Annotated in this window: 53 protein-coding genes and 2 rRNA genes; 1 reads left to right on the forward strand and 54 read right to left on the reverse strand. The window is 40.9% G+C overall.

Going from position 1 to position 52,075, the window contains the following annotated elements; translation table 11 throughout:
* The 43 genes from LC455_RS29230 to metG all read right to left on the reverse strand — a co-directional run.
* Positions 1-93 (reverse strand): 16S ribosomal RNA (locus LC455_RS29230); the annotation flags it as partial.
* A gap of 342 nt (positions 94-435) precedes the next feature.
* The gene (gene lysS / locus LC455_RS29235) at positions 436-1,920 is read right to left on the reverse strand and encodes a lysine--tRNA ligase (RefSeq protein WP_223596340.1); all 1,485 of its coding nucleotides are present in this window, start codon (positions 1,918-1,920) and stop codon (positions 436-438) included.
* 206 nt (positions 1,921-2,126) lie between these two features.
* Complete coding sequence (dusB, locus tag LC455_RS29240; protein ID WP_223596342.1) at positions 2,127-3,128, reverse strand: tRNA dihydrouridine synthase DusB; 1,002 nt, start codon at positions 3,126-3,128, stop codon at positions 2,127-2,129.
* An 11-nt stretch (positions 3,129-3,139) separates the two neighbouring features.
* Entirely contained in the window at positions 3,140-3,346 is a 207-nt protein-coding gene (locus LC455_RS29245) for a helix-turn-helix domain-containing protein (protein ID WP_223596344.1), read from the reverse strand.
* Positions 3,298-3,825, reverse strand: coding sequence for a 2-amino-4-hydroxy-6-hydroxymethyldihydropteridine diphosphokinase (gene folK, locus LC455_RS29250; protein ID WP_223596346.1), 528 nt, complete (start codon positions 3,823-3,825; stop codon positions 3,298-3,300). The genes LC455_RS29245 and folK overlap by 49 nt, the downstream gene beginning before the upstream one ends.
* A gap of 2 nt (positions 3,826-3,827) precedes the next feature.
* The gene (gene folB, locus LC455_RS29255) at positions 3,828-4,187 is read right to left on the reverse strand and encodes a dihydroneopterin aldolase (protein WP_223596347.1); all 360 of its coding nucleotides are present in this window, start codon (positions 4,185-4,187) and stop codon (positions 3,828-3,830) included.
* Positions 4,180-5,022, reverse strand: coding sequence for a dihydropteroate synthase (gene folP / locus LC455_RS29260; protein WP_223596349.1), 843 nt, complete (start codon positions 5,020-5,022; stop codon positions 4,180-4,182). The genes folB and folP overlap by 8 nt, the downstream gene beginning before the upstream one ends.
* Positions 5,023-5,123: 101 nt before the next feature.
* Positions 5,124-6,053: a cysteine synthase A gene (cysK, locus tag LC455_RS29265; protein ID WP_223596351.1), complete on the reverse strand. Its 930-nt coding sequence runs from the start codon at positions 6,051-6,053 to the stop codon at positions 5,124-5,126.
* Positions 6,054-6,197: 144 nt separating this feature from the next.
* Positions 6,198-7,091, reverse strand: a complete 894-nt coding sequence (locus LC455_RS29270; RefSeq protein WP_223596353.1) for a peptidyl-prolyl cis-trans isomerase — start codon at positions 7,089-7,091, stop codon at positions 6,198-6,200.
* 24 nt (positions 7,092-7,115) lie between these two features.
* Entirely contained in the window at positions 7,116-7,994 is an 879-nt protein-coding gene (gene hslO / locus LC455_RS29275) for an Hsp33 family molecular chaperone HslO (protein ID WP_223596355.1), read from the reverse strand.
* 33 nt (positions 7,995-8,027) lie between these two features.
* Entirely contained in the window at positions 8,028-8,795 is a 768-nt protein-coding gene (locus tag LC455_RS29280; RefSeq protein ID WP_223596356.1) for a type III pantothenate kinase, read from the reverse strand.
* 109 nt (positions 8,796-8,904) lie between these two features.
* A complete protein-coding gene (gene ftsH, locus LC455_RS29285) occupies positions 8,905-10,863 on the reverse strand; it encodes an ATP-dependent zinc metalloprotease FtsH (protein ID WP_223596357.1) in 1,959 nt (652 codons plus the stop codon).
* A 120-nt stretch (positions 10,864-10,983) separates the two neighbouring features.
* The gene (gene hpt / locus LC455_RS29290) at positions 10,984-11,529 is read right to left on the reverse strand and encodes a hypoxanthine phosphoribosyltransferase (RefSeq protein ID WP_223596417.1); all 546 of its coding nucleotides are present in this window, start codon (positions 11,527-11,529) and stop codon (positions 10,984-10,986) included.
* 25 nt (positions 11,530-11,554) lie between these two features.
* Positions 11,555-12,940 carry a tRNA lysidine(34) synthetase TilS gene (gene tilS, locus LC455_RS29295; RefSeq protein WP_223596359.1) on the reverse strand — a complete coding sequence of 462 codons (1,386 nt, stop codon included), beginning with the start codon at positions 12,938-12,940 and terminating at the stop codon, positions 11,555-11,557.
* Positions 12,941-13,085: 145 nt separating this feature from the next.
* A complete protein-coding gene (locus LC455_RS29300) occupies positions 13,086-14,087 on the reverse strand; it encodes a serine/threonine protein kinase (protein WP_223596418.1) in 1,002 nt (333 codons plus the stop codon).
* A complete protein-coding gene (locus LC455_RS29305) occupies positions 14,056-14,793 on the reverse strand; it encodes a VWA domain-containing protein (protein WP_223596361.1) in 738 nt (245 codons plus the stop codon). The genes LC455_RS29300 and LC455_RS29305 overlap by 32 nt, the downstream gene beginning before the upstream one ends.
* A 94-nt stretch (positions 14,794-14,887) precedes the next feature.
* A complete protein-coding gene (gene spoIIE, locus LC455_RS29310; RefSeq protein ID WP_223596363.1) occupies positions 14,888-17,362 on the reverse strand; it encodes a stage II sporulation protein E in 2,475 nt (824 codons plus the stop codon).
* Between the two features lie 407 nt (positions 17,363-17,769).
* Positions 17,770-18,210 carry a S1 domain-containing RNA-binding protein gene (locus LC455_RS29315; protein ID WP_223596365.1) on the reverse strand — a complete coding sequence of 147 codons (441 nt, stop codon included), beginning with the start codon at positions 18,208-18,210 and terminating at the stop codon, positions 17,770-17,772.
* Positions 18,211-18,305: 95 nt separating this feature from the next.
* The gene (locus tag LC455_RS29320) at positions 18,306-18,689 is read right to left on the reverse strand and encodes an FtsB family cell division protein (RefSeq protein ID WP_223596367.1); all 384 of its coding nucleotides are present in this window, start codon (positions 18,687-18,689) and stop codon (positions 18,306-18,308) included.
* Positions 18,690-18,701: 12 nt separating this feature from the next.
* A complete protein-coding gene (yabQ, locus tag LC455_RS29325; protein ID WP_223596369.1) occupies positions 18,702-19,334 on the reverse strand; it encodes a spore cortex biosynthesis protein YabQ in 633 nt (210 codons plus the stop codon).
* Positions 19,331-19,636, reverse strand: a complete 306-nt coding sequence (gene yabP / locus LC455_RS29330) for a sporulation protein YabP (RefSeq protein WP_223596371.1) — start codon at positions 19,634-19,636, stop codon at positions 19,331-19,333. Before yabP ends, yabQ begins: the two co-directional genes overlap by 4 nt.
* A 75-nt stretch (positions 19,637-19,711) precedes the next feature.
* Complete coding sequence (locus tag LC455_RS29335; protein ID WP_223596373.1) at positions 19,712-19,990, reverse strand: RNA-binding S4 domain-containing protein; 279 nt, start codon at positions 19,988-19,990, stop codon at positions 19,712-19,714.
* 15 nt (positions 19,991-20,005) lie between these two features.
* Positions 20,006-21,472, reverse strand: coding sequence for a nucleoside triphosphate pyrophosphohydrolase (gene mazG, locus LC455_RS29340; protein ID WP_223596375.1), 1,467 nt, complete (start codon positions 21,470-21,472; stop codon positions 20,006-20,008).
* Position 21,473: 1 nt separating this feature from the next.
* Positions 21,474-23,099, reverse strand: a complete 1,626-nt coding sequence (locus LC455_RS29345) for a putative polysaccharide biosynthesis protein (RefSeq protein WP_223596377.1) — start codon at positions 23,097-23,099, stop codon at positions 21,474-21,476.
* Positions 23,100-23,359: 260 nt separating this feature from the next.
* Positions 23,360-23,896, reverse strand: coding sequence for a stage V sporulation protein T (gene spoVT / locus LC455_RS29350; RefSeq protein ID WP_317851496.1), 537 nt, complete (start codon positions 23,894-23,896; stop codon positions 23,360-23,362).
* 632 nt (positions 23,897-24,528) lie between these two features.
* Positions 24,529-28,068, reverse strand: a complete 3,540-nt coding sequence (gene mfd, locus LC455_RS29355; protein WP_223596379.1) for a transcription-repair coupling factor — start codon at positions 28,066-28,068, stop codon at positions 24,529-24,531.
* A 90-nt stretch (positions 28,069-28,158) separates the two neighbouring features.
* Positions 28,159-28,389, reverse strand: a complete 231-nt coding sequence (locus LC455_RS29360; RefSeq protein WP_223596381.1) for an anti-sigma-F factor Fin family protein — start codon at positions 28,387-28,389, stop codon at positions 28,159-28,161.
* A gap of 115 nt (positions 28,390-28,504) precedes the next feature.
* A complete protein-coding gene (gene pth / locus LC455_RS29365) occupies positions 28,505-29,065 on the reverse strand; it encodes an aminoacyl-tRNA hydrolase (RefSeq protein ID WP_223596383.1) in 561 nt (186 codons plus the stop codon).
* 131 nt (positions 29,066-29,196) lie between these two features.
* Entirely contained in the window at positions 29,197-29,835 is a 639-nt protein-coding gene (locus LC455_RS29370; protein WP_223596385.1) for a 50S ribosomal protein L25/general stress protein Ctc, read from the reverse strand.
* A gap of 334 nt (positions 29,836-30,169) precedes the next feature.
* Positions 30,170-31,126 carry a ribose-phosphate diphosphokinase gene (locus tag LC455_RS29375; RefSeq protein ID WP_223596387.1) on the reverse strand — a complete coding sequence of 319 codons (957 nt, stop codon included), beginning with the start codon at positions 31,124-31,126 and terminating at the stop codon, positions 30,170-30,172.
* A gap of 23 nt (positions 31,127-31,149) precedes the next feature.
* Positions 31,150-32,523, reverse strand: coding sequence for a bifunctional UDP-N-acetylglucosamine diphosphorylase/glucosamine-1-phosphate N-acetyltransferase GlmU (gene glmU / locus LC455_RS29380; protein ID WP_223596389.1), 1,374 nt, complete (start codon positions 32,521-32,523; stop codon positions 31,150-31,152).
* Positions 32,524-32,722: 199 nt separating this feature from the next.
* Positions 32,723-33,013 (reverse strand): septation regulator SpoVG, encoded by a 291-nt coding sequence (gene spoVG, locus LC455_RS29385; RefSeq protein WP_003347151.1) that lies wholly within the window; start codon positions 33,011-33,013, stop codon positions 32,723-32,725.
* Positions 33,014-33,161: 148 nt separating this feature from the next.
* Positions 33,162-33,536 carry a 2-iminobutanoate/2-iminopropanoate deaminase gene (gene ridA, locus LC455_RS29390; protein ID WP_223596391.1) on the reverse strand — a complete coding sequence of 125 codons (375 nt, stop codon included), beginning with the start codon at positions 33,534-33,536 and terminating at the stop codon, positions 33,162-33,164.
* Complete coding sequence (purR, locus tag LC455_RS29395; RefSeq protein WP_223596393.1) at positions 33,533-34,366, reverse strand: pur operon repressor; 834 nt, start codon at positions 34,364-34,366, stop codon at positions 33,533-33,535. The genes ridA and purR overlap by 4 nt, the downstream gene beginning before the upstream one ends.
* A gap of 97 nt (positions 34,367-34,463) precedes the next feature.
* On the reverse strand, positions 34,464-35,333 hold the full coding sequence (gene ispE / locus LC455_RS29400) for a 4-(cytidine 5'-diphospho)-2-C-methyl-D-erythritol kinase (protein ID WP_263297946.1): 870 nt from the start codon (positions 35,331-35,333) through the stop codon (positions 34,464-34,466).
* 195 nt (positions 35,334-35,528) lie between these two features.
* Complete coding sequence (locus LC455_RS29405) at positions 35,529-35,717, reverse strand: small, acid-soluble spore protein, alpha/beta type (RefSeq protein ID WP_223596397.1); 189 nt, start codon at positions 35,715-35,717, stop codon at positions 35,529-35,531.
* 109 nt (positions 35,718-35,826) lie between these two features.
* Positions 35,827-36,090, reverse strand: a complete 264-nt coding sequence (gene veg, locus LC455_RS29410) for a biofilm formation stimulator Veg (RefSeq protein WP_205181638.1) — start codon at positions 36,088-36,090, stop codon at positions 35,827-35,829.
* A gap of 201 nt (positions 36,091-36,291) precedes the next feature.
* The gene (gene yabG, locus LC455_RS29415) at positions 36,292-37,209 is read right to left on the reverse strand and encodes a sporulation peptidase YabG (protein WP_223596399.1); all 918 of its coding nucleotides are present in this window, start codon (positions 37,207-37,209) and stop codon (positions 36,292-36,294) included.
* Between the two features lie 381 nt (positions 37,210-37,590).
* Positions 37,591-38,469: a 16S rRNA (adenine(1518)-N(6)/adenine(1519)-N(6))-dimethyltransferase RsmA gene (rsmA, locus tag LC455_RS29420; protein ID WP_223596401.1), complete on the reverse strand. Its 879-nt coding sequence runs from the start codon at positions 38,467-38,469 to the stop codon at positions 37,591-37,593.
* Positions 38,462-39,022, reverse strand: coding sequence for a ribonuclease M5 (rnmV, locus tag LC455_RS29425; RefSeq protein WP_223596402.1), 561 nt, complete (start codon positions 39,020-39,022; stop codon positions 38,462-38,464). Before rnmV ends, rsmA begins: the two co-directional genes overlap by 8 nt.
* A 203-nt stretch (positions 39,023-39,225) precedes the next feature.
* Positions 39,226-40,407: a G5 and 3D domain-containing protein gene (locus LC455_RS29430; RefSeq protein WP_223596403.1), complete on the reverse strand. Its 1,182-nt coding sequence runs from the start codon at positions 40,405-40,407 to the stop codon at positions 39,226-39,228.
* 237 nt (positions 40,408-40,644) lie between these two features.
* The gene (locus LC455_RS29435) at positions 40,645-41,412 is read right to left on the reverse strand and encodes a TatD family hydrolase (protein ID WP_223596404.1); all 768 of its coding nucleotides are present in this window, start codon (positions 41,410-41,412) and stop codon (positions 40,645-40,647) included.
* 342 nt (positions 41,413-41,754) lie between these two features.
* Positions 41,755-43,713, reverse strand: coding sequence for a methionine--tRNA ligase (metG, locus tag LC455_RS29440; protein WP_223596405.1), 1,959 nt, complete (start codon positions 43,711-43,713; stop codon positions 41,755-41,757).
* A 481-nt stretch (positions 43,714-44,194) separates the two neighbouring features.
* Here metG and LC455_RS29445 point away from each other — a divergent pair, with 481 nt between their 5' ends.
* Positions 44,195-44,479: an AbrB/MazE/SpoVT family DNA-binding domain-containing protein gene (locus tag LC455_RS29445; protein ID WP_223596406.1), complete on the forward strand. Its 285-nt coding sequence runs from the start codon at positions 44,195-44,197 to the stop codon at positions 44,477-44,479.
* A gap of 78 nt (positions 44,480-44,557) precedes the next feature.
* Here LC455_RS29445 and rsmI read toward each other — a convergent pair whose 3' ends face one another.
* The 11 genes from rsmI to rrf form a co-directional block, all read right to left on the reverse strand.
* Positions 44,558-45,430, reverse strand: coding sequence for a 16S rRNA (cytidine(1402)-2'-O)-methyltransferase (rsmI, locus tag LC455_RS29450; RefSeq protein ID WP_223596407.1), 873 nt, complete (start codon positions 45,428-45,430; stop codon positions 44,558-44,560).
* Positions 45,408-45,695, reverse strand: a complete 288-nt coding sequence (locus LC455_RS29455) for a GIY-YIG nuclease family protein (protein WP_223596408.1) — start codon at positions 45,693-45,695, stop codon at positions 45,408-45,410. Before LC455_RS29455 ends, rsmI begins: the two co-directional genes overlap by 23 nt.
* Positions 45,685-46,425, reverse strand: coding sequence for a tRNA1(Val) (adenine(37)-N6)-methyltransferase (locus LC455_RS29460; protein ID WP_223596409.1), 741 nt, complete (start codon positions 46,423-46,425; stop codon positions 45,685-45,687). Before LC455_RS29460 ends, LC455_RS29455 begins: the two co-directional genes overlap by 11 nt.
* A gap of 46 nt (positions 46,426-46,471) precedes the next feature.
* Positions 46,472-46,843 carry a DNA replication initiation control protein YabA gene (yabA, locus tag LC455_RS29465; protein WP_223596410.1) on the reverse strand — a complete coding sequence of 124 codons (372 nt, stop codon included), beginning with the start codon at positions 46,841-46,843 and terminating at the stop codon, positions 46,472-46,474.
* Between the two features lie 12 nt (positions 46,844-46,855).
* Positions 46,856-47,683, reverse strand: coding sequence for a PSP1 domain-containing protein (locus tag LC455_RS29470; RefSeq protein WP_223596411.1), 828 nt, complete (start codon positions 47,681-47,683; stop codon positions 46,856-46,858).
* On the reverse strand, positions 47,676-48,683 hold the full coding sequence (gene holB / locus LC455_RS29475) for a DNA polymerase III subunit delta' (protein WP_223596412.1): 1,008 nt from the start codon (positions 48,681-48,683) through the stop codon (positions 47,676-47,678). The genes LC455_RS29470 and holB overlap by 8 nt, the downstream gene beginning before the upstream one ends.
* 87 nt (positions 48,684-48,770) lie before the next feature.
* The gene (locus tag LC455_RS29480) at positions 48,771-49,100 is read right to left on the reverse strand and encodes a cyclic-di-AMP receptor (protein ID WP_223596413.1); all 330 of its coding nucleotides are present in this window, start codon (positions 49,098-49,100) and stop codon (positions 48,771-48,773) included.
* A 105-nt stretch (positions 49,101-49,205) separates the two neighbouring features.
* Positions 49,206-49,829 carry a dTMP kinase gene (tmk, locus tag LC455_RS29485; protein ID WP_223596414.1) on the reverse strand — a complete coding sequence of 208 codons (624 nt, stop codon included), beginning with the start codon at positions 49,827-49,829 and terminating at the stop codon, positions 49,206-49,208.
* A 29-nt stretch (positions 49,830-49,858) separates the two neighbouring features.
* On the reverse strand, positions 49,859-51,286 hold the full coding sequence (locus LC455_RS29490; protein ID WP_223596415.1) for an aminotransferase class I/II-fold pyridoxal phosphate-dependent enzyme: 1,428 nt from the start codon (positions 51,284-51,286) through the stop codon (positions 49,859-49,861).
* Between the two features lie 67 nt (positions 51,287-51,353).
* Entirely contained in the window at positions 51,354-51,572 is a 219-nt protein-coding gene (locus LC455_RS29495) for a sigma factor G inhibitor Gin (RefSeq protein ID WP_223596416.1), read from the reverse strand.
* Positions 51,573-51,948: 376 nt separating this feature from the next.
* Positions 51,949-52,065: ribosomal RNA gene (gene rrf / locus LC455_RS29500) — 5S ribosomal RNA — on the reverse strand.
* Positions 52,066-52,075: the final 10 nt, after the last annotated feature.

Raw genomic sequence — 52,075 nt, forward strand, 5'->3', positions numbered from 1 at the left:
CACCGGGAGCAAGCTCCCAGTGATTCGCTCGACTTGCATGTATTAGGCACGCCGCCAGCGTTCGTCCTGAGCCAGGATCAAACTCTCCAAGAAAGTTGATTAGCTCATAAAATAAAACGTTGGCTTCGTTTCAAAAAGAAACGAATATTATTGTTTGTTGACGTTTTTGTTTGTTTAGTTTTCAAAGAACAATTTCAGTGTCGCCTAAAAGCGACTTTTTTATCATACCAAGTTATCAACTAGAAGTCAATAACTTTTTTGTTTTTTCTTTTTTAAAACATGTTGTTTCGCAACAACGTTTATTAATATACCATCATTTATCCTTCCATGCAATAGCTTTTTTATACTTTTTATGAAGAAATGGTAAAGTAAAAATATTCGAACTCCTCTTAACAAAAAAAAGCACCGGATCCACCGGCACTTTTTTCAAATATATTATCGGTGACGCATTAATGGGAATAATAGTACGTCACGAATTGAAGGAGAATTCGTTAACAGCATTACCAGACGGTCAATTCCGATTCCCAATCCACCTGTAGGAGGCATGCCATACTCTAATGCTTCGACGAAGTCTTCGTCCATCATATGGGCTTCGTCATTACCCTGCTCGCGCTCTTTTAGCTGTGCTTCAAAACGCTCTCTTTGATCAATTGGATCGTTAAGCTCAGTGAAGGCATTTGCATGCTCACGTGCTACGATAAATAACTCAAATCGATCAGTGAAGCGTGGATCTTCATCATTCTTCTTGGCAAGCGGAGAGATTTCCACTGGGTGGCCAAAAATAAAGGTTGGCTGAATGAGCTTTTCCTCTACCTTTTGCTCAAAGAACTCATTTACAATATGACCATAAAGCATGTTATCATTAATTTCTACTCCGTGCTCTTTAGCATGCGCACGAGCCTCTTCCACGCTCATTTCCTTCCAGAAGTCTACTCCCGTATATTCCTTGATAGCGTCTACCATGTGGAGTCTCTTCCATTCCGGCTTAAGGTCTACTTCGTGGTCGCCATATTGAATCGTGGTTGTTCCTACTACTTCTTGTGCAATATGGGCAATTAAATTTTCTGTTAAGCTCATGATATCACGGTAATCGGCATATGCTTCATACAATTCAATCATTGTGAATTCTGGGTTGTGACGAGTAGAAACACCCTCGTTCCGGAATACACGGCCAATTTCATACACTTTTTCAAGGCCGCCGACAATCAGGCGTTTTAAGTGAAGCTCGATGGCAATCCGCATATATAATTGCATATCCAGCGCGTTATGGTGTGTAATAAACGGACGTGCAGACGCACCACCGGCAATGGAATGCATCATTGGTGTTTCTACCTCTAAATAGCCTTGATCATCTAAATAACGGCGCATCGCGCGAATAATTTTACTGCGGGCAATAAAAGTTGCTTTGCTTTCCTGGCTCATAATTAAATCCAAGTAACGCTGACGGTAGCGCTGCTCAACATCTTTTAGACCGTGGAATTTATCAGGAAGCGGACGAAGTGCTTTTGTTAAGAATACGAATTCTTGAACCTTTACAGATAACTCTCCAACTTGAGTTTTAAATAGGGTTCCTGTTACTGCAATGATGTCTCCTAAATCAGCAGAATCAAAGATTTCATACTGTTCTTCGCCGACTGCATCTTTCCTTACGTATACTTGCAATTGGCCGGTTAAGTCTTGAATATGGGCAAAACCTGCTTTTCCTTTTCCACGCTTTGTCATAATACGACCTGCGAGTGAAACAGAAACATTTTTTGCTTCAAGTTCTTCTTTTTCCAGCTCCCCATATTGTTCAATCAATTCAAGGGTATTATGAGAACGATCAAAACGCTTTCCAAATGGGTCAAGTCCATTTTCACGCATGCTTTGCATTTTTTCCCGTCTGACCCTTAATTGGTCATTTAATTCTTCCTGACTCATGACTAATTCAACTCCATTACTTCTTTTTTATGTAAAACTAAAAAGAATACTCACCAATTTTTTTACATACTATATTATTTTACACAAACTTGAGTATTCAGACATTAAAAATGTTTTTAGATAGAAGAAAAACTGCCAGTTGTTCTACTGGCAGCTTGCATTCTTAAACAAAAGTATTATAGAAAATGAGACAAAGAAAGTCAAACTCAGCCGACAATCGCCTGGTTTTGTTCCTGCTCCTCTACCTCATGAACTAAACCATTTAACAAGAGGACTAAATCTTCACGGGTATTGCACTCATTGATAGCGTTACGGACTCGTGCGTTTCCGCGCACTCCTTTTAAATACCAGGCAGCATGCTTGCGCATTTCACGAACGGCAATATTTTCATTTTTCAAGGCAATTAATCGGTCTAAATGAAGGATACAAACATCAATCTTTTCCCGGACAGATGGTTCATCCATTAGCTTGCCTGTTTCTAGATATTGCACCGTGCGGTAGATCATCCATGGGTCTCCAAGCGCTGCGCGGCCGATCATGACGCCATCAACACCGGTTTCATCGAGCATTCTCTTGGCATCCTGCGGGGTTTGCACATCACCGTTCCCAATGATTGGGATTTTAACAGATTGCTTTACCTCACGAATAATGTCCCAGTTTGCCTTTCCTTCATACATTTGCACACGGGTACGGCCGTGCAGGGCAACTGCCTTGCCGCCCGCTTTTTCAACCATTTGCGCATTTTTAACAGCATAAATATGGTCTTCATCCCAGCCCATCCGCATTTTCACAGTAACAGGCTTTTCAACAGCATCCACAACTGCAGATACCATTTCATAGATTTTATTTGGATCTAAGAGCCACTTTGCACCGGCGTCACATTTTGTAATTTTCGGTACCGGGCAGCCCATATTAATATCGATAATATCGGCATTAGTGTTTTTATCTACGAATCTCGCTGCTTCGACTAGCGTTTCTTTTTCACCGCCAAAAATTTGCAAGCTAAGCGGTTTTTCCCGCTCATCAATATACAGCATATTCATCGTTTTTTCGTTTTTAAAAACGATACCTTTATCACTGACCATTTCGGCACAAACTAAACCAGCACCAAACTCTTTTACCGTTAAACGGAATGCAGAGTTACATACGCCGGCCATTGGTGCTAAAACGACTTGGTTCTTCATTTCAATATCGCCGATTTTCAACATATAACAACCTCCTATTCTTTTGGAGTTAAATCATCTATGGTAATTTTTAAGGAATGTGCAATCCTTTCAAGTAACTCCCCTGCTGGCAGGCGGTTACCTCTTTCAATCTCTCCTAAAATAGACACTGATACACCTAGCTGCCTTGAAAAGCTTTCCTGTGTAAATCCCTTTAGCTTTCGATAGGCACGAATTCGTCTTCCCCATTTTTCCGCTTCCATATTCTGACTCCTTCTTTATCTGGTAATTCATTTAACCATGCTTCAAGAGGTTTATCTTTGATAGGTAATCTACTATCATGATTAATTTCTAAAAATGGAATCATAACAAAAGCCCGCTCTAGCATCCTAGGGTGCGGAACAATTAGCTTCTCTGTTTCAATATTTTCTTGGTTAAAGGTTAGAATGTCAAGGTCGATTGTCCTTGGCCCCCATTTTATTTCCCTTTTTCTCCCAAGTTCAAATTCTGTTGTTAAACATCTATCTAATAATTGGTCTGCATTTAAGTCAGTGATAATCTCAATCACCATATTTAAAAATAAATCCTGGTCCTCATAGCCGACAGGATCTGTTTCATATATAGAAGAATAATTTACCAGCTTAATATCTGAATGACTTGTTAGTTTTTTAATTGCACTTACCATATTATCATAACGGTTTCCCATGTTAGAGCCAAGGGCAATAAATGCTGTATTTTCCACTTTTATCTACTCCTCGTTATTTCTACAGCAACGGATTTGTAATGTCCCGGAATCGGCGGGTCCGGTTTAATCACCTTCACAATCACCTCATCAATAAGCGGGAATGCAGCAAGCACACTTCCGGCCAATTTTTCGGCAACCGCTTCAAGTAGTTTAAAAGGCGTTCCTTCGACGATTTCTTTACATAATTGGTACAGCTCGCCATAATTGACGGAATGCTGCAGTTCATCGGTTTCGCCTGCTCTTTTTAACTCTAAGGAAACAGTTAAGTCCACGATAAAACGCTGGCCAAGTCTGGTCTCTTCCGGGAAAACCCCGTGATAGCCATAGAACTCCATTTGGTTCACAAATATTTTATCCAATCACTTCACCCTTCCCCATTAGCGCATCCATCATTTTGGCCATCCGGCTCATTTCCTTAACATCATGAACTCGAATGATTTGACAACCCTTTTGAATACCGTAACAAATGGTTGCGCCTGTTCCCTCCATTCTTTGATCAACAGGGAGATTTAACGCTTGTCCAATCATTGTTTTTCTGGATGTACCTAAAAGAACAGGATAACCCAGCATGACAAATTTATCTAAATTCTGCATGGTTAGGAGATTTTCTTGATAGTTTCTGGCAAAGCCGATACCTGGGTCGAGGATAATTTTTTCATCCTTTACTCCTGCTTTTTTTACGATTGCAATACTTTCATAAAGGTCATTTAATACATCTCTCATAAAAGAGCTGTAGTTTCGGTCATGGCGATTATGCATTAATATGATTGGAACATCATACTGGGCCGCTACATCCGCCATTTGATCATCTGCTTTAGCTCCCCAAATATCATTAATGATATGGGCTCCTGCTTCAATTGCCTGCTTGGCTACCTCTGCTTTATATGTATCGATGGAAATCGGTATTTGGACGTTCTCGGAGATAGCCTTAATAACTGGAATAACCCGTTCAAGTTCTTCCTCTGCTGAAACGGCCGCAAACCCCGGTCGTGTTGATTCGCCGCCGATATCAATAATATCCGCACCATTCGCCGCCATTTCCTTTGCATGGCGGACGGCATGTTCAATTTGATTGAATTTACCGCCATCGGAAAAGGAATCTGGAGTTGCATTTAAAATTCCCATTACGATTGTTTTTTTACGAAAGTCTAAGGTATATGGACCACAATGAATTTGTTCCTGAGCTGTATACATCCCTATGCCCCCCATTAAAATACTCCTTTTATCATACATGATATAGCCGTTCATTTACAAAAAAAGAAGTGCCGGCAAATGCCAACACCTCTTCAGTAATTTTACTCAGCTTCATATTGATAAAGCGGTGTACTTAAGTAACGTTCTCCATTATCCGGAATAATCGCAAGCACTTTTTTACCTTTGCCTAATTGTTTCGCAACTTTTAATGCTGCAGAAATAGCGGCTCCAGAAGAAATACCGCCTAGAATTCCTTCTTCTCTAGCTGCACGGCGGGAAGCTTCAAATGCTTCTTCTGTATTGATTTGAATAACCTCATCATAGATTTCTGTATTTAATGTATCAGGGATAAAGCCTGCTCCAAGTCCTTGGAGCTTATGCGGGCCAGGTTTTCCACCAGATAGGACTGGAGAATCCTGCGGCTCGACTGCGACAATTTTTACATTTGGGAATTTTTCGCGAAGAACACTTCCAGCTCCTGAAATGGTTCCTCCTGTTCCAATCCCTGAAACAAACGCATCTAATTGATCCATTTGCTCGACAATTTCTTTACCTGTTGTTCTTCTGTGAACCTCAGGGTTAGCTTGGTTTTTGAACTGCTGTGGCATGAAATAGCCATTTTCTGCAGCAAGAGCCTCTGCACGGGCAATGGCACCTTTCATTCCTTCTGGTCCTGGTGTTAATACAAGCTCACCGCCATAGGCACGAAGAAGATTTCTTCTTTCTAAGCTCATTGTTTCCGGCATTACAAAAATCGCTTTGTATCCTTTGGCTGCTGCAATCATTGCAAGTCCAATACCTGTATTACCGCTTGTCGGCTCAATGATTGTATCAACACCAGGCTTAATTAAGTCTTGTTCTTCAGCCGCTTCAATCATTGCTAAACCAATACGGTCTTTTACACTGCTGCCTGGGTTAAAATATTCTAACTTTAAGTAAACCTCAGCGCTATTTTCATCTACTAATCTGTTTAATTTTACGATTGGCGTTTGACCAACTAATTCTGCTACAGAATTTGCAACACGTACCATAAAGGACACCCCTATTCCGAGTATTTTTATTGGATTTATATCATTAAATTTACCAGTTACATAGTCCTATTGTCAATTGTTTTGTTTGTAGAATTGTGAAAATATTATAAAAAAAGAAAACACAGAATAGTACCGTGTTTTCTATTATTCCTTATTCTTGCCATAAAACCAGTCTACTTTTGCTTCGTCCCAGAAAGTGGCTGCTGACGCTGGTTTTTTCATTTGATCAAGGGCAATTTGTCTGCGGAGTTGATTCTTTACCTCGGAAAAGGAATAGGTTTCTCCGCTAATTTTCCCTTCAAGCTTAATTAAAGCATACCCTTGCTCCACTTTGAGCGGTTTACTGTATTTCCCCTTTTTTAGCTTTTTAGCTGTCTGGAGATAAAGTTTAGGGTAGCGCTCATCCTCTTCTGTGATAAAACCGATATCCCCGCCTTCGTTTGCGGAAAACTCATCAATGGACTTTTCCATTGCCAGTGCAGAAAAGCTGGAGCCATGGGCCAACTCCTTTGATGCCTTAACTGCTTCTGCCTTTGTTTTCACAATGATATGCGATAAATGATAGGCATCCGGTACATCGAAAAGATTTTTATTCTTTTCATAATAGCTTTTTAATTCTTTATTTGAGATCTCTACATCTCTCGTTAAAAGCTCTTCTAATAAAAGAGTGCTGCGAATTTGTTCCTTCCACTTTTTCTCATTAGCCTGCTTTTTTGGACTAAAAGTATTATAAGTGGTCTGCAGCATGCGATATTCACGTTCAACATCTTCGTCCGCAATTTCAATATCGTATTTGGCCGCCATTTCTTCAATGACCTTTTGATCAACCATTTCCTTTAAGACGTCTTTGCCATATCTTGCTTCAAGTTCATTCAGCCAATCTTGTCTCGAGATGGTCTTTTTCCCGATTGTCGCTACCGCCTCTTCATTGACCAATGCTCCATTTGCCTCGTTCACCTTAGATAAGAAAAAGGCAGCCGTCAGGCAATTGAGCATAATGAGGGCAGCAATCACCATCCAAAGCTGCTTCCTGCCCAACCGGTTCTCCCCCTAATGAATCTCTTATTTCGCCTCTTTTTTAAGTTCTTCTAATTCTTCTTTTGTGAATAGGTATTTTTCATTACAGAAATGACAGTGCGCCTCAGCCTGACCGTCTTCTTCAATCATATCATTAATTTCCTTTGCACCTAAACCGACAATCGCACCAGCAAAGCGCTCCTTGGAACAGGAACATTGAAATCCAACCGGCATGGTTTCAAGTATCTTTACATTTTCCTTACCAAAAAGCTCCTCCAATATATCCTCTGGAGTTAAGCCGCGTTCAATTAATTTGGATACCGGTTCAATCGTTTTTAACCGTTCTTCCATCTTGGAGATAATTTCATCTTTAATCCCCGGCATTAACTGAAAAATAAAGCCTCCCGCAGCCAAAATCGAATCATCCGGATTCACTAAAACCCCGACACCTACGGACGATGGAACCTGCTCAGAAGTGGCGAAGTAGTAAGTAAAATCTTCCCCTAATTCCCCTGATACAATCGGCACCTGTCCAGAAAAGAAATCACGGAGCCCGACATCCTTCACGACAGATAACAAGCCATCGGTTCCGACCGCGCGGCGGACATCAAGCTTGCCATTTTCATTCGATTCAAAATCAACCTCCGGATGGGTTACATAGCCGCGCACCTCGCCTTTGGCATTACTGTCAACTAAAATAGGACCAAGCGGACCACCGCCGTCAATTTTGATTGTAAGCTTATCGTCCCCTTTTAGCATGGCCCCCATCATCACACCTGCGGTCATCGTGCGGCCAAGTGCAGCCGATGCTGTTCTCCAGGTTTGGTGGCGGCGCTGCGCCTCACGGACCGTCTCAGTAGTACGGACCGCATAAGCGCGAATATTTCCATCATAGGCTAGCGCCTTAACTAGATAATCCTTCATTGTAAAACTCCTTTCGTGCTGTCCCTTCTTAGGTTATCCTATGTTGCGCTTATAGATAAGCTGCAAGCCTTTTAATGTTAAAAATGGGTCTACAATATCAATAACCGTTGATTCTTGGGCAATTAGATTAGCCAAGCCGCCTGTGGCTATAACAGTTGGCTTTTTCTCACCTTGTTCCATCATCCGCCTTACAATGCCTTCAACTTGTCCAACATACCCATAGACAATCCCTGCCTGCATCGCCGCAACGGTATTTTTTCCAATAACACCTTCAGGGCGGGCAATTTCAATCCGCGGTAATTTCGCCGCTCTAGAATATAGGGCTTCAGTAGAAATGCCCACTCCCGGAGCAATCGCACCACCCATATATTGACGCTCCTCATTGATATAACAATAAGTAGTTGCGGTTCCAAAATCAACAATAACCAATGGGCTTCCATATTCATGAATGGCCGCAACGGCATTAACAATTCGGTCCGCTCCAACCTCGCGAGGGTTTTCATATTTTATATTTAATCCAGTCTTAATTCCTGGACCGACGACAAGCGGTTTTATATGAAAATACTTTTGGCACATGCGCTCTAACGCAAACATAATCGGCGGAACAACAGAAGAAATGATAATGCCATCTATATCCGAAAAAGAAAGGCCGGAATGGTCAAATAACGCTTTTACATTCATCCCAAACTCATCTTCCGTCCGATTACGATTTGTTTCAATCCGCCAGTGGTATTTCAGTTCATCACCTTGATAAACGCCAAGTACAATATTCGTATTTCCCACATCAAAAACAAAAATCAAATCTATCACTCACTTTATTGGATTTTTCTTTTCTCATATTGCACATATCATACCATAATTATCTGCCTCATGAAAAAAAAGAGTGCTTCATCGAAGCACTCTTTCCAAATTACTTATAGTCAATTTCATCAGGAGGAGTATCTAAGAAGGATTTTTCATCCTTTTCAGCCTCATCCTTTTTAGTGTTGATATTTACCTTTACATCTTCGGCTTTTTTAGGTTCAACCTTAACCGCTTCTAAAGTAACTGAAGGGTCTGGCATGTGGCCATTGTCAACTAAATAGCGAATTTGTTCAGCATTAAGTGTTTCCACCTCAAGAAGAGTCTTGGCAATAAGATCAAGCTTATCTCGATTCTCTGTCAGAATCTTTCTAGCTCTTTCATATTGTTCTTTAATGATACGCTGAATTTCAAGATCGATTTCATAAGCAATCGCATCTGAATAATTCTGTTCATTATGAAGGTCACGGCCTAGGAACACTTGACCGCCTGAAGCTTGACCGAACTGCAATGGTCCGAGCTTATCACTCATTCCAAATTCTGTCACCATGCGGCGGGCAATTCCCGTAGCACGCTGGAAGTCATTATGTGCCCCTGTACTTACCTCACCAAAGACAATTTCTTCTGCCACACGGCCGCCTAATAAACCAACAATTTTATCAAGTAATTCCGGTTTTGTCATAAAGTAACGGTCTTCTCTAGGAAGCATTACCGCATATCCACCTGCCTGGCCACGAGGAACAATCGTTACCTTGTGGACCATATCGGCCTCGTCAAGTATTAATCCAATAACGGTATGTCCGCCTTCATGGAAGGCAACTATCTTTCTTTCTTTTTCGGAAATAACACGAGTCTTTTTAGCTGGACCAGCAATGACACGGTCCGTTGCTTCATCGATATCGGACATTTCGATTTTCTTTTTATTCTGACGAGCTGCTACCAATGCAGCTTCATTTAATAAGTTTTCTAAATCTGCCCCTGAAAAACCTGGTGTACGCATCGCAATATTTTTTAAGTTTACGGATTCATCTAAAGGCTTGTTGCGTGCATGAACCTTAAGAACCGCTTCGCGTCCAATAACATCTGGGCGGTCAACCGTAATTTGTCGGTCAAAGCGGCCCGGACGTAAAAGGGCTGGATCGAGAATATCCGGACGGTTTGTTGCAGCTACAATAATAATTCCTTCATTGGCACCGAAACCATCCATTTCAACGAGCAACTGGTTCAAGGTTTGTTCACGTTCATCATGACCGCCGCCAAGACCTGCACCACGCTGACGGCCAACAGCATCAATTTCATCTATGAAGATAATACAAGGAGCATTCTTTTTTGCGTTTTCAAATAAGTCACGAACACGGGATGCACCGACCCCAACGAACATCTCAACGAAATCAGAACCACTTATCGAGAAGAATGGAACGCCTGCTTCACCAGCACACGCTCTCGCTAATAACGTTTTACCTGTTCCTGGAGGTCCCACCAAAAGAATCCCTTTAGGAATACGGGCGCCAAGTTCAGCAAATTTGCGAGGGTCTTTTAAAAACTCAACCACTTCGACTAATTCAGCCTTTTCTTCATCTGCTCCAGCTACATCTCTAAAACGAACCTTTTTCTTATCATCGTTATAAAGCTTAGCTTTAGATTTACCAAAATTCATAACCCGGCTGCCGCCGCCTTGAGCTTGGTTTAATAAAAAGAAAAACAAAATAAAGATGATGACAAATGGAATAATGGATGTAAAGAACGTAACCCATCCACTTGTTTCTTTAGCAGGCATTACGTCAACTTTAGCTTCTGAATCCTGGATGCTTCCAATAATCTTTTCACTGTTTGGAATATAGGTTAGAAATTTATTTCCATTTGCTTTTAATTCACCCCGAACCTCATATACACCTCGTTCAGGCTGCATGGAAAATGATTTTACTTCGCCATTTTCTAACTGCGAAACGAACTTATCATACGTAATATGTTTGGTCGATTCGCTGTTTCCATTAAAAAAGCTCACTACGCCAATAATGACTAAAAATATCAATAAATAAAAGATGGTATTACGGAAAATCCGATTCATCTCTTACCTCCTCCCGCGGGTAAAAACTATAATAAATAGTATCATAGAAAATCTTACAAATTCAAGGAATTGCCCTTTCTGTCAAGGGTTTTCCTAGTAATTGTTCAAGAAAAATCCTTATTATTGATTATTGCTGTATACCTCTGGTTTTAGTACCCCAATATATGGAAGGTTTCGATATTTTTCAATGTAATCTAACCCATAACCGACAACAAACTCATCAGGAACAATAAACCCTACATAGTCTGCTTGAATTTTGCTCTTTCTTCCGGTCGGCTTATCAAGTAAAGTGACAATCTTGATGGATTTCGCTTTACGGTAACGGAATAAATCGACTAAATAGCTAAGAGTAAGCCCACTGTCGATGATATCCTCGATAATTAAAATATCTCTGCCTTCAACAGATGTGTCTAGGTCCTTAATGATTTTGACTTCACCTGAGGATACTAATCCCGTACCATAGCTGGAAACATCCATGAAGTCCATTTCTAAATAGCAGTCCATTCGTTTTAACAAATCAGCCATGAAAGGCATGGCTCCCTTTAGAACCCCAATTGCAAGCGGGAAACGGTCTTGATACTCTTCGGTTAAGTGCGCCGCAAGATCCCTAATTTTTTCTTGTATTTCCTCTTCTGAAACTAATACCTTTTCAATATCCTGGTTCATCATAATTGTGCCCCCTAGAAGATCATTACTTATTATATGTGAGTAGTATATATTGCTTTGCTGCAGAATCTATGCCTTCAAATGATGATTTTTTCAGACCTGGAAGCCAAATAATATTTCCGTCACTGTCCGTTATCACCGGCCAGTTATCCCGGTCATGAACAGGAATTTTTTGATCAATAAAAATATCCTTTAGCTTTTTCGAACCCTGCATTCCTTTTAATGTCATCCGGTCGCCAATGTGCCGCGTCCGAATGATAATCGGCCATTTCAACTTTTCCTCATTAAACAAGGCCATGTACGGCTTGTTAGTGGGAATGTCGTCTTTAGCGCGTTCTATCCTAATATTCCCTTTACTTGGCAGCAAAATCGTGCCTGGCTCGTTCACTTCAAAAAAATAAGGTTTAACCTGATCCGCTTGAAATTGAAAAGATAATTGATGATAGGAGCGAATCACTTTTAAACCACTGGGAAAGTCAAGTTTACCTGAAGGTTCACTATGACGTATTAAGTGATATACTTGCTCGATATGTACAGCAGAAAGATCAGCCGATTTTCCCATGTAAAGATAGTTTAATATTAGTTGAATCCCTCTTCTTTGTAAAGGTAAAGGCACTTCTAGAAACTGGTTAATGTCAATGGCTATTTTGCTCTTTTCCCTTATTTTCACTACTGTATTCATGTGTCTTTCTGTTAATTCCAGAAGAAAGGTTTCATCTGATTGTAAATCTTCACTAAATCGTTGGAAATTCTCATTCACATGGGGATTTTCCGTTTTCAAAAACGGGAGAACTTGCTTACGGAATCGATTCCTGCTATAAACTCCTTTTTCATTACTCGGGTCCAGCCTTGGAGTAAGCTCATTGAATTTACAATAGCTCCAAATCTCATCCTTGGATAAGCATAAAAATGGACGAAAGATTCGGCCTTTATGAAAAGGGCGAGAAAAAGGTATTCCTGCTCGTGCCATCCCCGTGCTTCCCCTCGTTGCCCTCATCAGCATCGTTTCGATTTGGTCATCCCCATGATGACCAAGGGCTAAAAAAGGGAAATCATATTTTTCCATAGTACTTAAGTAAAAATCATATCGCGCTTCTCTTGCTGCAAGCTGTGAGCTTTTCCCGGTATCTTCCATGATTTTTGGAACATTAATCCGGGCCATTTCAAAGGGGACTTGATTTTGTTCACAAAAGTTTTTAACAAACATCGCATCCTCATAGGATTCTTGACCGCGGAACATATGGTCAACATGGGCTGCTACAATGGAAAGATTCATTTTATCTCTTTCCCCCAGCAAGAAGTGAAGTAACGCTAAAGAATCCGGCCCGCCTGATACACCAACGACAATTTTTTTATTGTTCAGTTTGAAAGAATGGCGTTCAAGAAAAGCCGTGACCTTTTTTTCCAACATATAAAAAACTTCCTTATTAAAATAAGATGAGAATATTAATAGCATACCACTACAACGAAGGAACTATCAAAATTTAGGCTTTGCTATGCCTATAGAAATATTTTCTTCATTTTAATACGAATAACCTTCAAAATGGTTTCAATATTTATAGTAGTTTTAAAAAAATATATCCGCTATATAAAACGGCTAATACCGCCGTGATCACAAAAAATTCAATCCATCCGCTCTTTTTCTTCTTTTTCCGATAATGGCGCCTTGAAATGGGCGGACTTCCCTGTGATGGCTTCGCCTGGGCCGTAGAGTATGCCTTAGTAGGGCTTTGTTTCGGATTAGAACTTGGATGTTCGTTCAGTAAATCTAATAAGTCTGTCCGCATTTGTTTGGCGGTTGTATAATGCCCTTGAAGTGCTTTTAACATTACTTTTTCAAAGGGAATTAACTCCGATTTTTGGCGAATCGCCTCTCTTAGCTGAGCGATTCCTCCCGTTGTTTTAGTAAAACGTTTCGGATAGGCAGTGTTGATCATGATCATGGCAACCGAGAATAAATCATAGGAGCGTTCCGCCTTTCTTCCGCCCAGCCCCCAATAGCCACGATCATAAAACTCGGTGAATTCCTTAATGGCTCTGCCTTGGATAGTCGTCCCCCCCACATCAATACATCTAATTTTGGGAGGCGGTCCAGTAACAATTAAATTTTCAGGTTTTAAATCACCGAAAACCCAACCGTTTTCATGCAAGTTATCTAAATCTTTGAGAAGCTGCAAAAATAAAACAGTCGTCCACGATTTCCCCTTTTGTTGTAAAAAAGAAAGAAAATCAGGGCCGTGAATATATTCCATTACATAAAAGGAAATGCGCCCGCGATTCGTTTGCCAATCATCTACATCAAGCAAAGAAGGCCCGAGGGATGATGGCCCCTGGACCTTTGCAAAGGATTTTAAAACATTTACCTCAGAGGTGATCGACATGCCATTATCACTCATTTTTAACGCTACTTGAGTGTCATTGTATTTTGCAAGGTAGACAACCCCGTTTGCTCCAAATCCTAGTTCCTTTATAATCGAATATTTATTTCCATGCCATTTTCCTGAAATGACGGTTCCGGGACTGACTTTACATTGACTCTTCAAAGAATGATTCATCATCACGTGCAAGCAGACTCCTTAATGATCGTTTTTGACTGAAAGCAGAAAGGGCGGTACGTAGGGCCGGGCCAGTTGGGGTAATCCCTCCGGTTGATAACTGCGAAAAGATACTTGTCAAAGATTGTAGCTTTGGCGTCCAATCCAGCAATTTTTCGACATCATTCTTTTTCCCGGGAAATACATAAACAGAAAATTGATTTTCTCCCGTCCGGGCATTTAAGCTAAGCGAAAGGTCTAACAGTGCCTCTTTTACCGTTTCTAGCTTATGCTTCATACTTGCACTTGTGTCGACAAGAATCAACACTTCTAATTCGACAGTTTCCCCTAATTCGTCGACAACCTCCATGACCTCACCGCGTTTTTCAGGAGGCAGGTCTTCCATTGTTTGCGAACGGCCCAAAATCTGTTGGAGCTCGCGGTTGACCACACCTTGTATCGTTTGATTCATCGCTTTTCGGGTGACCATCTGCACGGTTTGTGAAAGCTGCTGGGCATAGACAATTTGGCTGACACCTCCACCTGACATCGCGATCCCGTCAATTTCGGTCATTCCTTTTTCATCAATAACATCATGCTCCATCACACCAATGACGTTAACGGTAATTCCCTGCTCTTTGGCGAGTGCAGACATCGCGATCGGATCGTCTCCTTGATTGGAGCATCCATCCGTGATCAACAAAATTTGCCGGATTTTCCCTGTATACATAACCTTCTCCCTCCACTACATGTATTGATACCATTTTCGACCGTGTGGGGGTGATTTATACATAATTTTGGAAGGTGCTGTATAAAATAAACATTTATGCATGCTTTCTTTTTTTATAAACCGGGATGGACGCCCATTTTGGGGTATTATGTTTTATTTTTGCTACGGTTACTGTCATATCGTCAGCAATAACTCCCGCTCTTGAGCGAATCACTTCCTCCATAATTAAATCGGCTATTTCTTGCGGATCTTCTGTTTCTAATTCATGTAATTTTCGTTTCATCCACAAATCATAATTTTCAACATGCTTCGGCCCCTCGAACACCCCATCGCTCATCATAATTAACAAATCGCCAGCTTTTAATTGCTCGCTGACAACATCGACTTCAAATTCCTGCAGAATCCCGATTGGCAGATTGCTCGCTTGAATCTTAATAATCTTATTACCCCTTTTAATAAAGCTTGGGGTCGAACCAATTTTAAGGAATTTAGCGGCAGCATTCTTTAAATCAATCATCGCTAAATCCAAGGTAGAAAAAATTTCATCTGTTGTTCTTAGTGAGAGGATCGAATTAATCGATTTGATTGCCACTTTTTCATCAATACCTGACTGGAGGATCTTTTGTAATAGCTGCAGCGTTTCTTTACTTTCATAATGGGCTCTCTCCCCATTTCCCATGCCATCGCTGATTGCAATTGCATATTTGCCGAAGCCGAGCTCAATGGTTGAATAACTATCACCAGAAACTAAGCCGCCATCCTTGGCCGCATGGGCTACCCCCGTTTCAACTGTATAAGCCTTTGACGACCTAAAGGTAACGTAACAGAACTCATTTGGATAGGTGGCACATTCCTCCTTATTGACGATAATCGTTTCTGCCAGAATATCGGATAGCATCGGTGCAATCAGCTTTTCACATTCCCCGTGGCCATTACAGAATGGGACACTCATTTCGATATCAACATTACCAGGCTCCAGGCTATAAATCTCCACTTGCTCAATATGGATTCCGAAACCTTGAAGTGCCTCCATGATTTGTTCTTCCTGTTTATAATGATTTTCCCTTTCGCGCTGAATTTCCTTAGCGAAATTATCCATCACCTCGGATACACCCAGCAATTGGTCGGCGACAAGCTTTCTGGATTCATGCACCTGCTTTTTTAATTTTTGATTAGCTTGGAAAAACGTTAACTCTTGTCCAATGGTTTCGTATACCCTTTTCGGACGGGAACATATTTTTTCCCATTCCTTTGAAAGTCTTAAAGAAACATTGCCGTCATTTTGGTCCATTTCATGGATAATTTCTTCCATATATGAATAAGTTCCTGCAAAATTCTTTGCCCAGCATTGTTCCTTCTTAAAGCAGGTTTGGCATGTCTTTTCCGTTACATTACTCATAAAATAATCCATTTCCCGCTGGTCATAATCTTCATTCGGTATAACTTCCGTTTGTGAAAAACTTTTCGACAGCGTATGAAATAGACTTGAAAACTGCGAGACCCGCTGTGCGGTAACATCACGCATTTTACGCATATATTTTTGCTGCTCCGCTGTATATTCAGGTGTTCCCGGAATATATTTTGCTAATCTTGATGTCAGACTTTGTGGTGTTAGCAAAAATAAAAGTACGGCCGCAGACGTCTCTAAAACTGTCTGTGTGATCGAACCGCCGCCTTCTCCATACATACCGATTAATAGAGTAGAAATAAATAAGCCGATCGAAACACCGATTTTTTTCCCTTCCTTCAATAATCCGCCCAGAACACCAGAAAAGGCCAGTAAACTCATATGATAAAAGCTTGATACGCTTGCAAGGCTGAAAATTAATCCCGTCACGACCCCAACGGTTGAGCCAACGGTTGCCCCTGCTATAAAGGAAAAGACTAATACCAAATAACGGGACATGATATGCTCTATCGACAAATCATATAGCTTCCAACCAATGGTTCCCGTCATAATCGAAGCAAGCATGATGATGAGGCAGACGATTTCTTCCGTTTTTAATAATTGTCTGCGTTTATTTAAGGTCAAGAGCGGGATACTTTGTAAGAAGATCAGGGTTAAAATAAAGGCAAGGCTTGCCTGGACACCGACCATCATCGCATCATATAGGGTCAATTGCTTTGAGAGGATGAAGCTTTCTGCTAATTTTCCAATTCCTAAAATAATGCCGACAAAAAGCGGCAAAGCCCTCATTTCATTTGTCAGCCATTTCCTGCTGACCCGATAAATGACTAGGAAAAGGATTGAGATTGCAAAGGTTGAGGCTGCATTAGCTAATGAAAGGGTGGCTGCTCCTGCAATCAGCCCAATTAAGGCAAGCGGTGCCCGATCCCTTCTAATTAAATAGACAGAGGCAAAAAAAGGCAGGCAAAATGGGGTCAACTTCGCTAGGATCAGCGCCCTTCCTAGCAAAAACCCTACTATTAATAATAGAAAACCTTTCTTTATAAAAAAGGACTCTAGTAATAATTGAACTTTTTTGACTCCAAGCCCAGGGTCCCATTTTGATGAATGAAGGTTGACTTCTCCGATTGGTTCTATTAAACTCCGCTCTAGCTTTTCCATAAATCACACTCCCTACTAATTCATCGTTGGAGTCTATTATAAATTTGCTAGATTCAGAAAATTGTCAAAATAGTGAACGGAATAGTGAAAATCGTTCGACGGTTTTCACTATTTTAATCAATTAATGTCGGAATAAGAAAAGCGGAAGCGCCTTGACCAGGGAAAAAAGCAGTTCATTTTTTCCTAGGGGCGACAAGCATAAGACAAGCCGGCGGAAAGGTTGCTTTTTAACCTTCTCGACGGATTGGCTGTAGACCAAAGAGCCCCTAGGCGCTGTAGCTGGACAATTCTCAAAGTCAAAATTGATACTTTAAAATAAATACAAAAAAGACAAGTCGTTTGAGACCTGTCTTGATCTATTGGATATTCAGTGGAACCTGCTTTTTCCGAAAAAAGCGAGCAGCAAGTTAACCCCGTCTAGCTCCTCTTCCTCCACGCTTGGATTCCGTGTGGCGCTTTAAGGAAGATAAACGATCCTCACTATCTTTTAAAAATTTTGCCATTTTTGTTTCAAAGTTTTCTGGTCTAGCATTGTTACGATCGTTTGATCTACCTTGACGAGGACGTTGCGAATGTGAGTGTTGTCTTCTTTCTCTTTCCGGCTGTTCAGGTCTATCCTTTGCCTTTTTAATGGATAGGCCAATCTTTCCATCCTTCTCAACATTGATGACTTTTACCTCAACTTGGTCGCCAACTTTAAGATGGTCGTTAATATCTTTTACATAGTTGTCAGCAACCTCACTGATGTGGACGAGTCCTGTTGAGCCATCCGGCAGCTCCACAAACGCTCCGAAATTTGTAATCCCTGTTACCTTTCCCTGTAACTTGCTGCCTACTTCAATTGACATAAAAAGAATGTTCCTCCTTAATAATTTAAAAAATCAATCTTACTCTATATTATACAGAAAGAAAAAATTGAGTGTCAATAAGACTACACATTGGTTCATTTTTCCTTCTTTTCATCTGGGATCGTAAAGATGACTTCGTTTTCCTTAGAGAAAAAGAACTCTTTCCTGGCAAATTTAGCAATGTAGTCATCATCATTTAAATTAATTATTTCCTGTTTTAAGTTATCCCGTTCCTTTTTTAAACCAGCAAGCTGGTTGTCCACCTGTTTTTTTTGCGCTATTTTGGCTTCGAGCTTAGTAGTTTGGGAAAGAAAACTGGAAATCATCAGGTATGATAGTAAGCTGGCAAAAATGAAAAACACCGAAAGGCGTCTAATAACCTGCTTCTTTTTCCTAGCCGAGGCAATTTCCGCGTACTCCTGCTGGGCAACATAGGTTGTCTGAATCTTGGATACATTTTTTTGGGCTGGCGTTCCCATTCCCTTCCCCCCTTACTCTTTTTTCTTTTTCCACTTATCTTTCCACTTTACAATATAATTCCCGATTTTCTTGAATTTTCCTGCCGTTCTATTATATAACTTCTCGACGGATTTTTTAAGACTTTTCGGCAAAAGCTTCCAAAAAACTAATAATATTTTTTGTAAAATAGTGAGAAGGATTTTTACAATGGACATCAAAATCTTAAAAATAAATTTGACAAGGGATATAAGCCCCCTGCCAATGGAAAGAAGTATGATGATGACCAGTTGGATTAAACCGACGACTGGTTTATACACAAGGAGATGAAAGGTCTGTTTAATAAATTTGGCAATGGAAATAATCGTTCGAATTAAGAACTCAAGTAAACGGAGGTAGATCCCTTTAAACAAGCTTTGATAGGCTGCGAAGCCACAAATTAACGCAATAAAGATATAAAATCGTAATTCTCCATTATTAACGAGGAATAGGGTATAAAAGATAATTATCGCTTGAATCATCCAAAATAATAGATCATTAATAAAAACAATCCAGCGCTTTTGTTTGGGGCGGTTTAAAAAACGCTGATACGTATCAAACATGGCTCCAAACACCGACCCCATTCCAATCATCGAAAGCATCGTTAAAAATTGCGTCGAAAGGGTCATCGGAATAACTTGCTAAAGAAGCCTTTAGCTTTCTCCCCGTGCTGCTCATCTAAGTATACTAAATCAAAAATCTTCCCCTTGATGGAGACAATGCCCTTTTCAACATCAAGATTCTTCATTTGCAGGTTCTGCCCTTTAATGGCCAAAAATCCCATCGACGTTTCCAATAAAAATTCCTCATTATCAAAGCTTTCTACTTGTTTAACACCGGTAATATCAAGTAGCTTTCTCCCCCGCATAATCACATCATGATCAGGAACATTGCTGCTCTTTTGTGGATTGCTATCATAATATTGGCTCACTCTTCATCCCTCACAATCATTTGTACAACCTTTTTGATACATATTTATGTGAGGGAAAAGAGATTTAGAACATTACTACTCCAGTGGGTTTTCTATGGAACTGATTCTTTCTTCATTTATGATTGTATACATCTCAGCCGCTTCATCCTTACGAGTGGTTTCCTGAATCCTTTCGATTCTTGCTGTGACCTTTCTTTGCCCAAGGCGAATCGTTAATTCATCGCCCACCTTGACCGTGGTACTGGCCTTAGCTTCTTTTCCATTTACTTCGATTCTGCCTTGGTCAGATACCTCTTTAGCTAATGTTCTTCTTTTTATTAATCTTGAAACTTTTAAAAACTTATCTAGACGCATGCTTCGTCCCCCATTCTATAATCCTTTTAACTTTGCTTCATCCCAGTACTGATCCAGCTCTTCCAGCGTGTGATCTTCAAACGTCCGGCCGCTCTTTTCCACCATTTCCTCGACATATTGAAACCGGCGCTTGAACTTTTCGTTCGTTTCAAATAGGGCTTCTTCGGGATGAATCTTTAAAAATCTTGCTACATTCACAAACGCGAACAACAAGTCGCCAAATTCCTTTTTCGCTCGCATAAGACCTTCTTCCGTTCCATCCAGTTCATTTACAAATTCCTCGAGTTCTTCCTTCACTTTCTCCAAGGCTGGAGAAATCTCCTGCCAGTCGAAGCCAACTTTGGCAGCTTTCTTTTGTAATTCGTAGGCCTGAAGCAAATTCGGAAGGGATTTTGAAACACCTTCTAGTAATGAAGATTGTACATCGCCTTTTTCCTTCTTTTTTATATCTTCCCAGTTTTGTAGCACCTGTTCGGCATTTTCTGCTATTACATTACCAAACACATGGGGATGCCTGCGGACCATTTTGGCAGAAAGTCCTTCAATTACATCATCGATGGAAAAATAACCGTCATCCTCACCAATTTGGGCATGGAGCATTACTTGAAGGAGAACATCTCCAAGTTCCTCAACGAGATGGTCGATATCTTCGTTGTTGATTGCCTCGATGACTTCATAGGTTTCTTCAATTAAGTATTTTTTCAGGGAATCATGGGTTTGTTCCTTATCCCACGGGCAACCGTCCGGTCCTCTTAAATCAGCAATAATCTCGCGCAGCTTAGAGAAATTTTTCCACAAGATTTGTTCGTCCTTTACTGGAGGGACATAGACAGAGGTGAGATTATTGAGCGATACATTACGATCAAGCTCATACAGCGGCACCTTTTCAATGACTTCCTCTTTACTGCCTGCTGCCGTCACAATCCATACCTCATAATCATCAGGTAATTTTTCCATTAAAGTTAATTTCACATCGGAGGCAACAAATTGATCATAGACTTGGCTAATCATCATGTGCTGGTTCAAATTCAGCTGACTGGCCTGGAGCATCGTCCCGTCAAGCAGCTGAAATCCATCAACCGGGTCAATTTTTAACGAAGCAAATAGGGCATCAATAAAGCTTTGACCGCCGCCGATGATAATTTCCACCCCTTGTTTTGGTCCGTTTTCTAAAAGAAGCTGAACTGTTTGCTCGGCAACGAGCGGATGGCCCGGAACCGCATAAAAAATCTCTTTCGTTTGTGCCTTTTCCAAAAGAGTCCTGGCGATTTCTTGGTATACCGCTTCAAATTGATCATGTTTTTCATAAACGGAATCAAAGGAAGAGTAGTTCATCCCTTCTTTTTCTAACTCGTTTACTACGGGATGTTCCTTTGTTCTTAAAAAAAGGTGGCTGGCATTCAGTAATTTTTTATAAATTCCCATTGGCAGCTGTTCTAAGTCGCCTGCCCCTAAACCTAAAACTTCAATTTTTTTCACCATTTTATCTTCTATCCTTTCGAACCATTATATGAATGAGCTTACTTCCCAATGGAAATAAGGAGAGTTCTTCTTCATGAAACACGCTTCCTCTAATAATAATCAGTAAAAACAGCAAGCCGCCGAAACAGGCAGAGCTGATTGCTTGAAAAGCAGCTCCAATCCGACCCAAGTCCAATGGGCTGAAAATGAAACCTGATACAATTAAATAGCCCTTTAAAAAAAGAACCATCAGAACCGTTGCCGCTAGTACAGTTCCTAAAAAATGAGTGTTAAACAACGGGATTTTGACCATTTTTTTTAATCTCATAAACAATAGTACACTTATAATGGCTAAGGTAATCAAGGAAGAAAATGCCGCTCCCATTGTTGCAAACTTCGGGACGAAAATAATGTTAAGGAAATACTTCAATGGAAACGCACATAGGACAGCTAATGCCGGAAAAATAAGATTTCCCAGCCCCTGCATGATGGCAATCAGCGTTAGAATAATCGAAGTAAACAAAATCACAAAACCTAGAATTCCTAAGACAGATGAACCCGCTTCATTCTCAAACAGCATGGTGTTTGTCGGTTCGATGATAGCCCATAATCCGGCAGAGGCGCCAAGACCAATGACAATGCTAACCTTGATGGCCAGTTTTATTTTATGATATAAAAATTGGGGTTTGTGCGCCATTCGCTCCTTAGTGATCAAGGGAACCAATGTTAACGACATCGCGGTAGCTACAGTTGTCCCCAGTTGAATTAATGGCTGACCGCGGTCAAATACTCCTTTTAAGCCTTTTGCGATATCCTGCTCGATTCCACTAGAAGTAAGCAAAGAAAACAGATTCAAAGAGTCGCCTAATTGGAGAAATATTAGCAGCATTCCGCTCAGGCAGATGGTCAGACCCTGAAAAACGAGCGACTTAAAAATCTGTTTCGCATCCTCCGTATAGCTTTGGAATATTGCCTTTTTGGGTGCTACCCATTTCCATTCTTTACGAATCCATAAGAACATAAACAGAATAATCGCTGAGATCAGACTCCCTGTAATAGAGCCAAACATCGCTCCGCCGCCAACAAGGTAAAGTGAGGATCCTTTTTGCATAAACAAATACGATAAAAGGATAATCGTAAGCACCCTAGTTGTTTGTTCTCCTACCTGGGATAGAGCCGTCGGCACCATGTCGCCGATTCCTTGATAATAGCCCCTGAGGAGCGAAACAAATGGAAAGGTTAAAAAGACAATCGCGACTACCCTTAAAAGGATGGATAAATGAGGATCATTCATCCACAAGGCGATTTGATTCGCCCCAAAATATAGGACAAGAAAGCAGACAAAGCCGAATAACTGTAAATAAATAAACGATACAAGCAGAAGGAGGCGAGATTTTTGATCGTCCCCTTTTGCTTTTTGTTCTGCATAAAGCTTCGAGATCACAACGGGAAAGCCTGTAGTTGACAGGACCATGGCAATCCCATAAAACGGGTACACTTGCTGGTATATGTAAAAACCAATATCACCGACAATGTTTTGAAATGGAATCCGGTAAAACGCGCTGAGTATTTTGGTTATGATGGCTGCAAGGGTTAAGATAAAGGCTCCTCTAAATAAAGTCTTTGAAGGGTTATGAGTCTTTTGCATTTTTTCACCTACTATGTAAACTCGAGGTTATTATAGCATAGTGATGCTTGTTTTATCGCTTATAAGAAAAGCGGAAGCGCCTTCGGAACAAGCAGAGCTTGTTCCTGCGATGATCACTCTAAGGAGATTTCCTTAGTGGTCAGCCACGACCAGGAACCTCGAGGGGCTAGGCGCTGGAGCTGGACAATTCTCGAAGTCGAAATTTATACTTTCTAATTAAATAAAAAAGACAGCCGATGCTGCCTTTTTAAATGAAAATATTATGACTCCATTTGTCTTGCCAGGAAACCTGCTGCTGTTTCTACAGCTTTTTGTTCTACTTCACCAAGGGAGCCTTCTTTGGAGTAGATAATGACCGCTCCAATTGGATCCCCATTTGCAATAATCGGTCCAATGGTATACGATGATACAGTTTCATCATTGCCATCGGCCAGAGCAATTTCACCTTGCTGGTTAACCAGGACTGAATTACGTTCTTCCATTGTTTTTTCAACTAAATCACTAATATTCTTATTTAAATAATCCTTTTTGGAACCGCCTGCTACTGCAATGAAGGCGTCTCTATCACAAATTAAAATTGGGTTACCGAGGCTATCAAATAGGGCTTCTGCATATTCTTTGGCAAAATCGCTTAATTCGCTGATTGGTGAATACTTCTTTAATATGACTTCTCCGTCCCGATCAACAAAGATCTCTAACGGATCCCCTTCACGGATACGCAGGGTTCTGCGTATTTCTTTAGGAATTACAACACGACCCAAATCATCGATTCGACGAACTATTCCAGTTGCTTTCATCCAATGTTGCCTCACTTTCATCTGATGATTTTTCAACTTGGTGATTGACTGTGTTTCCTTTAATAGCAATCATCACCAACTTTGAACTTAGTATCTTTCAACTGGAAAGTTCTATACACACTCGACATATAAATTTCACATTTACAGGAAATTTTCCCAAAGAGAATAGGATGAGAATAAGAGAAATTGTATTAAATGGTAAAAATAGGTCCTGATTTAAGAGGCCTTTTTGGGGTTTGGGTTTCCAAGTGTTTTATGAGGACAGGTTTTGCCTTTTTAACTTGGTTTTGTCCTCATGAACGCTCCATGAGGACAGGTTCTGTTTCTCCATCAGGATTTTTGTTCTCATGAACGCTCCATGAAGACAGTTTTCCATTCTCCATCATGATTTTTGTCCTCATGAACGCTCCATGAGGACAAGTTCTGCTTCTCCATCAGGATTTTTGTTCTCATGAACGCTCCATGAGGACAAGTTCTGCTTCTCCATCATGATTTTTGTCCTCATGAACGCTCCATGAGGACAAGTTCTGCTTCTCCATCATGATTTTTGTCCTCATTAACGCTCCATGAGGACAGTTTTCCACTTCTCCATCAGGATTTTTGTCCTCATGGACAATCCATGAGGACTCTTTTTAATTCACCTGATTTTCCTGTTCTCTTTTAGCAGTGGGAATGGCCTTTATCATTTCAAAAGCAATGTTCAGCCACTCGGCAGTTTCATATTCTTTCGTCTTGATCATTATTTTTAATTTTTGGCCTTCCATTCCCGGTGTGACATTTCGGCCGAATTGATTAGCGATTCTGAAAAGTTTGCTTCCATCAATGGTGTTGGTAACCTTTTCGTTGATTAATATGGTTACGTCTTGTTTAACCTGTTTGATTTGCTCGACTCCGCTTAGCGCAGCATAGATCTTCATTTCAGCAATTTGGAAAAGGTAGGAAACCTCATCCGGATATTCACCGAAACGGTCCTGCATTTCCGACTGTAGCTCTTCAATATCCTCAAGCGCCTGGGCGCCTCTAAATCGCTTATACATCTCAATCTTTTGATGGCCATCCTTAATATACGTATCCGGAATGTAAGCATCAATCTCAAGATCGATTTCTACATTTGTTTTTACCTCTGCGGAAACCAGGTCGCCTTTACGCTCCTCAATCGCTTCCTTCAGCATTTGTGAATACAAGTCAAACCCAACCGAATCAATGAAGCCATGCTGCTGGGCGCCTAATAAATTACCGGCCCCGCGGATGGATAAATCGCGCATCGCGATTTTAAAGCCAGAACCTAACTCGGTAAATTCTTTAATTGCTTGCAGGCGTTTTTCAGCCACTTCCGTCAGTACCTTATCCTTGCGGTACGTAAAGTAGGCATAGGCAACGCGGTTTGACCTGCCGACACGGCCGCGAAGCTGATAAAGCTGGGACAGCCCCATGCGGTCGGCATCAAAGACAATCAACGTATTCACATTTGGAATATCGACCCCTGTCTCAATGATGGTCGTACTGACCAGAACGTCAAACTCCCCGGCTAAGAAACTAATCATCACCGATTCCAATTCATTTTCCGTCATCTGGCCATGTGCATAGGTAACGCGTGCATCTGGGACAAGCATGGAAATTTCCTCTGCCTTCCGCTCAATGTCTTCCACCCGGTTATATAAAAAGTAGACTTGTCCGTCACGGGCTAGTTCTCTTTCGATTGCCTCTCTCACCAATGATCCATTGTACTCCATAACATAAGTCTGGACAGGGAATCGATTCTCCGGAGGTGTCTCGATCACCGATAAGTCGCGGACTCCAAGCATCGACATATGCAGCGTCCTTGGGATTGGCGTTGCCGTTAACGTAAGGACATCAACGTTGGTTTTTAACTTCTTAATTTTTTCCTTATGAGTAACACCAAATCGTTGTTCCTCGTCAATAATTAACAGCCCTAAATCTCGATAGACAATATCCTTCGATAACAGGCGATGGGTTCCGACGACAATATCACATGAACCGGCCTTTAGACCTTTAATAGTATCGGTTTGTTGTTTTTTCGAGCGGAAACGGCTTAACAGGCCAATATTAATCGGATAGTCTTGAAATCTTTCTCGGAGTGTTTCAAAATGCTGTTGCGCCAAAATCGTTGTCGGCACAAGGAACGCAACCTGCTTGCCATCTGCAATGGCTTTAAAAGCGGCACGGATGGCAACCTCTGTTTTTCCATAGCCAACATCCCCGCACAATAAGCGGTCCATTGGCCGTCCACGTTCCATATCCTTTTTAATTTCATGAATCGAGCGCAATTGGTCTTCCGTTTCCTGATACGCAAAGGAGGTTTCAAATTCTCTCTGCATATCACCATCCGGTGTAAAAGCATAGCCAACGGCCGCTTCTCTTTCCGCATACAGCTTAATTAAATCGTCGGCGATATCCTGAACAGAGGATTGAACCTTTTTCTTAACCTTTTTCCAATCCGTGCCGCCCAGTTTATAGATTTTCGGTTCTTTTCCTTCTGAGCCGACATACTTCATGACCTGGTCGATTTGTTCTACCGGAACATAGAGTTTATCGGTCCCCTGATAACGAATATGGAGATAATCCTTATGAATTCCGTTGATGACCAGCGTTTCAATTCCCAAATACTTGCCAATTCCGTGATTGACGTGAACAACATAATCGCCAATTCTAAGCTCTGAGTAACTCTTGATTCTTTCAGCATTTGATAGCTTTTGACGGCTGGCTGATTTTTTCACCCGTTTGTTAAACAGCTCTTCTTCTGTGATGACGGCAATTTTTTGAATAGAAAGCTCAAAACCTGTTTGCAGGTTTCCTTTCATAATCTGAACTTTGCCAGGGAGCAGCTGCTGGCCTCCCTTTATAATGCTGGCCTCAATTTCATAATCCTCTAGCACCCGCTCAAGCTTTTTGACCCGTTCTTCGTCTGGTCCTAAAAATAAAATAGAATAATTGCCTTTTTTCCAACGATCAATCTCTGCCTTTAACACATGCATTTGTCCATGGAAATTTTGCATTTGCTTGCAAGAGATATTAATAATATTCTGCGGACTCGTATTGGCTACATGTCGTAAAAACAGGGACATGTACAGGATTGGAAATTCCTTTTTTTGCAGCATCGACTGCAAATCATGGGAAATATGTAAATCATGAATGATTTGGCCTTCACTAAGCAGAGAGGTATACCATTCAGCTTCCTCTTTTATAAGGGAGTCGTTCATCTCTTGAACACGACTGATTTCATCAATAAACACCAATCCATTACTTGGCAGGTAGTCTAGTAAACTACTAGGCCTTTCATATGCCAGCGAGAGGTATTTAAAGACTTGATCAGGCTTATGGCCATTTTTCAATTGCTCCAGTTCGAAACTGATATTTTGTGATAACTGGATTTTCGCTTTATCATCTTTTAATTTTTTAAGACTTTTGGATAAACCATCCTCCAGCTTGCCGATCATTCGGCTATAATCCTCCGCTTTAAGCAATACCTCCGTTGCCGGGCCAATCATAATCTCCGAAACCTTCTCTTTGGAACGCTGATCCTCCAAAGAGAAATAGCGAATCGAATCTACCTCTGTATCAAATAATTCAATTCGGAGCGGGTTCGTTTCAGTAAGCGGATAGATATCAATAATTCCGCCTCTAACGCTGAATTCCCCTGGTGTCGTGACCATTTCAGTCCGAACATAGCCCATTTGGACAAAGGTATTTAACATTTTATCAATATTTAAATCTTCGCCAATTTTTAAAGAAAGCTGGTATTCCTTCCATAACGATTTTGGAGGAAGGATCTTCTTTAATCCGGAAATTGGGACAATTAATATGCCTTGCTGCTGCTTGCTCCAGTGATTTAAGGCTTCAATTCGCTGCGCCTTTAATTCTGGACTGGCAATACTCATTTCAGCGGCAATCAATTCATTAGCCGGAAAAAGAAACACTTCTTTTTCACTTAGTAGATTTACAATATCATCATAGAGTTTTTGGGCTTGTAATAGATTGTGGGTGACGAGCATAATCGGCCTTTTCATTTGTTCATAGACCGAAGCCGTAAGGACTGTCCTAGACGAGCCTGATAATCCGGCAATTAGCTGTTCCCTTAAGCCCTCTTGCACACCGACTATGATGGAGTGTACATCCTCCTGCTTCAGGAATAATGACTTTAAACCGTTCAAGGTTTCTCCTCCTTTCTTAAACACGTATATTTTTTAAATATCTAGAAAAATATAAATAGAAAAACGCTTTGGAATAGCATCCAAAGCTGGTTAATGAATAAGGTAATCGTATTGGTGGTAGTCTGGATTCCGTTCCAAAGCTTCCTGACAATCTTCACAGATGGCCGTGATATGGATATCACCTGATGAGTCATAAGCAACCATATCTATTCTTTCCTGATCCGTTAATTTATGAAGACCAAGGCTTTCTGAATGGACCGATGCTTTTTCAATGGAACCAAGGTTCGTACCGCAATGACGACAATGGTAATGGATGGCCACGCCTGTCCCTCCCTAATCTACGATTCCCTTCTAGTATTAACCTGATAGGAGGAACTTATTCAACTAGTTTCTTATGCACTTTATTGTATGTCATTTTAGCCTGTATCATGAATACTTACTGATTATATTCATTCATTACCTGTAAGAAAGGCTTCTCCAGCCAGACTTCACAGGCTTCAGAACTTTTTTTCACAGCTTCTTGTGTCAAAGGCCTTTCATCCTGACGGAAACGTCCTAAAACATAATCCGGCACGCTCATTCCCGGCTCAGGGCGGTCAATTCCAATTCGAATCCGGTTGAACTGCTGTGTTCCAAGGTGTGCGACGGTTGATTTAATTCCGTTATGTCCGCCGGGACTTCCCTTTTGACGCAGTCTGATCTTTCCGACGGGCAAATCGAGATCATCATAGATAACTAGCAGATCTTCTAACTCAATTTGGTAATAGTCCATTACAGCTCTGATCGACTCTCCAGATAAATTCATGTATGTAAGAGGTTTTAAGAGAAGAATCTTCTCTCCTTTATGAAAACCAATCCCATATAATCCTTTAAATTTGGATTGATTAAGCGGTATATTCATTTGACTCGATAAGGCATCTATGACTTCAAAACCGATATTATGCCTTGTTTGGTCATACTGTTTCCCCGGGTTTCCTAAACCAACTATTAATTTCATAGGCGTTCCCTCCTCTTTTGGTTTAGCCAACCTTTTAAAAAAATTTCGGAACATAGCTATCTCCCATAATATAATATATTTTCTATGGAAATGCGATAAAGACGTAACCAAGATAGGTTACGTCTTTGTTTCTATTCTCCACCGACTGGTGTTGTTTCTCTTCCTTCTTCATTATCAGGGTGGCCGCCTTCTTGCTGCTCCCCAGCATCAATTTCCTCTTCGGCCTTAGGCGGCAGGATAGAAGCAACGACTTCCTCATCCTCGTGGTTAATGCTGAAAGCACCACCTGATGGAATGTCGCCAACCGTTATGTTTTCGCCGACCTGAAGGTTCGTGATATCGACTTCAATTTGCTGTGGAATATTATCTGGGGTTGCCGTAATCGAAATTTCATGAAGCGGCTGCTGAAGGACACCGCCGTCCTTCACTCCGATTGCCTCACCTACAAGAGCAAGTCTTACATTAACGTTGATCTTGGATGATTTATCTACGGCTAAGAAATCAACATGAAGAATTTCTTTTTTAATAAAATCCTCTTGATAATCGGTTAAGATAACATCCTGTTTGCTGCCGTCAACATCAAGTGAAATGACCCCATTACGTCCGACAGCGCGGATTGTCTTTGTTAAATCAGCTGAACTGATATAGACCGGCTTGCTATCCACTCTTGCTCCATAGATGACAGCAGGAATATTCCCATTATCTCTGATTTTTCGTAATGCCGAATGGCGGAGTTCTTTCCGCTCTTTTGCTTGTAAAACAGTACTCATGTATTGTCACCTTCCTATTTTGAATAAAACATTCTATATAAAATTGCCCCAAAATAGGAAGGACTAAACATTTTTTTTACAAAAGGCTGTGTTAAACTTGCCTATTGATTTCCGCTCCCAGGCACGAGCGGTTCGCGGGCGCGCTGGGGAGCCTCCTCGGCGCTTAAGCGCCTGTGGGGTCCCCCCTGCCCCGTACTCCCGCAGGAGTCTTCGTGCCTTCCGCTCCAATCAACAGGGTTTAAAAATCAAGAATGACATTAACACGGCCTTTCAAAAAATAACACTTATAGCGAAGAAGGACCTGACCTAAAAAGTCAGATCCTAATATGGCCTATTAATCAAATAGGGTACTTACAGATTGTTCTTCGTGGATGCGGATAATCGCTTCTCCAATTAATGGTGCGACAGATAAATTAATGATTTTATCCGTCTTTTTCTCTTCTGAAAGAGCAATAGAGTTAGTCACCACTAATTCCTTAATTTTTGAATTTTGGATTCTTTCAATCGCCGGTCCTGAAAGAACTGGATGTGTACAGCATGCATATACTTCTAATGCACCATTCTCTACTAATGCGTTAGCTGCCAATGTGATCGTTCCTGCTGTATCAATGATATCATCAATTAATATCGCTACTTTGCCTTCAATATTACCAACGATATTCATAACCTCAGCCACATTCGGCCTTGGACGGCGCTTATCAATAATCGCAATTGGTGCTTTCAGGCGTTCAGCCATTTTTCTTGCTCTTGTAACCCCGCCATGGTCTGGAGAAACAACAACAATATCACCGTTTAATTGTTTATTTGAAAAATAATCAGCTAAAATAGGCACACCCATCAAGTGGTCAATAGGAATATCGAAGAACCCTTGAATTTGCGGTGCATGCAAATCTAAACAAAGCACACGTGTCGCGCCAGCTGTCTCAAGCAGGTTTGCCACAAGCTTCGCTGTGATTGGTTCACGGGAGCGCGCTTTACGATCCTGACGTGCATAGCCATAATAAGGCATTACAATATTAATCGTTTTTGCTGAAGCTCTCTTTAAGGCATCAATCATGATTAACAATTCCATGATATTTTCATTCACAGGCGAGCTTGTAGACTGAATGACATACACATCACAGCCGCGGATACTTTCCTCAATATTGATTTGAATTTCTCCATCACTGAATCTGGTTACCGAGCTCTTTCCAAGCTCGACACCAATTACTTTGGCAATTTCTCTTGCAAGCGGGAGATTTGAATTTAAACTGAATACCTTTAAATTTGGATCTAAATATTGATTTGACATGAGGCCCTCCTGAAATCATTCGCTTATTTCTTTAGATTAAGCTTTGCAACGTAATTTTCTTTATTCACTTGTTTGGCACGGGCAATGGACAAAGCCTCGCCAGGTACGTCTTTTGTAATTGTGGATCCGGCAGCTACATAAGCGCCCTTTCCAATAGTGACAGGGGCAACAAGATTGGAGTTGCAGCCAATAAAGACTCCATCTTCAATTTTGGTTAAAAATTTATTTTTACCGTCGTAATTCACTGTAATCGATCCGCAGCCGATGTTTACATCACTACCGACTTCGGCATCCCCGATATAGCTTAAGTGTGAGGCTTTGCTTCCTTTTCCGAATACAGCTTTCTTAATTTCGACGAAGTTTCCAATTTTCACATCATCATCAATATTTGACTCAGGGCGAATGTGAGCAAATGGTCCGATATTGACGTGGGAACCAATTGAGCTTTTAAAGGCAGCTGATTGACGGATGACTGTTTCATCCCCAACTTCACACGTGTCAATTTCTGTGTTTGGTCCAATATGACATTCCGCACCAATAATGGTTTTTCCTGTTAAAATGGTTCCAGGATAAATGACAGTATCTTGACCGATTTCAACATCCGTTCCAATGTAGGTGTTAGATGGGTCAATGATTGTTACTCCGTTTCGCATATGCGCCTCATTCAAACGTGTTCGCATGATTCGCTCTGCCTCTGATAAAGCTACCCGGTCATTGACGCCCAGGGTTTCTTCTATCGTATTTGTTTGAAAGGCTGTAACAATTTCACCTTGTTTTTTCAAAATTTCAATGACATCTGGTAAATAGTATTCTCCTTGTACATTGTCATTAGAAACATTTTTTAATGCTTCAAAAAGGGCAGCATTATCAAAACAGTAGGTTCCTGTATTGATTTCATTTACTTTGCGCTCATCTTCTGTAGCATCTTTATGTTCGACAATTTTCTCGACAAGGCCTTTTTCATTGCGAATAATTCGGCCGTATCCTGTTGGATCATCAATTCTTGCCGTAAGGATGGTCGCTTTTGCCTTTAATTCTTCATGGTGTTTAAATAGGGACTCCATCGTTTCGGCTTTAATTAACGGGGTATCGCCGCAAACAACAATGGTAACGCCTTCTTTTCCTTCCAGCATTCCGGCAGCCTGCATGACCGCATGTGCTGTTCCTAGCTGCTGCTCCTGAAGTGCATAATAGCTCCTGCTGCCTAATTGGCCCTGCACCATTTCCGCTCCGTGTCCAATGATGGTGACCATTTCTTGGACATTCAGCTTTTCCACTTGGTCAACCACATGCTCGACCATCGGTTTACCGCAAACTGGGTGTAATACTTTATAAAGCTTAGATTTCATCCGCGTTCCTTGTCCTGCGGCCAAAATCACAGCATAACGATTGGGCATGTTCAAAGTCCTCCAATTTAACCTTTTTATCCACTAAAAATATTAACGTAAATGGGGCGGCTTTTCAAGGAATGAAGGAAATGTGTCTATTATTGTAATTTTGAGTTTTTTTAGTAGAGGACAGAAGAAAGTTTCGTGGGTTTTTAAAAACCATAAAAAAGAGCCTTACTTAGAAGAAAGGCCCTAGTTGTAATAATCTTTAGGAAGCTCCGGCTTCTTCAAATTCTACTTCCAATTCACCTAAACGGTGGTACTCAGCCAATACAGCTTCTTGGATTTTACCGCGTGTTCCTGAATTGATTGGATGCGCAATATCACGAAATTCTCCATCAGGAGTACGTTTACTTGGCATAGCTACAAATAAACCGTTGTTCCCGTCAATAACACGAATGTCATGAACAACAAATTCATTGTCCAATGTGATTGATGCAATCGCTCTCATTCTTCCATCCGTATTAACCCGGCGTAATCTTACGTCAGTTACTTCCATGTGCTCACACCCTTTTTCTAATGATAAAAAGCTAGTTTAATAAATTCAACAAATAATTTGCTTATTCCTTCTTTATTTTCAAAATTTTTTTAAAAAATAGGACGAAATTGTGAACTTTTGTAAAATGAAGACACAAAAAAACGCCCGTTTATTTCACGAGCGCTACTACTTCAATCTCAACTAACACATCTTTTGGCAAACGGGCGACCTCTACACAGGAACGGGCCGGTTTATGCGTGGAGAAATATTCCCCATAAACGTCGTTAACTGCCGCGAATTCGTCCATATTTTTAATAAATACAGTAGCTTTTACGACCGTTTCAAAGGATGCCCCAGCTTCTTCAAGCACAGCCTGCAAATTGCGGAAAACCTGATGGGTTTGTTCTTTAATGTCTCCAGTCACCAGAGTTCCTTCTGCTGTTAGCGGAATTTGTCCTGAGCTATAGAATAAATTGTTGACAATGATTCCTTGTGAATATGGCCCGATAGCTGCTGGCGCTTGATTTGTTTGAACTACTTTCATTCGATCTCCCCCTGTTTATTAAAATAATTACCTATTTGGACATTAATCCTTTTTTCTTTTACATCCACATCAGATAGTTGGACAAGCGAAATATATTCATCAACCAACCGCTCTTCAATTTTTTCCGCTTCGACTAAAACAGCAATACCCGCGACTTGGGAATTGAATTCCTCAATGATACTGATCATCCCCATGACAGTACCGCCTGCTTTCATAAAATCATCAACAATAAGAACACGCGATCCTTCCTTCATGCTTCGTTTTGACAAGACCATAGTTTGGATGCGCTTGGCTGACCCGGACACATAATTAATGCTGACGGTTGGCCCTTCAGTTACTTTACTGTCCCTTCGGACAATAACTACCGGAACATTCAATTGACTGGCTACTGCATAGGCCAGCGGAATTCCTTTAGTGGCAACAGTCATCACCACATCAATTTTGGCATCTGCATAGGCTGAGGCAATAATTCGCCCGGCCTGCTGCACAACGGATGGATTTCCTAAAATATCCGTTAAATATAAATACCCTCCAGGCAAGAGCCTATCAGGATTAGCAATTAAGTCACATAGCTCATTCATGAATGGCTGTGCTTCTTCTTTACTTACTTTTACAATAAATTTAACCCCGCCAGCGGCCCCGGGCACGGTTTGCAGCGTTCCGATTCCCCTTTGTTCAAAGGTTTCCTTGACGATGGCTAAATCCTCACTGATAGAAGACTTAGCTGAAGCATAGCGCTCAGCAAAATACGTTAGCGGTACCAATTGGCGAGGATGGTCCAATAAATAGTTGGTCATATCAATCAAACGTTCACTGCGGCGAAATTTCATAACAAACCCCCAAAAGCCGAATATTCTAATTAAAGGATATCATTATTGTACGTTTTTAATCAAGTGTTTGCCATAGAAATACCAATAATGTTCGGATTTAATCGAGTGAGTGCCGTTCTCCAAGCATCCTGACAGCGAACACCTGGTCACAAAATCCTCGAAGGCCGTTATAGATTCGATGCATTCTCGAATCATGCTGGACAATTCCAAAAACGGTTGGCCCGCTGCCGCTCATTAAGACGGCGTCCGCTCCAAAACGCTTCATTTGCTCCTTTATCTGCGCCACTTCTGGATGAAGATTTAAGGTAACATCCTCTAACACATTCCCTACATTTTGACAAACCTTTTGATAGTCACGGCTGTTAATCGCCTCGACCATTTGTTCAATATCGGGATGACTCATTCTGTTGATATCTAAGCGTCGATAGACCTCAGCAGTCGAAACTCCGATAAAGGGTTTAGCGAGAATTACCCAGCACGTCGGCGGCGGCGGCAGTTCGGTAATCATTTCGCCCCTGCCTTTCGCTAACGCAGTGCCCCCATAAACACAAAAGGACACATCTGAACCAATTTCGCTCCCGAGCTCTGCTAATTCACCTAGTGACAAGCCGAGATCCCATAGTTTATTCAAGCCCCGTAAAGTAGCAGCGGCATCACTGCTCCCGCCCGCAAGTCCAGCCGCAACAGGAATGGTTTTTTCGATGGCAATCATGACACCTTTTTTTACCTGGAAACGGTTTTTTAACAGCTGTGCTGCTTGATAGGCTAAGTTTCGCTGATCATCCGGTACATAACGATTATGGGAAACAATATGTATTTGATCTTGATTTAATAAGGTCAGTTCCACCCTATCGGCTAAATCAATGGTTGTCATGATCATTTCAACCTCGTGATAGCCGTCGGAACGTTTATGTAAAACATCTAGTGCTAAATTGATTTTAGCCGGTGCTTTGACTAAAAGCTTCAATAGGTCCACCTACTTCTATATAGTGCAATATTCCGCAATCCACATTTTGTCCTATTTTACCACAAAACGACTAGTAAAGCGCAAGCGCATTGGGGTTTTATAGCGAAATTTAAAAGCCAGAGGAAAAGTTCCCCCTGGCCTTGCTGCAGCAGTGATTCGTTTAAATTACAAGCGGAAGTGCGTTTTGATTTTGAGTTAAGACTGCCGGCCTTTACCAGCCAGCTGTGCTTCTGCAAGCTCTAAGGCGCGTTTAACCATATTCCCTGCATCCTTCGCCCGGATGCCGCCCCAACCCTCTTTTTGAACAACATCATAGAAACCAAGATCTTTGGCAAGCTCTTCTTTAAATTGGCTTGACATAATCCCTCTTCTTCTTCTGCCCATCTAAACAACCCCTTTCATACTACAGCATTCATAGTATGAGTAAATAATGGTTTTTAATGATAGCAAAAAGCAGTAAACCTAAAGTTTACTGCCGCTCATTGCTTATATACTAACTTAATGCTACATGTCCTGCTGCTTCATCGTAGAATGTAATTTGAACTGTTTCTGTTAATACATCCGCATAGCTGTAAGACACTCGCTCGAATGAATTTTCATCCTGATCTAATTCAATAACAAAAACAGAAGGGTAAGTTTCAGCTAAAACACCGGAACGTTCAATTGTTTTCCTGCGTCCGCCATTTGCTTTCAGCAATAATCTTTTCCCTAAATTTGTGTCAAGAGCCTTTTTAATATCGGCTAAGGTTTTTGGCATTCGGTCCACCTCACTATGTAAAGTATAACACACTGACATAGTCCTGTCAAACAAAAATATAAATTATATCAGTCCGACAAAAAGTTTGTCAATATTTTTTCTTCTACTTTTTCTTCTAAATTTCAACATTTCTATCGTTACCTTAATGTCAATGGAATATGTGTACAATATTAAAAAAAATAAGCCCCGGGATTAAAAGGCTCATACTTTCTCTGTATCTTGATCTTGATTTTCTTCTTCATCCTCGTCCGGGAGTGGTCTATAAGGCATACCTGTTCTTAAAACACCCTTTGTTTCGATGCCGCCCAGCCCCTTATCTCCTGTTAACGTATTACGCAAAACATCCCATACGTTGATTCTTTCCATAAACGGGGTAAAGCTTATTTTGGCAACAATATATACCGGATCAAGTGCGTGTATATTGACTCTTGTGGGAGAACTGGCGAAGTTTGCCCCTGCATGAATCAGGGATTCAAAGTGTGATTGGCATGCACCCGCAAAGATAACCAGTTGATCGAGATGAGGTACTTTTTTCCTTGCCTCCCTAACGGTTTGGACAAAGTGCCTGGAATGCCGATAGGCGTTGATATCGCTCATTTTCCCTTTTGCCTTTGAGTAGGCGTCATGCCCGGTGATGACGAGAATATCCGGCCGGTAATAGTCCATTAATTCGCCGATTCTATTCGGCATTTCCTTTTCATTGCAATGGATGCCTAATACGGGGACTCCGATTTTTTCATACAAAGTCATACATTTTTTTAGATAGGAGGGATCTCCATCTAAATGGAGGACTCTGCCGGGGATTTGAAAATAATTACTCGGTTTTACATACCCACCTGTTGCAGTATATTCTTGTCTCTGTTTCAATAAATCTACATCCTGCGTAAAAAGTCTTAAAGACTGTTCTTCAAGTGTCCTAAATTCTTTTGTGAGCTTTAATCTCTCGGTTTGGTTGATGACAACCAAATCATTATATGGAGCATCTGCTACGATGCGGAAATCTTCCCCGTAAAGGATAGCAAATTTCTGGTCATTTATTTTTCGAAAATCAATTACACGAAAAAGAATGTCACAGTTGTACGAACGCCTGCCGACAATATCCATTAATTTTATATCCACTGCCGTCACTCCAATTAGACCAGCAAAAAAGGCCTTTCAAAATAATAAAAGTTTCCCTCATAGGCTATGCCACTGGCTTTGTCCCTGTGACGAACGATAATTAGGATTATTTATTTTTAAGGATTTTGTTGGTTATTTATTGGGCGGATAACTCATAATGCCTAAGATGTGATAAAAGTCCGTTTCATGGTCCTTGTGAAGATTTAACAAGCACTATGATACGTTTTATTTGGTTTTCACAGGCACTGTCAACGCCTCTGAGTCCCCGCAAATTGTTCTTTTTTCTCTGCTCGGGCACTGTCAACTCCTCACAATGTCCTTAAACTGCCTTTTTTGCTCTCCACGGACACTGGGCCAATAAAAAAAGACCTTTAAAAAGGTCTAATGGAAATATGGATATAGTTCGTCTGCGAGACGGCCGAATTCCTCTAATGAGAGGGTCTCGCCTCTACGTGAAGGTTCAATTCCGCTGGCTTCTAACGCCGCAAGGATGCCCTCTTTCTTTTGTTTCCCATCCGGCAGCTGACTTGTTAAATTATTAAGCAAGGTTTTTCTTCTTTGCGCAAAGCTAGCCTTTGTCACTTGGAAAAAGAAAGTTTCATCCTTGACGCTGACAGCAGGGCTCTCCCGCTTTATCAGCCTGATTACCGCTGAATCAACATTTGGCTGAGGCACGAACACCGTTTTCGGAACAATCATCACCGTCTCCGCTTCTGTATAGTACTGCACGGCAATAGAGAGCGAGCCATAATCCTTTGTCCCAGGCTTGGCTGAAATCCGGTCTGCGACCTCTTTTTGGAGCATACAAACGATGCCGCGGATTGGGAGCTGGTCCTCTAGCAGCTTCATGATAATCGGGGTCGTCACATAATAAGGTAAATTCGCCACCACCATAACATCGTCGAGGCCGGCAAAGTGTTCAGCCATAACAGCCCTGACATCCGCTGCTAGCACGTCTTTATGAATGATGCTGACATTCGGATACGGTGATAGGGTATCTGCTAAAATCGGCAGCAATCTTTGGTCGATTTCAAATGCAACGACCTTTTTGCTTGTGCGGGCGAGCTGTTCTGTCAGCGCGCCAATCCCCGGCCCGATTTCAATCGCACCAGAGTCCTCCGTCAAGTCCGCAAAACTGACGATTTTTTTTAATATATTTGTATCAATTAAGAAATTTTGGCCCAGGCTTTTCTTAAACGAAAAACCGTATTTTTCAAGAATCGCCTTTGTCCTCACGGGTGTTGCAATATCTTTATTCATTGTTTTCCTCCTGCCTAACAATAGCAAGTGCTTCTGCAAATTCCTGTTTACTGATTTGAAACATCATTAAACGCTTATGAAGCTGTTTTCCATTTGTGTAGCCTATTTTCAAAAGCTTCCCCAGCAGGATTCGGCGCTCTTTAGAACCTTCACCGCCAATAAGTCCGGCTGTGATTAAATCCTCTTGGGAAATTTCTTCTGAAATTGTTTCATGCATGACCTGCGCATCCTTCAAGGCCTCAAGGATCGCTTCTGGCCTGGCATGCTCAACACCTAGCCCCCTGCCGCGTTTAGCAAGCGCATCTTCCTTTGGTAAAAAAGCATGCTTACAGCCAGGGACCTTTTCGGCAATTGTTTTCCTGATTTTTTCTCCAGGAAAGTCTGGATCTGTAAAAATAATCACACCCCTTGTTTCCTGGGCACGCCTTACCTTTTCAATGGTGGACTCATTCACCGCAGATCCATTCGTTTCAATCGTATCCGCATCCACCGCTCTTTTAATCGCCGTCGTGTCATCCTTACCCTCCACGACAATAATTTCTTGTATCTTCATTCTTCCTCCAGAAAAAATATTTAAATATTTGAAAAAAACTTGAAACATTTTTGTAATGTCCATCGTCTATATTATCAAAAGCCATCATACATTAATGTATAAAACATAGTGAAAAAATCCTAGTAACTACTCGTTGTTAAGTATAAATAAAAACGATGAAAAAGTAAAAATGCAGAGGATAGGACCCTCTGCACCTAAGTAAATTACTGCAAAATTTTAATTTTGACTTTCTTACGTCCCCAGCGATACGCATCTGCATTTGACGGCACAAATACATCAATGATATACCCTTTTATTGCTCCGCCCGTATCAGCTGCAACAGCATAGCCATAGCCTTCGACATAAACCTTTGTTCCGAGCGGTATTATTCTCGGGTCAACAGCAATAACTTTCATGTTTGGATTAGCACGGAGATTAAGACCGGTTGCAGTACGTCCTGAACAGCCATTACAATTTGCTGTATAGGCGGTTGCAGTAACATAAAACTCTTTTCCCGTTTCTATTGCGCCACGGGAAACCTGTAATGATAACTCCTTCGTTCCGACAGCCACAACTTTATCTTGCTTCTCTGCAATCATCTGCTCACTAAGTAATTTTCTTGAAATTTCCTTGCCATTTTCAAGTAAAACTTCGTATTGCCTGGAAACACGGCCATGTTTACCAGCTGATAAGATCTTCTCTTTTCCTTTTTCTAACCCTTCATCCTTTTTGGTTACCACGGCAAATTCAACAGGTTCTTCCACTACATCGGTGACCTTTTCTACCCGGATGACGTTAACAACACCATTATCTTTCAATCTTTCAGTCAGTGTTGGTTCAACTCGGTCTAATGAATTTAGCTTGATGCCCTGCTGCGTTAAAAAGTCAGCGACCGTAGTCGAAGTGGTCCAAACTTGTTGTGCTTTGCCCTTGTCAACATAGGTTAGATTAAAGGCTTTTTTAATGCCGACCTTCAGCTCATTTTTGATTGCCGCTTCTGGTTTTGGTGAGATTTGATCATGTGCATTCAAAACAATTTTCTGCTCCTTTAAGAGCTCAGCCACTGTACCGGCTGTTGTCCAAATCGTTTTCTTCTCGTTGTCCTTGACAATGCTAACCTGTTTCGCCTGTTTCCAAACGACCTTAAGGTGGTCCTTCACCTTTGCGTTCTCCTTTGGGAACAAGTAGTCCTGTGAGCGAAGTGATACATCCAGTTCATCAAATAACTCTTTGACGGTATCTGCATGTGTATTAACGACCTTTTGCTCGCCATTAAGAGTAATTGCAACAGTTTTCTTTGATCCTTCAAAAAAAAGAATTCCAAGAGTTGTTAACAAAACTACAAAACTAGCAAAAGCAATGGTCAAATTTCTCCCGCTCAAAGACATGAAAAACAGGTTTTTCATGTTTTTGAATACGATGAAAAACGCCTCCTTTTCTCGGAGAGATTATTGAGAACCATGCTGCCGGCTGTCAACCCTTGCTTATCCTGTGAACGTATTTTTAATTATGCATAATATTAGGAAAATTGCAAAGGAAAACTTATCGACACGGTAATCCTATGTTGAAAAGAAGACGTGTAGAACTTTTTGTTATAAGAAAAAATTTGGACAAACTTCTCATCGTTTCGACATAATCTCTTATCAGTTTATGCCGAATAATTTTTTAGCATTTCGTGTCGTTACTTCGGCAACTTCTGCTAATGTTACCCCCTTTATTTCGGCAATTTGCTCAGCGACCAGCTTTACATAACCCGGTTCATTCCTCTGTCCTCGGTATGGGTGTGGAGTTAAATAGGGACAGTCTGTTTCTATTAACAATTTATCTAGTGGAATTTTTGCCGCTACTTCCTTCGGCTTTTTGGCATTTTTAAACGTTACCGGACCACCAAGTGAAATGTAAAAGTTCATCTTCACGCATTCTTTTGCCACTTCAGGACTGCCGCTGAAGCAATGCATGATCCCCCCTACTTCCTCAGCCCCTTCTTCTTTTAATATTTCCACAATATCTGCTGTCGCCTCCCGATTATGGATGACAATAGGAAGCTTCACTTTTTTAGCCAGCCTGATTTGCTTGCGAAAAACCTCTTTTTGGATCTCCTTTGGAGACTTGTCCCAATGGTAATCCAAGCCCATTTCTCCGATTGCTACTACCTTTGGATGCTCTGACAATTCCTCAATCCAAGCTAAATCCTCATCTGTCATATCTATGGCATCAACGGGATGCCAGCCAACACAGGCATAAAGAAACTCATAGTTTTCCGCCAATTCCATCGCTTTTTCAATCGTCGGCCGATCAAAACCGACAACAACCATATTCGAAACTCCCTCTGCTTGAGCCCTTTCAATCACTTCTTGCAAATCTTCGTTGTATTGTTCTGCGTTTAAATGTACATGTGTGTCGAATAACATTACATATGCTCCTTTTTTCACAATAGATTTCCTTGTCATACTATAAATAAAAAAATAGAAATGTCCCGAAAATTGTTTCACGTGGAACATTTCTATATCGAAAAGTGGAAGCGCCTTCGGAACAAGCACAGTTTGTTCCTGCGATGATTATTCTAAGGAGCTTTCCTTAGTGGCCAGGGGCGACAGGCATAAGACGAGCCGGCGGAAGGTTGCTTTTTAACCTTCTCGACGGATTGGCTTATGACCCCGAGCCCCTAGGCGCTCCTCCTAAAAGCTACTTCTTTCAGTCGTGCGATGCTAATGCTGACGAAGCATAACTTGTGGAACTAAACATTTTAGACATTATTTTACTTTAGAACCATTTGGCAGGGTTTGATCAACGGTTGCAAGGGATAGCTGACCGTCTTTTGAACCTGCTAGTATCATACCCTGTGATAGTTCACCGCGTAATTTAACTGGTTTTAAATTTGTTATACAAATAACCTTACGTCCCACTAATTCCTCAGGCTTGTAGTATTGTGCAATTCCTGATACAACCTGGCGCTTTTCATAGCCAAGGTCCAGCTGCAGCTTTAGCAATTTATCCGCTTTTTTAATTGGCTCTGCCTGGATAACTTCGGCAACACGCAGGTCAATCTTCATAAAATCATCAATGGAGATTTCATCAATGGCCTCAGGTTTTTCCTCTTTCCTTTCCTCAGCCGCCACAGGTGTTCCGCCCTGCATCTTTGTCTTAATGAATTCTACTTCTTCTGCAATTTCAAGTCTTGGGAATAGAGGCGCATCCTTCGCTACCTTCGTTCCGTTTGGAATCAATCCGAATCCTTCAAGACTTTCCCATGCTTTTAGAGCTTCCTCTTCTATTCCTAACTGTTTGAAAATCCCATCAGGAGTCCGGGTTAAAAACGGTTTTAACAGAATGGCTGTTCTGCGCAGCGACTCCGCTAAATGAACCATTACACTTGCAAGCTCACCTTTTTTAGCCTCGTCCTTAGCTAATGCCCATGGCTGGGTTTCATCGATATATTTATTAGTCCGGCTGACTAGCTGCCAGATGGATGTTAACGCAACAGAAAACTCCATTTTCTCCATGGCTTCTTCGTATTTTGTGACTGTTTCACGATTAACTTGAAGCAAGGAATCATCAAATTCACTGACAGAATCTGAATACGCTGGAATCACACCAGCAAAATATTTTTCAATCATCGCAACGGTTCGATTTAACAGATTTCCAAGATCATTTGCTAAGTCAAAATTAATTCTTTCCACAAAGCCTTCAGGTGTAAAAACTCCGTCTGCACCAAATGGGACTTCCCTTAATAAATAATAGCGGAGTGCATCAAGGCCGTAGCGATCAATCAACGTAACCGGATCGACCACATTTCCTTTTGACTTTGACATTTTTCCATCCTTCATTAATAGCCAGCCATGCGCAAATACCTTTTTTGGCAGCGGAATATCCAAGGCCATTAACATAATTGGCCAATAGATCGTATGGAAACGGACGATCTCTTTCCCAACCAGATGAACATCAGCCGGCCAGTAATTCAAATAGTTAGCGTCGTTTTCTGTTCCATATCCTAATGCCGTAATATAGTTTGAAAGTGCATCAATCCAAACATAGATAACATGCTTCGGATTGCCTGGGACTTTAATCCCCCAATCAAACGTCGTTCTTGAAACTGCTAAATCCTCTAAACCAGGTTTAATAAAATTATTAATCATTTCATTTTTACGGGATTCCGGCTGAATGAACTCAGGATTCTCCTCGTAATATTGCAAAAGACGATCGGCATACTTGCTCATTCTAAAAAAGTAAGATTCTTCCTTTACAAGTTCGACAGGGCGGCCGCAATCCGGGCAGTTTCCATCGACAAGCTGACGGTCGGTATAAAAGGATTCACAAGGTGTACAATACCAGCCTTCATATTGATCGAGATAAATATCACCTTGTTCAAGCAATCTCGCAAAAATCTTTTGAACGATTTGCTTATGTCTTTCTTCGGTCGTCCGGATAAAATCATCATAAGAAATATCGAGCTTTTTCCAGAGGACTTTAATTTCATCCACCATTCCGTCTACGTACTGCTGCGGGGTAATTCCCGCTTCTTCCGCTTTACGCTGAATCTTTTGCCCATGCTCATCTGTTCCCGTTAAATACCTGACATCAAACCCTCTCATCCGCTTATAACGGGCCATTGCATCACCCGCAACAGTGGTATAAGCATGACCAATATGTAAATTTCCACTTGGATAATAAATTGGTGTCGTTAGGTAAAAGGTCTTTAATTTTTCCTCCATTTTTACTCCTCCTATTAGGTCGGCAATCATTAACCCTACTGACCATTATTGCCTCTTTTTTCCCGCTTCTATCCTCAAAATATACCGAAAAAAGGACTTTTGTGCAAGAAAGCGCCATCCCTCGCTTCCAACATTTTAAAATATTTTCCTTATACACCCATAAAAATAGGACCCTAAGCGAAATATATGTTGTTAAAATGCTGATTATGTAGATATTTGTCGAATTTCGCAGAATTCAAACGGAACTGAATTTACACTACGATAATATTAAAAACAATGTTTAATTGAAAAAACTTTCTATTAAACCCTATTAAATCAACAATTTTACCACAAGGAAAAATTTTCTTTTATTTTCCAAAATAAAAATAATTGACGAATATGGGAATGGCTGGTATTATGAAGGTAAGAAAAATTTGTCGAATAATGACGAATTGTAGAATAGAAAATATACTTTTTTATTAGTGAGAGGAGATTATAAAAAATGAAATCTACTGGTATCGTTCGTAAAGTTGATGAATTAGGCCGTGTGGTTATTCCAATTGAATTAAGACGTACTCTTGGTATTGCTGAAAAGGATGCTCTTGAAATTTACGTAGATGATGATCGTATCATCCTTAAGAAATACAAGCCAAACATGACTTGCCAAGTAACTGGTGAAGTTTCTGATGACAATTTAGCACTTGCTGGCGGCAAATTAATTCTTAGCCGTGAAGGTGCAGAGCAATTACTTCAAGAAATTCAAAACAGCTTTGAATTAGCAAAATAAGAATCAAGCAGATATTTTCTTTTTTACTTCTTTAATATAAATGGCTCCAGATCCTTATTGGTTCTGGAGCTTTTAATTTTATTCAATATGATAAGTTTGATAAACTTCACGCTTGTTTAAGCCGCGGTCTTTTGCTGTTTGTTTGATGGCTTCTTTTGAGGCCATCTTTTTTTCTGAAATATAGTGATTAACATGTTCTTCAATTGTAAAACTCTCCCACCAACTAGACTCTTCCTTGACTTCACCGGTGGTCCCCTCTACTATTAAACAAAATTCCCCGCGAATTTCATCTTGAGTGGCCCAATTAATTGCTTCCTCAAGGGTGCCGCGAATAAATTCTTCAAATTTCTTTGTCAGCTCCCGGCAAAGGGCTATGTTCCGATTACCCAGAATTTCAAGCATAATTGCTAATGTTTCTTTCAAACGATGCGGTGATTCATAGAAAATGATCGTTGCCGTTTGTTTCTTTAATATTTCTAACTCTGAACGTTTTTCTTTCTTACTTCTGCCTAGAAATCCATAAAAATAAAACGGCTGACAGCTAAGCCCTGAGGCAATTAAGGAAGTGAGGGCAGCATTGGCACCTGGTAAAGGCACTACTGTCATTTTTTCCGCTATAGCAGCCTGCACAAGCTCATAACCCGGGTCCGAAATCGTCGGCATACCCGCATCACTGACAAGGGCAATTTTTTGGCCTTCCTTTACCCTTTGAATTAATTTTTCCCCACTTGTCTCTTTGTTGTGCTCATGATAACTGACAACAGGCGTCTCAATTTCAAAATAATTACAGAGCTTTCTCGTATTTCGTGTATCCTCAGCAGCAATCAAGTCTGCCTCTTTTAATATTCGGATTGACCGAAAGCTCATATCCTCCAAATTTCCGATGGGAGTAGGAACAAGATAGAGAATACCTTTGTGTTCTTCGTTTTCAAAGCTTTTCTGCTGCCACATTATATCCACCCGTTTCTTCCATTAAAAACTCAATTTTTTTCTTTCGTGATAACCTTTTGAAGTAGTATTCCGCTCTAAGGGCATCCGTTTTATTATCATATTCTTTATAAAAGGTCAGCTCAACAGGGCCGCGTCCCCTTGTATATTTTGCCCCTTTTCCTTCATTATGAAGTCTTAGGCGGCGCTCAAGATTATTCGTATAGCCCCCGTAGAAGCTTCCATCCCGGCAGGTTAACACATAAAAGTAATGTTCGTTATTCTCCATATAAAATCTCTCGGATCTCAGGTGTATATTCATCCTTTTCATTATAGACGAATAACGGCGGCAGTATTTTTAAATCGGGACTGCCATCTTTAATTGCTTCGACTAAAAGGGTATTGGCTTCCTTCCCCTGCTTTGGATAAACAAACTGAATTCGTTTGGGCTCAAGCCTATATGTGCGCATCAACGTAATCATATCCAAGAGACGCCCCGGCCTATGTACAAAGGCTACTTTCCCACCTTGACGCACCAATTGGCTTGAAGCTTTTACCGCATCCTCCAGCGTACAGAGAATCTCGTGGCGAGCAATAGCTAAATGCTCATTCGGATTAATTTCTTCCTTAGAAGGTGTCGTAAAATAAGGTGGATTACAGGTGACAACATCAAATTTTCCAAAGCCCAATTGCTTGGGCATTTCTTTAATATCGCCATGAATCATCGTTAATCGGTCCTGAAGCTCGTTATACTCAATACTTCTAACCGCCATATCAAATAACCGCTCCTGAATTTCCACACCTGTAATCTTCCCCTTTGTCCGGGCACTTAGAAACAATGGGATCACACCATTTCCGCTGCATAGGTCAATTAAGTTCCCCTTTTGAATTGGGACATACGTAAACCTTGCCAGCAAAACAGCATCTAATGAAAAGGCAAATACAGATGGACTTTGAATGATCCTTAAATTTTCAGCAAGCAAATAATCAAGCCGCTCATCTTCCTTCAATTTAACCATAGTTTCCTCCTAAAAAAACAGCCTCCCTGTTAAAGGAAGGCTTTAGCTATTTCTTATTAAGGAAGGAAAGGCAAAATAAACAATCGCCTTCCTTGCGCAAACTTCCGAAGTGGAGATTGCAAATATGAAAGCCTTCTTGGTAAAGACGGGCAAGATTATCGTACCCTTCCCCAACATCAAAAGGCTTCATGGCAGGTGCCCCCGATTGGGCCGCTCCTTTTTTAACCCCTGTTTCTTTCTTTTCTGCTTCCGTGGTTACATCTAAACGGCGCCTTAGATGTTCATTTTCAAGCTTTAAATAATGATTCTCTTCTAGTATTTCGGCTAAATGCTGCTTCAATTCCCCAAGCTGTTGGTAAAGACTCCCAATTTGTGTTTCCATGTTACTTACTGATTCAAATATTTCTTTTTTATCCACGGCGTACACCTCTTAATCTGTGGATTGTATAGAAAAGGCCCCTTCTTTAACGATTTCATCCAAAGTATACTCCAGAACCCGTTCTTGTTCCTTTAGTTCAACCTGAAGCACTCGTTCTAATATATTTAATCCTACCACTTTGCCGGCACCCTGTGGAGTTTCAATTATTTCCCCTAAATCAGGGAGCTGTTCTTTAGCAGATTCATATTCGTCATTTTCATATTTTAAACAGCACATAAGCCTGCCGCATAAGCCAGATATTTTCGTAGGATTTAACGATAAATTTTGATCCTTCGCCATTTTGATGGAAACAGGATCAAAGTCACCTAGAAAAGTAGAACAGCAAAGCATTCTTCCGCATGGGCCAATCCCGCCAAGCATCTTCGCTTCATCGCGGACACCAATTTGCCGGAGTTCGATTCTTGTCCGGAATATGGCCGCTAAATCTTTCACTAGCTCACGGAAATCGACTCTTCCATCGGCCGTAAAGTAAAAAATGATTTTATTGCGGTCAAATGTATATTCAACATCAACCAGCTTCATATCCAGCTGATGTTCATTTACTTTCTCATTACATACTTCATAGGCTTCCTGGGCAGCTTGTTTATTTTCATCAACAATCATTCGATCCTTCGGGTCTGCAATTCTAACGACCTTTTTCAATGGGAGAACAACATCATGTTCCCCTACCTGTTTGCGGGGAATAACTGCCCTTCCATATTCGACGCCGCGTACCGTTTCAACAATGACAAAATCATCTTTTTGAATTGAGAGGTCCCCAGGATCAAAATAATAGATTTTCCCCGCTTTTTTAAAGCGTACTCCTACAACATCATACAAATGAAGATCCCTCCTGCAATTTTAACACAAGCTGTTCCATCATCAGCTGAGGATTCATATTAGCCGCAAGCTTCCTTTTTGCCTCAAGGATAGCTGACATTTGTTCCGATATACGCCGTCCGGATGTTTGCAAGGCAAATTGATTTAACCGCTCACTTTCTCCTTTAAAAACAATTTGCTCCTGCCTATCTAATTGTATATATAGTAAATCCTTAAAAATAAGAAGTAAAAGATCTAAACCACGTTGAATCTGTTCTTTATCTTTAAAGTGAGGAAACCAATCGCTTTGAAGCGTTACCATCGCTTCTAACGAATTTTTTCTTAACACTTCATATAATTTTAACATTATTTTTTGGGCTTGTGCAAACCATTCATTGGTATTTAATTCAAGCGCTTCATCGATGCTGTTTGTAAGCTGGGCTAACAACGGTGCCTTTTGAGGAGCAACGCCGTTTTCTACCAATTGTTTTACCATAATCTGTGGGGATAATGGATGGAATTTTAATGTTTGGCACCTCGAAAGAATCGTAGGTAATATTTGCTGAGGCTGCTCGGTTATTAAAATCGCAACGGTTTCAGCATTGGGTTCCTCAAGAAATTTTAATAAACTATTAGAAGCGCTATTGCTCATTTTATCAGCATGGATGATTAGGTATGCCTTTTTCAAGGACTCTAAGCCCTTCTTCGCAAACTCAGCCTGCAGGCTTCTGATTTGATCCACCTTTATCGACAGCCCATCCGGTTCAACAATATGAACATCAGGATGGTTCCCATGGTTGATCCGACGGCAATTTTTACAATCTTCACACGGTTTAAAGTCATCTTTTAATGACTCGCAGAAAAGGGACTTCGTCAAAAGCAGCCCTATTTCTTTTTTGCCAGTCCCTTTCATGCCTTCAAAAAGATATGCATGGGCCACTCGATTTTTTACAAAGCTGTTTTTTATCATCTTTAATACTGCTGGCTGCAGCTCTTCTAGTTGATCCCATGTTTTAACCACAATAATCACTCACTTTATTAAAAGAAATGCGGAAGCGCCTTGGCGCTGGAGCTAGACAATTCTCAAAGTTTAAATTTAATTTTATATTTAAAAATGCATGTATTGCTCGATTGGCAAGACGAATACCGTTGCTCCGCCTACTTCCACTTCAACTGGATATGGAACATAGGAGTCAGCATTCCCGCCCATTGGAGACACAGGAGAAACGAGCTGATCTCTCGCCCTGCAGTTATCCTTAATAATCTGGAGAGCACGGTCAACGCGAATATCTTCGGTCCCGATCATAAAGGTCGTGTTGCCTGATTTTAAAAATCCGCCTGTGCTGGCAAGCTTTGTCGCCCTGAAATTATTCTCTACTAATGCCTTTGATAACCGGTTACTATCCTGGTCTTGTACAACAGCGATAATTAGTTTCATCGAACAACCTCTCCTCTATTAAACCGTTTCTAGTTCCTTTATCTATATTATAGCAGATTTATTTAAAGTGGAAATTTAGCCATAAAAAAAAGCCTCACATGAAGGCTATTTTTCGGCTAATTTTTTTTCGACAATCTGTAAGGTCTTTTTAAAAACCTCGTCTACTGTTCCAGAAGCATCGATTTTAACAATACGCTCTGGAAAGCGATCGAGTAAGAGATGGTATCCTTTTCGTACTTTATGGTGAAATTCAAGGTTTTCTAAATCTAACCGATTAATTTCTCGGCCTTTATTTTTATTAATGCGCGTCAGACCTAATTCTGGCTCGATATCAAAGTATATTGTTAACTCTGGCATTAAGTTCTCGACGGCAAATTGATTGATGCTCCATACTTCGTCTATTCCTAATCCTCTTGCATAGCCTTGATAAGCAAGGGAGCTGTCGACAAACCGGTCACAAAGAACGTCTCTTCCTGCCTCAAGCGCTGGTTTCACTCGTTCAATCAAGTGCTGTCTGCGCGCTGCTGCATATAGCAATGCTTCTGTTCTAGGATCCATTGCAGTATTTTCCTTGTCTAAAATAACTCTTCTGATTTGTTCAGCAATATCAATTCCGCCCGGTTCCCTTGTTAATAGGGCGTGGTTAAGCTTTTCCGCCACCATGCTGATGATTGTAGTTTTACCGGCACCATCCGGCCCTTCAAATGTAATAAAAGTTCCGCTGTTCATTCAAATAAAACCTCCAAAACTGTTAAAATCTAATGTTGTATAAAAACTCTGATGGACTCTTTGTTTAAGTTTGTGCCGCCCTGAAATCTAGCCCCTGATTCTAACAGCGTTTTAAGCTGGGTCAGCTTTTCTGCATTTATTTTTTCACCCTTTATCAGCAAGGGTATGCCCGGTGGATAAGGAATAATAGTCTCCGCACAAACATGGCCTACGGCTTTATTTATCTGTATATCTTGCTCTTTTAGACTGGACATCTCTTTATAAGGAATCTCCAGACCTGAAATGCTGCCGGCAGCTGGCTGATAGTCTTCCTTCCATTCTTGATAAGGAAGATCTTCTAGAATGGTTTTGATTTTTAATGCCGTCTCTTCCAACGGATAGTTCTGTCCTTGTTTTAATAATGGAAGGATGAGAAGGACATTATAGGGATCGGCTAGTTCTGTATAGATAGCGTGTTCTTCCAATTTTTTCTGGATTTGAAAGCCGCTTAATCCGCATTGGGATTGAAGTGTTATTTTTAAACAATCTCCATGATGATTAGGAAACTCTAACACTTTAATCTGCGGAATTGTTGCTAAATCCTCTTTAAAGCGATCGATCTCTTTTAGTAAAAATGTTGCGTCCTTTTGCTCATAGCCTGCTAAATAATGTCTGGCTAGATCAAGCGACGCCATAATCGGATAGGAAGGGCTGCTGGATTGGAACATTTCTAAGTTTTCTTTTACCTTGGTTTTTTCAATGAGCTTACTATTAAAATGCAGATATGAGCCCATCGTCATGGCCGGCAGGGTTTTATGCGCGGATTGCACGACTATATCCGCTCCCATTTGCGCAGCAGAAGCCGGAAAGGGCTGGCCAATGATAAAATGCGCACCGTGTGCTTCATCGACTAAAACAGGAATTTGATTCCGGTGGGCCTGTTCAATAATTTCTTGTACATGGGTTACTAACCCATAATAATTCGGATAAGTTAATATGATGGCTTTTGCATTGGGATATTGACTTATCGCTTTTGCTGCTGTTTCAGGAGTAATCCCAGCTGCTACCTTCCACTCCCGGTTATATTCCGGTTCCAAAAAGATTGGATTTACTTTTGCTAATTTCAACGCATTTAGGACAGATTTGTGGCAGTTCCTTTGAACAAGGACTGTATCGTCCTCTGTACAAGCTGCCATGATCATCGTTAAGTTGCCGACGGTCGATCCATTTACGAGAAAATAGCTTTTTTCTACTTGAAAAAGGTCAGCTAAAAGGGTCTCTGCCTCTAAGATGGCATCTTCAGGCGAGTGCAGATCATCGAGTCCTGTCAGTTCTGTTGCATCGAGCTGCAGGATAGGCTGATAAAGTGGAGACAGATTAATTTCCCCATATTTATGTCCAGGCACATGAAAGGATATTGGCTTCTGTTTTATATGTTTTATTAATGCTTTATATAAGGGCTTCTGGAATTGAGTCATTTTTTATATACTTCCTTTACATAGTCTCATCTATTTTAACAAAAAAAATAAAGCCCATAAGGACTTGTTATGAAAATATTTCTGGAGTGTTTATTTTTTTAAGCTGTTTAAGGAAATATTTATATTTTGGATCATTTGTATCTGTCTGAATCAAATCATTTTCACAGTCGGTACAAATAAACGAAGTATATAGATGTATGCCTTTTGGTTTTAGATTCTCACAAATCACACATGTTTCTTCAATATGCTTATGTGCCAAAAATGAACTCAATTCCTCCACCTCCATACACCCATTCTGCCCGGCAATTTAGATTTGTATACAATTTTTCGAATACTCTTTATTATATTATGTTGTGTTTCATAATTGGGTGTATGTCTATAGGTGATTTCTTTTCAAAAACCGTAAATTTTTGTTTGTTTTTATTGAAGATCACTATTGTGGACTTGGCCTTCCATTTTTCTGCTGCCCGTGTCTTCTATAAGTGCTATTGTGGACCCGGCTTCTCATTCTTCCTTTCCCCATGTCCCCTATAAGCCCTATTGTGGACTCGGCCTTCTATATTTCCAATTCCCGTGTCCACAATGTAGTCCAATTTTCATTTTTGGATAAAAGTTTGATCCCAACACAAAAAGACAATCCTCGCGGATTGTCCTTTTCTTGTGCCTGGCAACGTCCTACTCTCACAGGGGCGCGTGCCCCAACTACCATCGGCGCTGAGAAGCTTAACTTCCGTGTTCGGTATGGGAACGGGTGTGACCTTCTCGCCATAATTGCCAGACTATTTAATT

Source organism: Neobacillus bataviensis (assembly GCF_019969725.1).

What these genes read in the sequence shown, in the direction of transcription:
- LC455_RS29245 (WP_223596344.1), bottom strand. Translation starts at nt 3,346, where the DNA reads ATGGAAGCGGAAAAATGGGGAAGACGAATTCGTGCCTATCGAAAGCTA.
- LC455_RS29370 (WP_223596385.1), bottom strand. Translation starts at nt 29,835, where the DNA reads ATGAGTACTGTTTTACAAGCAAAAGAGCGGAAAGAACTCCGCCATTCG.
- yabQ (WP_223596369.1), bottom strand. Translation starts at nt 19,334, where the DNA reads ATGACCCTTTCGACGCAATTTTTAACGATGCTTTCGATGATTGGAATG.
- LC455_RS29490 (WP_223596415.1), bottom strand. Translation starts at nt 51,286, where the DNA reads ATGACTCAATTCCAGAAGCCCTTATATAAAGCATTAATAAAACATATA.
- LC455_RS29315 (WP_223596365.1), bottom strand. Translation starts at nt 18,210, where the DNA reads ATGTCAATTGAAGTAGGCAGCAAGTTACAGGGAAAGGTAACAGGGATT.
- tilS (WP_223596359.1), bottom strand. Translation starts at nt 12,940, where the DNA reads ATGTTGGAAAAAAAGGTCACGGCTTTTCTTGAACGCCATTCTTTCAAA.
- spoVG (WP_003347151.1), bottom strand. Translation starts at nt 33,013, where the DNA reads ATGGAAGTAACTGACGTAAGATTACGCCGGGTTAATACGGATGGAAGA.
- hslO (WP_223596355.1), bottom strand. Translation starts at nt 7,994, where the DNA reads ATGAAGGATTATCTAGTTAAGGCGCTAGCCTATGATGGAAATATTCGC.
- LC455_RS29320 (WP_223596367.1), bottom strand. Translation starts at nt 18,689, where the DNA reads ATGGGAACGCCAGCCCAAAAAAATGTATCCAAGATTCAGACAACCTAT.
- purR (WP_223596393.1), bottom strand. Translation starts at nt 34,366, where the DNA reads ATGAAATTTCGCCGCAGTGAACGTTTGATTGATATGACCAACTATTTA.
- dusB (WP_223596342.1), bottom strand. Translation starts at nt 3,128, where the DNA reads ATGTTGAAAATCGGCGATATTGAAATGAAGAACCAAGTCGTTTTAGCA.
- LC455_RS29495 (WP_223596416.1), bottom strand. Translation starts at nt 51,572, where the DNA reads ATGGAGGTGGAGGAATTGAGTTCATTTTTGGCACATAAGCATATTGAA.
- LC455_RS29300 (WP_223596418.1), bottom strand. Translation starts at nt 14,087, where the DNA reads ATGATGAATCATTCTTTGAAGAGTCAATGTAAAGTCAGTCCCGGAACC.
- ftsH (WP_223596357.1), bottom strand. Translation starts at nt 10,863, where the DNA reads ATGAATCGGATTTTCCGTAATACCATCTTTTATTTATTGATATTTTTA.
- ridA (WP_223596391.1), bottom strand. Translation starts at nt 33,536, where the DNA reads ATGAAAGTAGTTCAAACAAATCAAGCGCCAGCAGCTATCGGGCCATAT.
- LC455_RS29460 (WP_223596409.1), bottom strand. Translation starts at nt 46,425, where the DNA reads ATGGTTAAATTGAAGGAAGATGAGCGGCTTGATTATTTGCTTGCTGAA.
- veg (WP_205181638.1), bottom strand. Translation starts at nt 36,090, where the DNA reads ATGCCAAAAACCTTAGCCGATATTAAAAAGGCTCTTGACACAAATTTA.
- rnmV (WP_223596402.1), bottom strand. Translation starts at nt 39,022, where the DNA reads ATGAAGATACAAGAAATTATTGTCGTGGAGGGTAAGGATGACACGACG.
- LC455_RS29405 (WP_223596397.1), bottom strand. Translation starts at nt 35,717, where the DNA reads ATGGGCAGAAGAAGAAGAGGGATTATGTCAAGCCAATTTAAAGAAGAG.
- LC455_RS29445 (WP_223596406.1), top strand. Translation starts at nt 44,195, where the DNA reads ATGAAATCTACTGGTATCGTTCGTAAAGTTGATGAATTAGGCCGTGTG.
- hpt (WP_223596417.1), bottom strand. Translation starts at nt 11,529, where the DNA reads ATGAACCAGGATATTGAAAAGGTATTAGTTTCAGAAGAGGAAATACAA.
- LC455_RS29335 (WP_223596373.1), bottom strand. Translation starts at nt 19,990, where the DNA reads ATGCGTCTAGATAAGTTTTTAAAAGTTTCAAGATTAATAAAAAGAAGA.
- LC455_RS29480 (WP_223596413.1), bottom strand. Translation starts at nt 49,100, where the DNA reads ATGAAACTAATTATCGCTGTTGTACAAGACCAGGATAGTAACCGGTTA.
- LC455_RS29345 (WP_223596377.1), bottom strand. Translation starts at nt 23,099, where the DNA reads ATGCAAAAGACTCATAACCCTTCAAAGACTTTATTTAGAGGAGCCTTT.
- rsmA (WP_223596401.1), bottom strand. Translation starts at nt 38,469, where the DNA reads ATGAATAAAGATATTGCAACACCCGTGAGGACAAAGGCGATTCTTGAA.
- cysK (WP_223596351.1), bottom strand. Translation starts at nt 6,053, where the DNA reads ATGGTACGTGTTGCAAATTCTGTAGCAGAATTAGTTGGTCAAACGCCA.
- LC455_RS29435 (WP_223596404.1), bottom strand. Translation starts at nt 41,412, where the DNA reads ATGTTATTCGACACACATGTACATTTAAACGCAGAACAATACAACGAA.
- glmU (WP_223596389.1), bottom strand. Translation starts at nt 32,523, where the DNA reads ATGCCCAATCGTTATGCTGTGATTTTGGCCGCAGGACAAGGAACGCGG.
- metG (WP_223596405.1), bottom strand. Translation starts at nt 43,713, where the DNA reads ATGGAGGAAAAATTAAAGACCTTTTACCTAACGACACCAATTTATTAT.
- LC455_RS29305 (WP_223596361.1), bottom strand. Translation starts at nt 14,793, where the DNA reads ATGTATACAGGGAAAATCCGGCAAATTTTGTTGATCACGGATGGATGC.
- LC455_RS29455 (WP_223596408.1), bottom strand. Translation starts at nt 45,695, where the DNA reads ATGGAGAATAACGAACATTACTTTTATGTGTTAACCTGCCGGGATGGA.
- LC455_RS29430 (WP_223596403.1), bottom strand. Translation starts at nt 40,407, where the DNA reads ATGAAAAACCTGTTTTTCATGTCTTTGAGCGGGAGAAATTTGACCATT.
- lysS (WP_223596340.1), bottom strand. Translation starts at nt 1,920, where the DNA reads ATGAGTCAGGAAGAATTAAATGACCAATTAAGGGTCAGACGGGAAAAA.
- mazG (WP_223596375.1), bottom strand. Translation starts at nt 21,472, where the DNA reads ATGGTGAAAAAAATTGAAGTTTTAGGTTTAGGGGCAGGCGACTTAGAA.
- LC455_RS29375 (WP_223596387.1), bottom strand. Translation starts at nt 31,126, where the DNA reads ATGTCAAATCAATATTTAGATCCAAATTTAAAGGTATTCAGTTTAAAT.
- tmk (WP_223596414.1), bottom strand. Translation starts at nt 49,829, where the DNA reads ATGAACAGCGGAACTTTTATTACATTTGAAGGGCCGGATGGTGCCGGT.
- spoVT (WP_317851496.1), bottom strand. Translation starts at nt 23,896, where the DNA reads ATGAAAGCAACTGGAATAGTTCGTCGAATCGATGATTTGGGTCGTGTT.
- rsmI (WP_223596407.1), bottom strand. Translation starts at nt 45,430, where the DNA reads ATGTGGCAGCAGAAAAGCTTTGAAAACGAAGAACACAAAGGTATTCTC.
- spoIIE (WP_223596363.1), bottom strand. Translation starts at nt 17,362, where the DNA reads ATGGAAAAGCTAGAGCGGAGTTTAATAGAACCAATCGGAGAAGTCAAC.
- pth (WP_223596383.1), bottom strand. Translation starts at nt 29,065, where the DNA reads ATGAAATTAATAGTTGGTTTAGGAAACCCGGGGAAACAGTATGACCAA.
- folP (WP_223596349.1), bottom strand. Translation starts at nt 5,022, where the DNA reads ATGTATACAGCTCAGGAACAAATTCATTGTGGTCCATATACCTTAGAC.